The organism is Cognatundibacterium griseum (assembly GCF_014284195.1).
GTDB lineage: Bacteria > Pseudomonadota > Gammaproteobacteria > Burkholderiales > Burkholderiaceae_D > Undibacterium > Undibacterium griseum.
This window is the reverse complement of record NZ_JACOGC010000002.1, coordinates 288,178-345,848: the sequence shown is the minus strand read 5'-3', so window position 1 is coordinate 345,848 and position 57,671 is coordinate 288,178. Positions and strand designations below refer to the sequence as shown.

Here is a 57,671-nt window from a genome sequence, read left to right as displayed (position 1 = left end):
GTCACCCACAACTCCAAAAAGATTTCTGAAATTATCGGCGTCATGGACAGCATTTCATTTCAGACCAATATTCTTGCATTGAATGCTGCGGTTGAAGCCGCACGGGCAGGTCAGGAAGGGCGTGGTTTTGCGGTTGTTGCCAGTGAGGTGAGAAATCTGGCACAGCGAAGTGCCAGTGCAGCCAAAGAAATCAAAGCCCTGATCACGACCTCAGGAACAGCTATAGAACAGGGCAGCAACATGATTAATTCTGCTGGTAAAACTATGCAGGAAATCGCAACCAATGTAAAACAGGTCACACACCTGATCAAACACGTCAGCGATGCCAGCCAGGAACAAAGTAAGGGTATTTCCAGTGTGAATCAGGCCATTACCCGTATTGATGAGATCACCCAGCACAACGCCAGTCTGGTAGAGCAAGCAACGGCATCAACCAATAAGCTGGAGCAGCAGGCGATGTCCCTGAGTACTGCAGTCAGTGTATTCAGGATCAGTGCGGTGTCTGAAAAAAATACGCCGGTCATCTCGATCCAGGCAATCCAAAAGAAAAAAGCAGCGACACATCAAGTCGCTGCCTTCAAGCAACCGCAGAAAAAAATCCTGCGCGGTTAACGGCATGAGAATTTATCCGGAGACGGTAAATACCGTCCCCGGATATTCACATTTTCAGTAAAGTCAGCACAGCCTGTAATTCATCGCGTATCTGCGGCAAACTAATGACCGGCTCCTCGGTGATCTCTTCCTGGACAGCACGTGAAGGATGAGAACCTAACTTATTTCGTGCACCATTAATCGTAAATCCCTGTTCGTACAATAATTCGCGTATTCGACGAATCAGCAGAACCTCATGGTGTTGATAATAGCGCCGGTTTCCGCGACGCTTGACCGGCTTCAGCTGAGAAAACTCCTGCTCCCAATAGCGCAGTACATGCGGTTTAACACCGCACAACTCGCCTACCTCGCCGATTGTGAAATAACGCTTGGCAGGAATAGCTGGCAAGCTGCTGGTCTCAATTTTGATATCAGTCATGAAAATACTCAGGCAGCATGAGCAAATGCTTGACCACCCGCCTCATCAACCATGCCCTTCAATTTTTGACTGGCATGAAAAGTAACGACGCGGCGCGCTGTAATCGGGATTTCTTCCCCTGTTTTCGGATTACGGCCCGGGCGCTGTGGTTTGTCCCGTAGCTGGAAATTGCCAAAACCAGACAATTTCACCGCAGATCCTCTTTCCAATGCGTCTCTGATTTCATCAAAAAAAGTTTCCACCATATCTTTCGCTTCGCGTTTGTTTAATCCGACCTGTTCAAACAACAGCTCGGCCAGCTCCGCCTTGGTTAAAGTGGGCAACTCTTTTTCTGCCTGAGAACGAGCCCGTGCCTCTTGCATTGCACGATTCAGATCTGCATCCAATACCGATTGAAATTCCGCAGAATTTACATCATTCATGATCGAACTCATTTATCTATACTTTTCCAGCCACAACACTCAGCGCAATCTGGCTGCAAATTTTGCACAGGCTGACTGGGTTAATGCACTCATTGCAGCTTCAACTTTTTCATCCTGTAAGGTAGCTTGAGTATCTTGCAAGCTAAACCGGAAAGCAAGGCTTTTCTCATCCTCGTTCAATCCCTTTCCACGATATTCATCAAATAAAACAACGGCTTGCATGATATGGCAAACCGGATTTCCCTGAGCTTCTGCATTAAAGATATCCAATAGCTCCTGTGCAGGCACATCCTGCCGCACAACCAGCGCCAAGTCCCGGGTCACCGCCTGGAATTTGGAAATTTCTTCGTAGGCAGGGACTGTCACATTTTGCAACGCATCCACATTGACCTCAAATACCACTGGCGCCAATGGCAAATCATATTTCTGCTGCAAACGTGGATGAAGCTCACCGATATAACCGACTATCTGGCCATCGCACTCAATCCGGGCACTGCGCCCGGGATGTAAAGCAACATGCTCAGTTTTGACGAAGCGCAAAATCTTAGGTGCAAACAAAGCTTCCAGATCTGCCTTGATATCGAAAAAGTCTACATTCCGCGTTGCCTGCCCCCACTGTTCTTCGACAACAGGCCCATAAGCTAGCGCAGCAAGATGTTTAGGCTGATGATAGCCGGCAACGGTCAATGGACCATCCTGTACCGTCGAGTCCTGCAAATAAACTGCACCAATCTCAAATACGCGAACCCTGCTGACCTTACGATTCAGATTGTATCGGGCATTTGCAATGAGACTGCCAAGCAGGCTGGTGCGCATAACACTCATCTGACTGGCGATCGGATTAACCACGCGCACCGGTTTGGCATTTCCGGCAAAATCAGCCTCCCAGGACTCGTCCACAAAGCTGTAATTAATCACTTCCTGATAATCACGATCAGCAATCAGGCGCCGGATGGCAAACAATGTGCGATGATTTTCGGGAGCAATCCGCATTGCATTAGCGGCAACAGGGGGTAATGCCGGAATATTTTCAAAGCCATATACGCGGGCGACTTCTTCAATCAGATCTTCTTCGATCTCAATGTCGAAGCGATAGGATGGCGGCGTTACCAGGAAATCTCCCTCCTGATGCGTGAACTGTAAATTCAGGCGCGCAAAAATATCCGCAATCACCGCATCGGTCAGTGGAACACCGATGACTTTCTGTGCACGGGCAGTACGCAGTCTGACCGGCGAACGCTGCGGAAGATTAACGATCTGGTCATCAACAGGCCCCAGTTTAACCTGCTCAACACCACCACAAATTTCCACGATCAGCGCACTGATACGTTCAATGTGCTCAACGATATTGTCAAAATCAACGCCCCGCTCAAAGCGGTGTGCAGCATCTGTAGAGAAGTTATACCGGCGCGCACGTCCCTGAATCGCATTCGGCCACCAGAATGCGGCTTCCAGATAAATATTCTGGGTATCCAGTGTCACAGCTGTCGCATCCCCGCCCATAATGCCAGCCAGGGATTCAATTTCCCGCTCATCTGCAATCACGCCGACCCATTCGTCAATATCAACCGTATTGCCATTTAACAATTTGAGCGACTCGCCGGCTTTTCCCCAGCGCACGTCAAGGCTGCCATGAATTTTATCCAGATCAAATACATGGGTTGGCCTGCCTAACTCCAGCATCACATAATTGGAAATGTCGACCAAAGCAGAGATCGGGCGCTGACCGCTGCGCTCAAGGCGTTGCTTCATCCATTCGGGGGTAGGTGCTTTTGCATTTACGCCACGGATCACGCGACCGCAGAAACGGCCACATAAATCTGGGGCGGATATATTGACAGGAAGTTTTTCATCCAATTCAACGGTCAAAGCCTTCGTCGTCGGAAGGTGCATAGGTGTACCTGTCAGCGCAGAAACCTCGCGTGCAACACCAAGTACAGACAGGCAGTCTGCTTTATTCGGCGTCAGTTTGATCGTAAACTTCAGGTCATTGAGCTGATAATAATCACGGAAATTTTTCCCGACCGGGGCATCCGATGGCAGGTCCATCAAGCCGCCGTGATCTTCTGACAATTTCAGTTCACGGGCAGAGCAGAGCATACCCTGTGACTCGACGCCACGCAGTTTGCCAACTTTAATCAGAAAAGGCTTACCATCCGGACCAGGCGGGAGCACTGCGCCAGCCATCGCACAGGGCACACGCATTCCGACACGCACATTTGGCGCACCGCAAACGATGTTCAATAAAGTGCCGCTACCGACATCGACCTGACATACATTCAGGCGATCAGCATCAGGATGTTTATTAATTTCCCGGATCTCGGCGACCACGACATTGGAAAACGGAGGAGCGACCGGCTCCACCTCTTCGATCTCTAAACCAGACATGGTCAACAAATGGGATAGCTCATCCGAAGTCATCTTCGGATCGACCATAGTACGGAGCCAGTTTTCAGAAAATTGCATAATTCAGCCGTCTCATGTTGGATGTTTGAACGCCCCGCGTTCAGATTGATTCAGGATTTATCAGTTAAATTGTTTCAGAAAGCGCAGATCGCCCTCATAAAACAATCGCAGATCGTTAACGCCATAACGCAGCATCGTCAGACGCTCCAGACCTGAACCAAATGCAAAGCCAATATATTTTTCTGGATCCAGTCCCATATTACGGATCACCGCAGGATGTACTTGTCCAGAACCGGAAACTTCAAGCCAGCGCCCCTTCAGAGGGCCGCTGCCGAAGGCAATATCGATCTCAGCTGACGGTTCTGTAAATGGGAAATAAGATGGGCGAAAACGCACCTGCAAATCGTCAGTCTCGAAGAAAGCTTTGACAAAATTCAGGTACACGCCTTTCAGGTCGGCAAAACTGATATTCTCAGCAATCCATAACCCCTCGACCTGATGAAACATCGGTGAATGGGTTGCATCACTGTCGACGCGATAAGTGCGGCCTGGAGCAATGACTTTGATCGGCGGCTGATTCATGCGGGCATAGCGCACCTGCATCGGACTGGTATGTGTACGCAACAATAACTGCTTACCCTCACTATCGTTACCATCCACATAAAAGGTATCCTGCATGGAGCGCGCAGGATGGTTTTCCGGACTGTTCAGAGCAGTAAAGTTGGTCCAGTCGGTTTCAATTTCGGGGCCATCGGCCACGTCAAATCCGATAGAGCGGAAAATCTCTTCCACTCTTTGCCAGGTACGCATGACGGGGTGTATGCCGCCAACGCCACGACCACGGCCAGGTAAGGTCACATCGATTGCTTCCGCGCTCAGGCGCGCCTGCAACTGAGCATTAGCTAACGCCTCGCGGCGCTCAGTCAGGGCATTTTCAATCTGCACTTTAGCCGCATTGATAACAGCGCCCTGTGTCTTACGCTCATCCGGAGAAAGTTTCCCCAGGCTCTTCATCTGTTCGGTAATCTGGCCACTTTTGCCCAGATATAAAGCTTTAGCATTTTCCAGTGCCGCGGCATCGACAGCAGCCAGAAAATCAGCACATGCCTGGCTGACGATTTGATCTAATGGGTTCATGCGTTGTTCCCGCTTACATAGAAGCTGAAATAATGAGCTGAAAACAAAACGGGGCATAGGAATCAACCTCTGCCCCGCTTGATAGAGCAGCCTGCAAGCAGACTGCATCAGTATTTTACTGTATTACGCTGCCAGGTTGGCTTTGACTTGATTAACAATCGCAGCAAATGCTGGCTTGTCAGTCACTGCCATGTCAGCCAATACCTTACGGTCGAGTTCAATCGCAGCTTTTTTCAGGCCGTTCATGAATACGCTGTAAGTCATACCGTGTTGACGTGTCGCTGCATTGATACGTGTGATCCACAGAGCGCGGAATACACGTTTCTTGTTCCGGCGATCGCGGTATGCGTACTGACCAGCACGCATAACAGCTTGCTTGGCAATACGGAATACTTTACTGCGACGACCACGGTAACCTTTAGCAAGGTTCAGTACTTTTTTATGACGGGCACGAGCTGTAACCCCACGTTTTACTCTAGGCATAATAACTCCTTAAATAATGAGTATGAGGTTAAGCACTTGGCATCATGCGCATAACGGAAACCATGTTGGTGTCATGAACACCTACAGCACCGCGCAATTGACGTTTGTTTTTGGTCGTTTTCTTAGTCAGGATGTGACGCTTGAAAGCCTGACCGCGTTTAACGGTACCACCTGGACGGACGCGGAAGCGCTTTTTTGCGCTGCTTTTCGTCTTCATTTTTGGCATAGCACTATCTGTCTGTTAGGACAGCTCCAGTTTTATATGATGGTAGGTGGCAGCAACGATCGCTACTCTTGGATGCCTACTTCTCACTTATTGTGACAGGTTCATCACTGAACCTGTCTATCGCAATTCCCGCCAACGCAGGTACTGCAAAATACTTATTTCTTTTTCTTTGGCGCCAGAATCATGACCATCTGACGACCTTCCATTTTTGGAAACTGCTCAACCTGACCGTACGGTTCCAGATCCAGCTTCAGACGTTCCAGCATACGCATACCGATTTCCTGATGCGCCATTTCACGTCCGCGAAAGCGCAGGGTGATTTTGGTTTTATCGCCTTCATCAAGGAATTTGACCAGATTACGCAGCTTGATGTTGTAATCACCATCGTCAGTACCAGGGCGGAATTTAACCTCTTTGACCAAAATGACTTTTTGCTTCAGTTTGGCTTCATGAGCTTTTTTCTGCTCCTGATACTTAAACTTGCCGTAATCCATCAAACGACAAACTGGTGGTTGTGCATTCGGTGCAATTTCAACCAAATCCACATTAGCCTCTTCGGCTAAGCGAAACGCCTCACCCAGTTTTACGATACCCAGAGGTTCGTTATCAACACCAGACAGACGCACTTCTGGTGCCGTCACTTCACCGTTGATACGATGTGTTCTTTCGGTAGCTATTGCAGTTTCCTTTAAAAAAATAAAATCTTTACCGTGCGATCTTGCCTGAGGGAAGATTGCCGAGCTTATCTGTTAAACCTTAGTTGCAGTCTCGTTTTGCAAACGAGAAATGAAGGTATCCAGAGGCATTACCCCCAGATCCAGATTGCCACGCGTACGCACAGCCACGGTGTTTGCATCCCGCTCTTTATCACCTACGACAATGATATAAGGCATTTTCTGAATTGAATGCTCGCGTATTTTATAGGTTATTTTCTCATTGCGCAAATCAGTATTGACTCTAAACCCTTGTTTCTTCAGGATTTCTGCAACATTTTTTGCATACTCTGCCTGCGACTCAGAGATATTCAGGACAGAAACTTGCACCGGAGATAACCACAAAGGCATCGCCCCGGCAAAATTTTCTATCAAAATGCCAATAAAACGTTCCATCGAGCCAACGATCGCACGATGCAACATAACAGGAACCTTGCGGCTATTATCATCAGCCACATACTCAGCACCCAAACGACCGGGCATAAAGAAGTCCACCTGCATGGTCCCGACCTGCCATGGCCGCCCCAGACTATCTTTCAGATGATATTCAATCTTGGGGCCGTAGAATGCACCTTCCCCGGGCAACTCCTCCCAAGACTCAACACCGCAAGCCCGCAGGCCGGCACGCAAAGTATCTTCCGCCCTATCCCAGACCTCATCAGTACCAATCCGGTTTTCCGGACGCAACGCAAGCTTGATCGCGATATTTTCAAAACCAAAATCCTTATACACCTTCATCGCCTGCGGATGGAAAGCAGTCACTTCCGACTGAATCTGGTCCTCAGTACAGAAAATATGGCCATCATCCTGCGTAAAACCGCGGACCCGCATGATACCGTGCAGAGCACCAGATGGCTCGTTGCGATGGCACTGACCAAACTCACCGAAGCGCAGCGGCAAATCGCGATAGCTCTTCATGCCGGAGTTAAATATCTGCACATGACCAGGGCAATTCATCGGCTTTAGCGCGTAAGTACGATTTTCCGATTCAGTGACAAACATATTGTCTTTATAGTTATCCCAGTGACCGGTTTTACCCCACAGGCTGCTGTCCAGAATCTGCGGCCCCTTCACTTCCTGATAGCCGCAATCCTGATAAACCTTGCGCATATACTGCTCAACCTGCTGCCATATCGTCCAACCCTTTGCATGCCAGAACACCAAACCCGGAGCCTCATCCTGAAAATGGAACAAATCCAGCGCTTTGCCTAACTTACGGTGATCACGCTTCTCGGCCTCTTCCAGCATGTGCAGGTATTGCTCCTGATCTTCCTTCTTTGCAAATGCCGTCCCGTAAATCCGCTGCAGCATTTCGTTTTTTGAATCCCCGCGCCAATATGCCCCCGCCAGCTTCATCAGCTTAAACACCTTCAGCTTCCCAGTCGACGGCACATGCGGACCGCGACACAGATCGGTGAAATTACCCTCCGAATATAAAGAGACTTCCTGATCAGCTGGAATGGATTCAATAATCTCGGCCTTGTAAGCCTCGCCAATCGACTTAAAGTAAGCAACAGCCTCATCACGTGGCAACACCTTACGCACAACCTGCTCATCTTTTTTAGCAAGCTCCAGCATCTTCTTTTCAATAGCTACCAGATCATCCGGGGTAAAAGGACGTTTGTAGGAGAAGTCATAATAAAATCCGTTTTCAATCACAGGGCCAATAGTCACCTGTGCCTCAGGGAACAACTCCTTCACAGCATAAGCCAGCAAATGCGCAGTCGAGTGACGAATCACATCCAGACCATCTGCATCCTTGTCAGTCACAATCGCCAGTTCCACATCTTTTTCAATCAGAAACGAAGTATCCACTAATTGGCCATCCACACGCCCGGCCAGCGCCGCCTTAGCGAGGCCAGCACCAATGCTGGCAGCCACTTGCGCAACCGTTACGGGCGCATCGAATTGACGCTGCGAACCATCAGGAAGTTTTACTGAGACCATGTCACTCTCCAAAGTGGCAGAAGTTTGCCGAAAATGTGTAATTGAAAATTTGAAAAAATCTGGACGAAAAAAAAGCACGGCTAGCCGTGCTTTTTTCATTCAATACAGACGAAAAAGATCCCCGACTAGAGTCGCTCCCAAACCATTTGCGTGGTAGTTCGCGGTGTCATAACCAGGATGCCTTTCTCGCTCTTATCTAAGAAGTTGAATACTTCTGAAACTTGGTAGACACGATTGGACTCGAACCAACGACCCCTACCATGTCAAGGTAGTGCTCTAACCAGCTGAGCTACGCGTCTAAAGAAATGAGATTATAGCAGAGGCCCGGAGAAAAATACTAGTACTGGGAGCGAACTTTTTAATCTCGCCAGCATTCCGCAGAAAATTAAGCCCGTATTTCTGCCAGTCTTATTGCCTCCGGACCTCAACCACCCCTCCCACCTCACGAATTACTGACAGCGCTTTCTGCAATTGTGTGGTGCCACCTATTTCCACCGTAAACGACATTTTTGCCTGAGATCTGGCACTTTGCGTATTCACGCCGATGACATTAATTTTCTCTCTTGAGAATACCTCTGAAATATCCCGCAACAACCCCTGCCTGTCTTGTGCCAACACAAAAATATCAACCGGGTAAACGGTATCTTTGCCGTGCTCTCCCCAAGTCGTCTGGATAACCCGCTCAGGGGCTTTCGCACGCATTTCCGCGAAATTTTTACAGGATGCCCTGTGTATAGAAACACCTTTACCGCGGGTCACAAAACCAACGATGTTATCAGGTGGCGCAGGTTTGCAGCATCTAGCCAATTGCGTCATCAAACCATCGGTTCCGACAACCAGAACACCGGACTTTGCTCCCTGAATAACACTGGAAGCCCGGCTTTTATTGGTAATCGCCACCTCATCAGCTTCTTCAGGAGCAACTTGGTCACGCAACACGGCCTCTATCTGCCGCAAACTGAATTCTTCTTTTCCTACTGACAGGAAAAGATCATCCGGCGCAGAAAATCCCAGCTTCCGAGCAAGATCCTCCAGATTGACGGCAGTCTTACCCTCCCGCTGCAACGTTTTTTCTACTAGCACACGACCGGCAGCCAGTGTTTCCTGTTGATCGATCGCATTGAACCATGCACGGATCTTACTGCGCGTCCGGGTACTGGCCGAATACTCCGGACTAAGCCAGTCCCGAGACGGGCCTGTTTGCGCCGACCCGGCTTTCAGAGTAATAATCTCTACTGTCTGACCATTTTTCAATCTGGTATTGAGCGGTACCATCACATGATCAACGCGCGCACCGCGGCACCGATGTCCGACATCGGTATGCAACTGATAAGCGAAATCCACCGGAGTAGCATTGCAAGGTAATTCGATGACTCTTGCCTGCGGAGTTAATACATAAATTCTGTCATCCAGACTGGCAGACTTCAGTTTCTCCACCCATTCACGCTGCACAGCTTCCTGCTCAACGACGGCGTCCGTCACATCCGTTTTCCAGGCCAATAGCTGCCTCAGCCAGGCAATTTTCTCGTCGTATTCCTGCGCTGTGAAATTCGAACCACCGCTTTCCTTATATCGCCAGTGCGCCGCAACACCATACTCAGCGAACTGATGCATTTCCCTGGTACGTATCTGCACCTCCAGCGGACGCCCATCCTCGACGACAACAACCGTGTGCAATGACTTATAACCATTCGGTTTTGGTCTGGAAATATAGTCATCAAATTCCTTAGGAATCGGAACCCAGAGATTATGAACAATACCAAGTACGGTATAGCAGTCTTTAATATCATCAACCACGACACGGAAAGCACGAACGTCATATAACTCATCAAAATCAACCGCCTTGCCTTTCATTTTCTTCCAGATGCTGAAAATGTGCTTTGGCCGGCCACTGACTTCTGCCTTCACCCCAGCAGCTTTTAACTCTGAATTCAGTAATGCAATCGCATTGACAACAAAACTTTCGCGCTCAACCCGTTTTTCTTCCAGCATTTTGGCGATACGCTTATATTGCGCAGGCTCCAGAAAACGGAAAGATAAATCCTCCAGCTCCCATTTTAATTGCCAGACCCCCAGCCGGTTGGCCAGTGGAGCATATAAGTCCATAGTCTCACTGGCATATTGCTGTGCGGCGCCATCCTCTCTTTTACATTCGGCAAAATAGCGCAAAGTCGTGACCCGCGATGCGAGGCGAACCAGAACAACCCGCATGTCCGTCGCCATCGCAAGCACCATTTTGCGCAAGGTTTCCATTTGCGCTGCTGCTTTTTCCGCGGCGTCCTTACCTCTGCCGATATCATGCTGCGTCAAAGCCGCTTCGCGCAGCTTCATCAGCCGACGGATACCGCTGACCAGATCACCGATTTCTTTACCGAAACGAACTTCAATCTGCTCAGCCGCCTGCGGACATAATTCCGGTAACTCAAACAGCAAACCGGCGATACGGGAATCAACATCCGTACGCAACATCGATAAGGTTGATACCACAGCACGCGTGAATTCCAGCGCATTCTGCTGCGTCACGACGTGGCGTTCTGAATAATACGGCGTCACAAATTCCAGGGCAGAAAGCAGACGCTCTTTCTCGGTATCTGACAAGCCTTCCAGTAATTGCGATTCCGATGCGGCAACGGATATAGACACCATAACGATATGTACTCTTTAATTCTGCGCGGCGGTAACAAGCACTTCAATCAACCAGTCCGGATTAGCCAGACGTGCTTCCACAGTGGCGCGCGGAGGCGTATCTCCCGGAGCAACCCAAGCATCCCAAACCTGATTCATTTCAGCAATCAGACTGATATCACTCAGAAAAATCTGACAAGACAAAATACGCGATTTATCGCTGCCCACCTCCTGCAACAAACGCTCAACATGCCCTAAAACCTCTCGGGTTTGTCCTGCAATTCCCTGGCTGACATCTTCAGGAATCTGCCCTGCCAGATACACGACACCGTTATGAATCGCCGCTTCTGACAAGCGCGCGCCCACATGTAATCTTTTAATTTCCATATTTCTTCCGGTCTTTCTATCTATTGATTAAGCAAAAAATTCCGAATGATTTTTATCTGATCATCATTCACAAATGTCGGTGCATGCCCGACAGCAGGTATTTCAACCAGTTGTGCATGTGGCCCCTGTTGCGTCATTTTATGTGCAGTATCAACAGAGAGTAGATCTGAATCCGCACCGCGAACCACCAGTGTTCTGCATCTGATTGACTCATAAGCAGCCCACAGCAGATTCTGCCCGGCGACCATCATTTCAGGCGTCGTTGCCTTGAAAGTCTGAGCGAGCGCAAGATCATAATGTTTCACCCACTTACCCTGATCATTCTGGCGCAACACATCCCGTGCCAGCTTATCCCACTGACTTTCAGTATGATTGCCAAAGGAAGCGGATATCGTACGGATGTATGCGGACGCCTGTTCAAAGGAATCAAACTGGAGTTCTTCGCCGATATAGTCACCGATACGTGCCAGCGCATCCACATTCAATGTCGGCCCCACATCGTTGAGAATCAGTTGTCGCACCGGGTTATCTGCCAGAGATGCAATTCCCATACCGATTAATCCTCCCATGGAGGTGCCAAGCCAGTCCACCGTTTCTGCATCCGCACGTGCCAGCAAAGTCACCATGTCGCTGACATATTGTGGCAATTGATAATGCATGGGATTACGCAGTCTTCCCGAAAATCCACGCCCGACGACATCCGGGCAAATGACACGATAATGATCCTGCATGATCATTGCAACTGCATCAAAATCATCAGCCACACGCGTAACACCATGCACACAAATTAAAACACGCGGATTATCCTCATCCCCCCATTCCTTATAAGACATGAAGTGCAATCCCGAAGGAGATAAGCATTGAACTTGTTTGCGTCTTGGCTGCATCAGGCGTCCTTGTAGAGGGATATTGGGACAGTATTTTTACTACTGGAATAAGCATACATTTTACCGAGCGTTACGCTTAAAATCATTGATATTCGCTTTCTACCGCATGATTTATTCAATAACAAACTCAGGAGTCAGCATGCATGCATCTATTTTGTCCGGAAAAACAGCACTCGTTACGGGCTCGACTTCCGGTATCGGTCTGGGAATCGCCAGGGCGCTGGCTGCTCAGGGTGCCAATATCGTTTTCAACGGCTTTGGCGACGCTGCCGATATCGCTGCGATCCGGCAAACTGTGGAGACTGAATATGCGGTAAAGACGGCTTATCACAACGCAGATATGAGCAAAGCATCGGAAATCGAAGCCATGATGGATTTTGCAGCCACTGAGTTCAGCGGTATCGATATTCTGGTGAATAATGCAGGAATTCAGTATGTCGCCAATATTGAGGATTTTCCGACCGAGAAATGGGATGCCATTATCGCCATAAACCTGACCTCCTGTTTTCACACCACCCGTCTGGCTCTCCCCTATATGAAATCAAAAAATTGGGGCCGCATCATTAATCTGGCATCCGTACATGGACTGGTTGCTTCAGCACAAAAATCAGCTTATGTCGCAGCCAAGCACGGTCTGGTGGGACTGACCAAAACCACTGCACTTGAAAATGCACAGACTGGCATCACGTGCAACGCCATCTGCCCTGGCTGGGTACTGACTCCGCTGGTGCAAAAGCAGGTAGATGCCAGAGCACTCAAGGATGGCCTGACGAACGACGAAGCAAAGAAAGCGCTACTGGCTGAAAAGCAGCCTTCCGGAGATTTCGTCACACCGGAACAACTGGGAGCGCTGGCGGTATTTTTCTGCAGTGATGCGGCCAGCCAGATTCGCGGTGTTGCATGGAATATGGATGGCGGCTGGGTTGCACAGTAATACAAATGACTCTTAAAAAAAAGCCAGCTTGAGCTGGCTTTTTTTATCTGCAGGCAAACTGTCCTTCCTGTTGCCTGACTCACTTGCCCAATCGCTGACCCGGCAAATTAACTGAATACGCTGACATCCAGCGCAGCACCTGTTTTTTCTACGACTTCACCAACAGAAACCCCATCAGCCAGCTCAACCAGCTTTAAACCTTGAGGCGTGACATCAATCACACCAAGATCGGTAATAATCCGGTTAACAACACCAACGCCAGTCAATGGTAAATCACATTTTTTCAGAATCTTGTGCGCATCACCCTTTGCCACATGCTCCATCAATACAACCACGCGCCCTACACCTGCCACGAGGTCCATGGCTCCCCCCATCCCTTTGACCATCTTACCCGGGATCATCCAGTTAGCCAGATCACCATGCTCACTCACCTGCATCGCCCCCAGAATTGCGAGATTAATTTTGCCGCCCCGTATCATCGCAAACGAATCAGCAGAACTGAAAATCGAAGATCCGGGTAATGTAGTGACTGTCTGTTTGCCGGCATTAATCATGTCAGGATCCACTTCATCCTCTGTCGGGAATGGTCCGATTCCCAGCAAGCCATTTTCAGACTGCAGCCAAACTTCCATTCCAGCAGGGACATGGTTCGCTACCATGGTCGGCAAACCAATTCCCAGATTCACATAAAAACCATCCTGCAATTCCTGTGCTGCGCGTGCAGCCATTTCATCACGATTCCAAGCCATGTTTTGTCTCCTGCCAGTTTATTTTGTAGGACGTGTAGTACGCTGCTCAATGCGCTTTTCAGGCTGAGCATTGACGACAATGCGTTGAACGAAAATGCCCGGCGTATGAATTTCATCGGGATCCAGTTCACCAGTTTCAACCAATACCTCAACCTCTGCGACAGTAATTTTTCCTGCCATGGCAACATTCGGATTAAAGTTACGCGCTGTTTTGCGATAAACCAAATTACCGGCTTTATCTGCTTTCCATGCCTTTACCAGAGACACATCTGAAACAAGAGAGCGCTCCATCACGTAGCGATGCCCATCAAATTCGCGAATTTCTTTACCTTCGGCAACGATTGTGCCTACACCTGTTTTCGTAAAGAATGCGGGAATCCCAGCACCGCCAGCACGCAGTTTCTCAGCCAAAGTTCCTTGTGGCGTAAATTCCAGTTCCAGCTCACCGGCCAGATACTGACGCTCAAACTCCTTATTTTCACCAACATAGGAGGAAATCATTTTCCGTATCTGACGCGTGCTCAACAACTGTCCCAGTCCGAAGCCATCGACACCTGCATTATTAGAAATCGCGGTTAATTGTTTTACCCCTGAATCGCGTAAAGCAAGAATCAGGGCCTCAGGAATCCCACATAAACCGAATCCACCGACTGCAATTGTTTGCCCATCCTGGACAATGCCTGCCAACGCACTGGCAGCATCTGGAAAAACTTTATTCATTGTTGTCCCCTTTATTAATTTCCTGAAGGTCGTTAAGTCTGCACAAACTCCGGCACAAGCTGCCGCTGAATGTTTATTCTTTAAATAAACATTCAGCATAAAATGCTGCGCTATACTCCGCAATACCGTAAAACTACCTGAACAAATTGATATAAATACCTAATCAAAAACAGCGCTATGAACGAAAAACCGACCATTGATTTTGCTAGCATTTTTCAACAAGCGCCGATAGGTATGTGTGTTTCCCAGCATCGTATCATTCATGCCTGCAACCACGATCTCGCCAGAATGTTTGGTTACCGGCAGGAAGAACTGATTGGTCAGTCATTTCAGATTCTGTATCCCAGCCATGACGAGTTTGAAAGAACCGGCGCACGCATTACCCCAATCATGAATGCGAAAGGCTATTACTCTGACGAACGGATTATGAAACGTGCCAATCAGGAGTTATTCTGGTGTCACGTCTCAGGCCGAGGCCTGGCAAAAGACAATCCCCATGCGGCAGGCATCTGGACATTTGAAGACCTGAGTTCAAAACGCTCGGTCACCGCTGAACTGACCCCCAGAGAGCGAGAGATTGCAGCCCTGCTGGTCGAGGGTAAAACGAGCAAGCTCATCGCACGCCAGATCAGCTTAAGTCCGAGAACGGTGGAAATGCACCGGGCAAAATTAATGAAAAAATTTGCTGCCTCCACTTCCAGCGAACTGGTACATAAGCTACTGGGGATCATGTTGTAACATCACGCCGTTGATGTGTCTGGACATTAGCGCCGACGCCGCGTCATCGTCTTGAGCTCATTAAACTTCAGCCGGATCGGCTCCGGTAATGGTGTTGACTTTCCAGTCTTTACATCGACCCACACTACCTTTGCCCCACCCTCTGCATACAAAGAATAGCCGTCACCGACTGAACGCATTTCCTGTATGGTTTCAAAGCTGCTGCGCCCCAATGCTGCGATATAAGTGCAGACTTCCACCTGATCCGGATAAGTCAGAGGTTTTTTAAAGGTGCAATGAGCATTAACGATGACTGCACTGTTTCCCTGCATGTCTGGCGCGCATCCCATCATGGTCAGCCACTCAATACGAGCCTGCTCCATGTAACGGAAATAAATGGTGTTATTGACGTGGCTCATCGCATCCATATCACCCCAGCGAACCGGGATCGTGACGGTGTAAACCAACTTTTTATCGGCGAACTTCTCCCCGATCATTGCACACTCATTCCATCATCTGCCGCCACAATAGCGCCATTAATAAATCGCGACTCTTCCGCTGCCAACAGTAACAGCAAACCATCCAGATCTTCTGGCGTACCGACCCGTTTGCGGGGCAACATATCAATCAGTTTCTGGCCCTGTTCAGTATCAAAATATTCCTGATTAATTTCAGTTGAAATATACCCGGGGCAAATTGCATTAACATTGATACCGTATTTCCCCCACTCAACCGCCATTGCTTTGGTCATATGAACGACCGCAGCTTTACTCATGCAGTAAATCCCGATCTGTGGAAGCACCCGCAAGCCGGCAACTGAAGCGATATTAATGATCCGGTGTTGTTTGCGGACATCACCCTTATGCCGTGCAATCATACGTTTCGCCGCTTCCTGGGCAACAAAAAATGCGCCGCGTTGATTCGTATCCATCACATAAGCATAGTCGTCAGGCGTAACATCCACTAACCTTTGCGTAGTCGAGACGCCTGAGTTATTGATCAGGATATCAATCGGTCCTGCCTCTGTTTCAGCATGTGCGATCGCAGATTTAATACTGGAATAATCAGTAACATCCAGAGCGACGACATGCGCAGCACCGCCCTCAGCTTCAATCTCTGCACGCAACTCCTTGAGTCTGTCGATTCTTCGCGAAGCCAGTACCACCTGCGCCCCGGCCTGAGCCAGCACTTTGGCAAACCGAGCGCCCAGACCGCTCGACGCACCGGTAATCAACGCCACCTTACCCTCAAAGTTAACTTCTATTCCCATCTGTATCTCCGTCAGAATTTAGCGATGTGCCCATGTGCTTTAATCATCTAATCCATTATCATGACATAGCGGCAGGATAATGTTGCATTGATTTTTAACCCGAACGAATATTCCAGTTGGAATTCAATCGCTTTGATCATGCAACAGATGCGTTTGACCGGACGGTCTGCCATAATCCAGCCTGAATCTGCCTGTTCAGCAATTGATATCTTCATCTAATTGGCTGCTTGCACATTGCCAGTTCCGCAGATAACATGCTGAAAATAATTTAGCACGTTCGTTCGAAAAATTTCAGAAAGCGATTACAGCCATGACACAAAACATTCTTGAACAGTACGGTCCCCGCGATGCGATGGAATACGATGTCGTTATCGTTGGCGGCGGTCCTGCTGGTCTGTCAGCCGCAATCAAATTAAAACAGATGGCAGCGGAAAAAGGCAACGAAGTCTCTGTCTGCGTTCTGGAAAAAGGCGGCGAGCTGGGCGCGCACATTCTTTCCGGAGCAGTTATGGATCCGCAGGCTATAACGGAATTGTTTCCGAACTGGAAGGAATTAGGTGCGCCGTTAAACACAGAAGTAAAAGAAGACCGTTTTCTTTTCTTAACAGAAACCAAAGCCTATAAAACACCAAACTGGATGTTGCCTGGTTGTTTTCAAAATCACGGTAATTACGTCATCTCGCTCGCCAATGTAGTTCGCTGGCTGGGTCAGCAGGCAGAATCACTGGGTGTCGAGATATTTCCGGGATTTGCTGCCGCAGAAATTCTCTATAACGACGATGGCTCGGTAAAAGGAGTCGCCACCGGTAATATGGGCGTGAATCGTGAAGGTGAACCTGGGCCAGCTTTCCAGCTCGGAATGGAATTACATGCCAAATATACCTTGTTTGCAGAAGGCGCCAGAGGCCATCTCGGCAAACAGCTAATCAGTCAGTTCGATCTGAACAAAGGTAAAGATCCACAGACCTACGGCATCGGGATTAAAGAGTTGTGGGAAATTGATCCGGCCAAGCACCAGCCTGGCCTGGTTATTCACTCTGCAGGATGGCCGCTTGACAGCAGCACTTATGGCGGCTCTTTTCTCTATCACCTGGAAAATAATCAGGTAGCTGTTGGCTATGTTGTCGGATTGGCCTACGAAAATCCATACTTATCTCCTTATGAAGAATTTCAGCGTTATAAAACGCATCCTGAAATCAGAAAATTCTTCGAAGGCGGCAAACGAATTGCTTATGGAGCACGTGCTATTACTGCTGGTGGCTTGCAATCCTTGCCTAAGCTCACTTTCCCGGGTGGAGCCTTAATTGGTTGTGATGCTGGCTTTCTGAATGCCAGCCGCATTAAAGGAAGCCACGCGGCTATCAAGACTGGCATGCTGGCAGCGGTTGCTGTATTTGATGCATTAGGTGACAACCGTCAGCATGATGAAGTGACTGCATACAGTACCGCTTTTGAAGCCTCGTGGTTACACGACGAACTGCACCGTGCCCGCAACTTTAAACCGTGGATGAGTAAAGGTCTGTATTTTGGCTCTCTGATGGTTGGAATTGATCAGATTGTTTTTGGTGGAAAAGCGCCATGGACGCTAAAACATACCCATGCTGACCATGAATGCCTGCGACCTGCCGCAGAATTTCAACCGATCGTCTACCCGAAACCTGATGGAAAATTGACGTTTGATAGGCTGTCTTCAGTATTTATTTCAAACACAAATCATGCTGAAGACCAGCCGATTCATCTGACTTTAAAAGACAGCAATACACCTGTGGCAATTAACCTGGCGAAATATGCCGGTCCCGAGTCACGTTATTGTCCAGCTGGAGTTTATGAGTTTATGAAAACCGACGATGGTCAGGATAAGTTGCAAATTAATGCGCAAAACTGCGTACATTGCAAGACCTGCGATATCAAAGACCCGACTCAAAACATCGTCTGGGTAACACCTGAAGGTGGTGGCGGACCAAACTATCCTAATATGTAAATGTAAAAAAGCCGCTGATATCAGCGGCTTTTTTTTAGTCTTGTAATTGTTTTACCAAGCTGAATTCAAAATTTTCTCCAGCCAGAATATTCCGATCACCGTTTTCACATCAGTGATTGTTCCATCCCGTACCCACTGCATCAATTCAGCAGAAGATGCACTAAAAGTTTCGAGAAATTCCTCATCATCCAGTGCCGCCGTTCCCTGAGTCAATTCTTCAGCAATATAAATTTCAAGATGTTCGTCTGAATACGCTATGGCATTATGAATTGTGCACAGATGCCGCCATTGAGCCGCACTATATCCTGTTTCTTCTTTGAGTTCCCGCTGTGCACAGATTAGGGGATCTTCACCGGGGTCAATTTTTCCGGCTGGAAACTCAATAAATACACGATTCAGAGGATAGCGGAATTGCCGCTCCATCAAAATGGTTCCATCGGATAACAAGGGGATAATAACGACAGCTCCTGGATGTCTGATGAACTCCCTTGATGCATTTTTGCCATCTGGCAAGGCAATAATATCTTTCTGGATATGCAGGAAATCACCCTCGTACACCAGTTCACCGTGGATTTTTGTTTCCCGTAAATGACGATCTGATAGAAGATCAGTCATGTCTTTTTCTCAGATAACGAAACACAAACCCCGGAAATGCCAGAACCAGAAACAGGCAAAACGTGACCGCATAAAATTCCCAGCCTTGCTGAAATCCATTTCCAGCATTTCTTTCCAACAGCATTCCAATGCCACCAACAACAAAATAAAGCGTCAACAACTCGAATGCCCTAAACCATAACGGCTTACGCAAAGAAAAACGCTGTACCGCAATGACTGCGAAACAGCGTTCGTTCATAAATGGCGTATTGGCAGCGAGCACTGCCAGTACTACCATCAGCCAGATTGAAGTTATGCTACTCAAAAAATTCAAGCCTCAGGATGCCAGCGTTTTAACAATTGCTTTTAAACATATGTTCATCAGGCCGCCTGGCATCAGACCCAACAGCAATACCGCTGCGCCATTCAGGCTTAATACAATGCGTACATCTGCACTTGGATTAATGACTGCATTATCCACAGCTTCATCAAAATACATCAGTTTTACAACGCGCAGATAATAGAAAGTACCGATCAGGGAGAACAAGACTGCAACAACAGCCAGCCAGATTTGTCCGGTTGCAACAACAGCTTGCAATACGGATAATTTTGCGTAAAAGCCCATCATCGGGGGAATACCTGCCAATGAGAACATGAGCAGCAGCATCACAAATGCAAACCAGGGGGAACGCTTATTCAGCCCTTTCAAGTCTTCCAGATTCTCAGCTTCAAACCCGGAACGCGCCATCAACATAATGACGCCAAACGTCCCCAGCGTCGTTAAAACATAGGTAATGCTGTAAAACATTGCAGAACTATATGCATCCGCTGCAAAACTCACATTGCCTTGAGCCACACCGGACAACATTCCCAGCAACATAAAACCCATCTGGGAAATTGTTGAATACGCCAGCATACGCTTCAGATTCGTCTGCGCAATAGCCGTCAGATTACCGATTGCCATCGAGAGGACGGCCAGCACAACCAGCATTTGCTGCCAGTCCACAGCCTGAGGAAATAAACCTTCAACCAATAAGCGGAAAGTAATCGCAAATGCCGCTAATTTTGGTGCGCCACCCAGTAACAGAGTGACTGCTGTTGGAGCACCCTGATACACGTCAGGAACCCACATATGGAATGGCACAACACCGAGTTTAAATGCCAGACCAGCCACCAAAAATACAATGCCAAACACCAGAATAGTTTTATTCGCGGCAGGAGAGGCCGCGACTTTGGCAACTTCTGCCAATTCCAATGACCCGGTTGCACCATACAACATAGAGATACCGTACAACATAAACCCGGATGCGAGGGCACCCAGGATAAAATACTTCATCGCAGCTTCTGTAGACACCGTATGGTCACGGCGCAATGCAACCAATGCATACAATGCTAAAGACATTAACTCCAGCCCGAGGTAAATAATCAGGAAATTATTTCCCGAAATCATAACCATCTGACCTAATAAAGAGAACAAGGCAAGAACGTAAAATTCCCCGCCCAGCTTACCATTGCTCATGCCACGATCAGCAACATATTGCCGGGAATAAACCAGTGTCATACCTACCGCAAGATAAGAAAATAACTTGAGAACCATCGACATCGGATCAGATACGAACATATTATGACTGACATATGTGGAAGTCCCCTCACTAGCCGTCATAACGGTCAATACCCCAGAAATACCTAATGTAATGATAGTCAGCACATAGGTCAGATTGCGTTTACTGTCTGCAATAAACATGTCAATCAGCAAGATGACACAGGTTGCCAGCAGCAAAAATATTTCAGGATAAAGTGGTGTGAAGTTCATATTATTCAGTTTACTAGCATTGATCTGCTGTTGCGCTATTCGATAAAAATGAGCAACGGTCTGCTTTCATTTGTTAAATCAGAGCGGTAACTTTGATGTTGCCACGTGTTTCAGAAGGTCTGTTACTGAGACTTGCATTGCGTCAGTAAACGGTGCCGGATACAAACCCATCGCAATAACTGCAATTGCTAAAACACCTAACATAAAGAACTCACGTTTGTTGATATCACTCAAATTCGCAACATGATCATTTGAAATTTGCCCGAACACAACCCGCTTAACCATCCATAAAGAATATGCCGCGCCAAAAATCAAAGCTGTTGCAGCAAGCATTCCTATCCAGAAATTGAATTTAACAGCGCCCAGAATCACCATAAATTCACCGACAAAACCTGATGTCGCAGGAAGCCCGCAGTTCGCCATCGAAAACAAAACGAATAAGGCTGCAAATTTAGGCATCTTGTTCACAACACCACCATAATCAGCAATCTGACGGGAATGAACTCGGTCATACAAAACGCCGATGCACAAGAACATGGCGCCGGAGATAAAACCGTGAGAAATCATCTGTACGATCGCACCCTGCACTGACATATCGTTAAACATGAAGAAACCGAGCGTCACGAACCCCATGTGTGCAATGGAAGAGTAAGCAACCAGTTTTTTCATATCTGCCTGAACCAATGCAACAAGTCCAATATAGATAACGGCAATCAACGACAAGGTAATCATAAAGCCGGCCATGTAATGGCTTGCATCAGGTGCAATCGGCAATGAGAAACGCAGAAAACCATAAGCGCCGAGCTTCAGCATAATGGCTGCCAGCACCACCGAGCCACCAGTTGGCGCCTCAACGTGCGCATCTGGTAACCATGTATGCACAGGCCACATTGGCACCTTCACAGCAAAAGCCATCAGGAACGCACAGAAAATCATAATCTGTGTTGAGAGTGGCAGCGGGAGTTTGTGCCAGGTCAGAATATCGAAAGAATGCCCCGACTTCAGATACAAATAAATAATAGCCACCAGGGTCAGTAATGATCCGAGCAAGGTGTAGAGGAAAAATTTAAACGCAGCATAGACGCGATTTGGACCACCCCAGATACCTACAATAATATACATAGGTATCAATGTTGCTTCAAAGAAAACGTAAAACAACATGCCATCCGTTGCACAGAACACCCCGATCATGAGCCCGGAAAGAATCAGAAATGCTCCCATATATTGGGCAACTTGTTTTTCAATGACTTCCCATGCGGCGATCACAACGATAACAGTGATGAATGCGGTCAGAGGAACCAGCCATAGAGAAATACCGTCAATACCGAGTGCATAAAAAATATTAAATTTTTCGATCCACCCATGCTTCTCAACAAACTGCATACCATGTGCAGCATTATCGAAGTTCAAAATTAAAGGGATAGTTACCAGAAAACTGGCGAAGGAGCCAATTAATGAAACTCCGCGCACCAAGCCAGGATTACTGTCTCGACCAAAAGCTAATACAAAGATACCGAACGCGATCGGGCACCAAATCGCCAGGCTGAGTAAAGAGGAGGTTGACTGCATCATGATTATATTTTTATGGCCGAGGTCACTTATTTAGCAAAAGGGAAAGGCATGAAATACACAAGAAATGCCAGCACACCCAAAATCATTACAAAAGCATAGTGATAGATATAACCACTCTGGAACAAACGAATTGCACGGGAGAACCAGGCTACAAGCTTAGCGCTTCCATTCACAATCAATCCATCAATCAGACCCTTATCACCAACATTCCATAAACCACCGCCGAGTACACGTGCACCACCGGCAAAGACGATTTCATTGAAACGGTCCATATAATACTTATTGTCGAGCAGGTTATAGATGATGCCGGCATTTTTCTTGATCCCTGCCGGAATAGCTGGTTTCACCATATAGAACACGTAAGAAACCACCACACCCGCCAATGCCAGCCAGAATGGCAGCGAAGTCAGCGCATGGATTGCCATTGGCACAGCACCGTGGAATTCCTCTTTGAGTGCCTCCATTGAATGATGCGCTTCGTCAACGAAGATCACCCCCTTAAAGAAGTCACCAAACAACATTGGTTCGATCGCAAAGAAACCAATAATCACTGAAGGAATCGCCAGCAAGATCAGTGGCAGGGTCACGACTAATGGAGACTCGTGTGGCTTTTGTCCCGGTGCCAGACCATGGTGGCCATGGTCATCTTCTTCGTCGTCATGGTGATCGTGATAATCGTGGTGCGCATGCGCTTTACCGAAACGTTCTTGTCCGTGAAATACCAGAAAGTACATACGGAAGGAGTAGAAAGCCGTTACGAACACACCGGCCAGCACGGCAAATTTGGCAAAACCAGAACCCGCCAGATGACTTTCCATCACCGCCTCAATGATGCTGTCTTTTGAATAGAAGCCAGAAAAGAAAGGTGTGCCAATCAATGCCAGCGAACCAAGCAACGACGTGATCCAGGTAATCGGCATGTATTTACGCAAACCACCCATGTTGCGAATATCCTGATCATGGTGCATGCCGATGATGACGGAACCGGCCGCCAGGAATAACAGCGCTTTGAAGAATGCATGTGTCATCAGGTGGAACACGGCAACGGAGTAGGCAGAAGCACCAAGAGCGACAGTCATGTAACCGAGCTGAGACAGTGTCGAATACGCGACCACGCGCTTGATGTCGTTCTGGATGATACCGAGGAAGCCCATGAACAGCGCGGTAATCGCACCGATCACCATAATGAAGGACAAGGCGGTATCGGACAATTCAAACAGCGGCGACATACGGGATACCATGAAGATACCGGCGGTCACCATGGTCGCCGCGTGAATCAGCGCAGAGATCGGGGTTGGACCTTCCATCGAATCAGGCAGCCACACATGCAGCGGAAATTGTGCAGATTTACCCATCGCGCCGATGAACAGACAGATACAAGCCACCGTAATCAGCATCCAGTCGGTACCTGGGAACATCAGCTTTGCCAGTTCTTCTTTTTTTGCGAAGACTTCCATGTAGTTCATGGAACCGGCATACGCTAACAACAGACCGATGCCCAGAATAAAGCCGAAGTCACCAACACGATTGACCAGGAAAGCTTTCATGTTGGCATAGATGGCAGTCGGTCTGGTGTACCAAAAACCGATCAGCAGATAAGAGACCAGGCCTACTGCTTCCCAACCGAAGAACAGTTGCAGGAAATTGTTGCTCATGACGAGCATCAACATGGAGAAGGTGAACAAGGAAATGTAGGAGAAGAAGCGGTTGTAACCTTCATCTTCTTCCATGTAGCCGATCGTGTAGATATGCACCATCAGCGAAACAAAAGTCACGACGCACATCATCATGGCGGTCAGATTATCGACCAGAAAACCAACTTCCAGTTTTAAACCAGCTACCTGCATCCATTGATACAAGGTAGCGTTATATACCGGTGCGCCATCTTTAAGCGCCATCAAGGTCATGAAAGAAATCACAAAAGCAATCAACACGCCAAGTATTGTTGCAGTATGTGAGACTTTTCGCCCCACGACGTTACCGAAAAATTTGGTGCCTAACAGGCCCGCAATGGCAGATCCTGCCAGGGGAGCCAGAGGTACAGCCAATAATAGTTGTGGGTTAAGTTGCCCCGCCATGATGACCCTTTTTAGCTTATTACTTTTTTTACATCACCAGCAATATACAGACTGACAATATGTCGCCAGCCTGCCGATTTTATCCTTTGAGTGCGTCCAGATCCTCGACATTGATCGTATCGAGATTACGGAACAACACAACAAGAATCGCCAGACCAATCGCTGACTCAGCAGCAGCAACAGTCAGAATAAAAAATACAAAAATCTGCCCTGCTGCATCGCCCAGATAATGGGAAAATGCGATGAAATTCATATTCACAGCTAATAGCATTAATTCGATTGCCATCAGCAGCACAATGATATTTTTGCGGTTCAGGAAAATACCTACGATAGAAATCGCGAATAAAATCGCCCCTAAAATCAAGTAATGTGTCAATGTCAACGCCATATCAGCTCTCCTGCTTGTCTGCTGTTGCGATTGAGTTACGCGCGGACTCAGCCTTCATGTTCACGATACGGATACGATCCGTGCTTTTCACTTTCACCGCCTGGGCGGGATCAACATATTTACTGTCCTTACGTTTCCGTAATGTCAGCGCTACTGCAGCAACAATTGCGAGCAGCAAAATCGCAGCAGCAACTTCAAATGCCAGTTGATAGTGAGTAAAAATCACGATACCAAGATTTTTAGTGTTACCGATTGTCTCGGCCGACGCAGGGATGTGATTTTCCGGACGTAAAAAACCTTTCCACAATACAGCAGACATCTCAAGAACAATCACCACGCCTACAGTCGCGGCCAACGGGAAGTGACTCCAGAAACCTGCGCGGAGTTTATCCAGATTGATATCGAGCATCATCACAACAAACAGGAACAGCACCATCACTGCGCCAACGTAGACCAGCACCAGTACGATTGCCAGGAATTCAGCTTTCAACAACAGCCAGATTCCCGCTGCGGTAAAGAAAGACAAAACCAGAAATAAAGCAGCATGTACGGGATTGCGCGCTGTAATCACCTGAGTCGCAGCAAGCACGAGAATTGCTGAGAAAACATAAAATAATGCGGTGGTAAATTCCATATCGAAATCGTTCCAATTAGCGGTAAGCGGCATCAGCAGCGCGTGCTGCTGCTATTTGAGGCTCGTAGCGATCGCCAACGGCCAGTAACATTTCTTTCGTAAAGTACAAGTCGCCTCGTTTCTCACCATGATACTCAAGCACATGCGTTTCAACGATCGAATCGACCGGGCATGACTCTTCGCAAAAACCGCAGAAAATACACTTAGTCAAATCAATGTCATAACGCGTAGTGCGGCGTGTGCCATCCGAACGCTGATCAGACTCAATCGTAATTGCCATTGCCGGGCAAACTGCTTCGCATAATTTGCAAGCAATGCAACGCTCTTCGCCATTTGGATAGCGGCGCAATGCATGCAAACCCCGGAAACGCGGAGACTGTGGCGTCTTCTCTTCAGGGAACTGGACAGTAATTTTGCGTGCGAACATATAGCGACCAGTCAGTGCCAGTCCCTTCAGCAGTTCACGCAGCATCAAGCTGCCAAAAAAATCCTTAATCGCTTCCATTTTTTCAGCCTTTTACTTCCAGATATTCCACGAGGTTTGCATCCATGCAGCCACGATCACCAAATACACCAAAGTCAGAGGGATAAACACTTTCCAGCCCAGACGCATGATCTGGTCATAACGGTAGCGTGGGAAAGATGCACGTGCCCAGATGAACAGCGATACCACGAAAAAGGTTTTCACACCCAGCCAGATCCAGCCAGGAATCCAGTTGAAAATAATAGAGTTCACCGGAGCAGACCATCCTCCGAGGAACATCAGCGATGCCATCGCGGAGATCAGGATCATGTTCGCGTATTCGGCGAGGAAGAACATCGCAAACGACATACCCGAATATTCCACCATGTGACCGGCAACAATTTCAGACTCGCCCTCAACCACGTCAAACGGGTGGCGGTTAGTTTCAGCAATACCGGAAATCACATACACAACGAACATCGGCAACAAAGGCAGCCAATTCCAGGACAGGAAATTCAATCCCATGCTTGCAAAATAACCTTTAGTCTGCGCATTGACGATATCGGTCAAATTCAGGCTGCCGGATACCATCAGCACGATCACCAGCACGAAGCCCATCGCGATTTCATACGAAATCATTTGCGCCGAAGCACGCATCGCACCGAGAAATGCGTATTTAGAATTGGATGCCCAGCCCGCAATAATGATGCCGTATACTTCCATTGAAGTGATCGCCATGATCAACAACAGTCCGGCATTAACGTTAGCCAAGACAGTTTCCGGACCGAACGGAACAACCGACCAGGCTGCCAATGCCGGCATGATCGTCATAATCGGTGCCAGGATAAACAAGACTTTATTTGCTTTAGCTGGTACGACGATCTCTTTCAACAGCAACTTCAAGGCATCAGCAATTGGTTGCAGCAATCCGGCAGGGCCAACGCGATTCGGGCCGAGGCGGATATGCATCCAGCCAATCATCTTACGTTCCCACAAAGTCAAATAGGCAACGCACCCCATCACAGGCAAAGTAATGCAGACAATCTTGATCAGCGTCCATACCAATGGCCAGAAATAACCGAGATATTGCTGACCTAAAGTGTTAATCGTGAGCAGCAAATTCATTACGCACGCTCCACAGTAATCGCACCGAACATACCGTCGAGATTGCTGGTCAATAGATGACCTGCAGCAACACGAACGACATTTTCTGGCAAAGTTTGATCAATCCCGACATGCAGTAAAACCGAGCCACCCTTGCTGACTTTCACCATATCACCAGCAACGACACCAATTTTCTGTGCATATTGCGTACTGATCCATGCCTGCGGAGTACGGGCATCAGCAGTTTTTTGCAGAGATTCGGCACGGCGCACGATTGCATCGGTTGCATAGATTGAGACATCAGCAACGCGCTCTAAACTGTTTGTCGTGTTTGTAACCAAAGCGGGTTGCAAATTACTGCGGTTATTCAACACGGCACTGATATCGAGTTTGCCCAGCACCTCGTCACGCACGGCCTCAGAGGTCTCGAAGTCAAAATTTTCCAGCCCCAGCAAATTGCCAAGCACGCGCAACACTTTCCATGCTGGACGAGTATCTCCCAAAGGCTTGACCACGCCATAGAAGCTTTGCGCCCGACCTTCGCAATTAACAAAAGTACCGGAAGTTTCAGTGAATGGTGAAACCGGCAGCAATACATCAGCGTATTCCGTGCCATGCTTGAACGGCGACATCACAACGACCATATCTGCTTGTGCCAAGGCTGCTTGTGCCTGCACAGGGTAAGCGGATTCAAGCGCAGGCTCCGCATGTAAAACGATGTAAGCTTTTTTCGCCTCGGAAAACATCGGTTTTGCATCTGTGGATGGAAACGCATTCGCAAGATAACCACCAACCGAATTCGCGGCCTCAGTCAGATAACCGAATTTCGCTTCTACTGCATTCGCAATCCATTCGGCAACTGCATGCAGCTTCGATGCCTCAGGGTGATATGAGGCAGTGTTACCAAGGAATACGCCTGCCTTGCCTGCGACCAGGCTCTCAGCAATCGCTGTCGCTGCAGCGCTTGCCTGAACGGCTTCCATGCCAGCAGGCACAGCGAGTTCTTTTTTAGCTGCAACTGCGACTGCCACTTCTGCGAGGAAACTCAGCCATTGAGCAGGAGCAAGAACAGATTTATTCGCCAGACGAATCAGCAGATCATCATCCGTTGCATTCAAAACGCTCAGTTTAGTACCCAACTTGACCGACTGACGCAGACGCGCAGCCAGTAAAGGATGGTCTTTACGGAGGAAAGACCCGACGATGAACACATTTTTCAATTGAGCGAATTCTGCAATCGATGTGCCCAGCCATGGTTTAACCTGGCCATCAAGCGCAAAATCGGACTGGCGCAAGCGGAAATCAACACAGTCAGAACCAAGGCCACGCACGACACGTTGCAGCAATGTGAGCTCTTCCAGAGTGGCGCTTGGCGCAGCCACACCTGCCACTGCATTTGCACCGTGCTCATGGCGAATATTACGCAAACCATGCGCTACGTATTCGAGCGCAGTCTGCCAATCAGTTTCCTGCCACTGGCCGCCCTGTTTGATCATCGGCTTGGTCAGACGCTGCTCGCTGTTCAGCCCTTCGTAAGAAAAACGATCTTTATCCGACAGCCAGCATTCGTTGACCTCTTCATTTTCCAACGGAACCACGCGCATGACTTTATTGTTCTTGACCTGAACGATCAGGTTGGAACCCAGGCCATCGTGTGCGCTGACCGATTTACGGCGCGACAATTCCCAGGTACGTGCGGAGTAGCGGAATGGCCTGGAAGTCAACGCACCGACCGGACACAGATCAATCATATTGCCGGACAATTCGGAATCGACGGTTTTGCCGACGAAAGAAGTAATTTCAGAGTGCTCACCACGGTTGAGCATGCCAAGTTCCATCACACCAGCGATTTCCTGGCCGAAGCGAACGCAGCGTGTGCAATGGATGCAACGGCTCATCTCCTCCATCGAGACCAGCGGGCCGACATCTTTATGGAATACGACTCGCTTTTCTTCCTGATAGCGGGATGCAGTGCCACCGTAGCCGACCGCCAGATCCTGCAACTGGCATTCGCCACCCTGATCGCAAATCGGGCAATCCAGCGGGTGGTTAATCAGCAAAAATTCCATCACGGCTTTTTGCGCCTTGACAGCCTTGTCGCTAGAGGAACGGACAATCATGCCCGGCGTCACCGGAGTGGCGCAGGCAGGTAATGGTTTCGGTGCTTTCTCAACCTCAACCAGGCACATGCGGCAGTTAGCCGCAATAGATAATTTTTTGTGGTAGCAAAAATGAGGGATGTAAGTGCCAAGCTTATTGGCAGCGTCCATCACCATACTGCCTTCCTGGACTTCGACTTTTTTGCCGTCTATTTCGATTTCAACCATGGTCTACTCTGAGTGTGCTAACCGAAGCTGGCTTACATGTAAGTGGGCACCAAGCAATGCTTATGCTCGATGTGATATTCAAATTCTTCGCGGAAGTTCTTGACGAATGCACGCACTGGCATTGCTGCCGCATCACCCAAAGCGCAAATTGTTTTGCCCTGAATGTTATCAGCGATGGCATTCAGCATATCGAGATCTTCTGGACGTCCTTGTCCGTGCTCAATACGGTGCACCATGCGATACAACCAGCCAGTTCCTTCACGGCAAGGTGTGCATTGTCCACAAGACTCTTCAAAATAAAAATATGATAAGCGCTCAAGGGATTTCACCATACAGCGCGTTTCATCCATCACAATCACAGCTCCGGAACCCAGCATGGAACCTGCTTTAGCAATGGAATCGTAATCAAGATCAGTATTCATCATGACGTCGCCGACAATCACCGGCGCGGAAGATCCACCTGGAATCACTGCCTTGATTTTTTTACCGCCACGCATACCGCCCGCCAGTTCCAGCAAGGTGGCAAATGGTGTCCCGAGAGGTATTTCGTAATTTCCAGGACGTTCCACGTCGCCGGAAATTGAGAAAATTTTTGTGCCGCCATTGTTCGGCTTACCAAGTGCAGCATAATTCTCACCACCCATCGCCAGGATAAATGGAACTGCTGCAAAAGTTTCAGTATTATTGATTGTGGTTGGCTTGCCGTATAAACCAAAACTGGCAGGGAATGGAGGCTTGAAACGTGGCTGGCCTTTTTTCCCTTCCAGGGATTCTAACAGTGCAGTTTCCTCACCGCAGATGTAGGCACCATAGCCATGAAATGCGTGCAACTGAAAATTGAACTCGGAGCCGGCAATATTATTACCTAACATCCCTGCAGCACGCGCTTCCTCAATCGCTTCTTCAAAACGATCATACTCAGCGAAAATCTCACCGTGGATATAGTTATAACCGACACTGATACCCATGGCATATGCACCAATCGCCATCCCCTCGATCAGGGCATGCGGATTGTAGCGAATAATATCCCGGTCTTTAAATGTGCCCGGCTCGCCTTCATCTGTATTACAGACCAGATATTTCTGCCCCGGAAACTGGCGAGGCATGAAACTCCATTTCAATCCAGTCGGAAAACCCGCACCACCACGTCCACGCAATGAAGATGCTTTTAGCTCGGCAATCACTTGCTCAGGCGGGATTTTTTCGGACAGAATGCGCTTTAAAGATTCGTACCCACCACGGGCCACGTAATCTTGCAGATGCCAGTTTTTACCATCCAAGCCTGCCAGAATTAAAGGCTTAATATGGCGATTATGCAGACTCGTCATTATTTACCTGCCTCTTTCAACTCATTGACAAGACTGTCAATTTTCTCATTCGACATGAAGCTGCACATACGCTTATTATTCACCAGCATCACGGGAGCATCACCGCAAGCGCCCATGCACTCGCCCTCAACCAGGGTGAAATGCCCATCAGCTGTAGTTTCTTTGTAATCAATACCTAATTTTTGTTTCAGATGATGTGCTGCACGCTCACCACCGGACAAGGCGCAAGGAAGATTCGTGCAAACTGAAATTTTGAATTTTCCAACCGGCTTTGTGCTGTACATATTGTAGAAGGTCGCGACCTCCTGAACTGCAACGGCAGGCATTCCGATATAGTCTGCCAGAGTCTGCATGACCTCCGGGGAAACCCAGCCAGTCTCATCCTGAGCAATAGCCAAAGCAGCCATGACAGCAGATTGCCGCTGGTCTGCCGGAAACTTTGCCAGTTCACGATCAATTTTTTTAAATGCCTGCTCTGATAACACCATAGCCAATGCCTCGAATCGACGCGAAATCACGTCTTTATCTATCAATTTCACCAAATACAATATCCTGAGTACCGATGATGGTGACAGCATCGGCAATCATATGACCTTTTGCCATCTCATCCAGACCTTGCAGATGCGCGTACCCAGGTGCACGGATTTTTAAACGGTAAGGCTTATTCGCACCATCCGACATCAGATAAATACCAAACTCACCTTTAGGGTGCTCAACAGCAGCGTACGCCTCACCCGCCGGAACATGGAAGCCTTCCGAGAACAGCTTGAAGTGGTGAATCAGCTCTTCCATATTGGACTTCATGTTGACACGATGAGGCGGCGAAACCTTATGGTTACCGCTGATCACCGGCCCCTGATTATTTCTCAGCCATTCGACGCATTGCTGGATAATCCGGTTCGATTGACGCATCTCTTCAACCCGCACCAGATAACGGTCATAACTGTCGCCATTGACGCCAACCGGGATATCAAAATCGAGCAAGTCATAAACTTCGTAAGGCTGCTTTTTACGCAAGTCCCATTCAACCCCCGATCCACGCAACATAGGGCCAGTAAAACCCATTGCCTTGGCACGCTCAGGAGAAACAACACCGATACCAACCAGACGCTGCTTCCAGATACGATTGTCGGTCAGCAGGGTTTCGTATTCATCTACGTAACCCGGGAAACGGTTTGTGAAGTCTTCAATGAAATCGAGTAAAGAACCCTGGCGATTCTCATTCATCTGCCGCATTGCCTTTTCATTCTTCAAGGCAGACGTTGTGAACTGTGGCATTTGCTCAGGCAAATCACGATAAACACCACCAGGGCGATAATATGCAGCATGCAGACGGGCACCTGAAACTGCCTCGTAGCAATCCATCAGATCTTCGCGCTCGCGGAAAGCATACAAAAACACAGCCATCGCACCAACGTCAAGCGCATGCGCACCGATCCAAAGCAAGTGATTCAGCAACCGCGTAATCTCATCAAACATCACACGGATATACTGAGCACGCAATGGAACTTCTAACCCCAGCATCTTTTCAATAGCCATGACATAAGCATGCTCATTAGCCATCATTGATACATAATCCAGACGATCCATGTAAGGCACGGACTGCAGGAAAGTTTTCTGTTCAGCCAGTTTCTCAGTCGCACGATGAAGCAGACCAATGTGCGGATCGGCACGCTGAATAACTTCACCATCAAGCTCCAGAACCAGGCGCAAAACGCCGTGAGCAGCAGGATGTTGAGGCCCAAAGTTGAGCGTATAGTTCTTTATCTCAGCCATTATTTCATCCCGTAATTTTCTTCACGGATAACACGTGGTGTATTTTCGCGCGGCTCAACCGTGACCGGCTGATACACAACACGCTTCTGATCAGCGTCATATCGCATCTCAACATAACCAGAAACAGGGAAATCCTTACGGAAAGGGTGTCCAATGAAGCCATAATCCGTCAGAATCCGACGCAAATCGCTATGACCATCAAACAAAATACCGAAGAGATCAAATGCCTCACGCTCATACCAGTTTGCCGCATTCCAGACATCACAAACAGACGGAACCAACGGCATGTCATCATCAGCAGCAAAAACCCTGACACGCAAACGCCAGTTATGCTCAATCGATAACAAATGGGATACAACCGCAAAGCGGGCACCCTCCCAAGAACCATCACCATATGAGGAATAATCAACACCACAAAGGTCAATCAGCTCTTCGAAACGGGTATCCGAATGATCGCGCAGGTCACGCATAACCGACAAATAGTCAGTATGAGCAACAACAATAGTCAGCTCACCCAATGCATTCTTCGACTCAAGAATACGATCACCCAAGACTGACGCCACCGCTGCCTCAAGCTTCTCTAATTTGGTTGTCATAATAAAAGGCTACCCTAACAATCTGACGATCAGCGCGCGATAGTATTCGTACGTTTAATCTTATTCTGCAACTGAATCACGCCATAAATGAGCGCTTCAGCTGTCGGCGGACATCCCGGCACATAAATATCAACCGGAACAATCCGGTCGCAACCACGCACAACCGAATACGAGTAATGATAATAACCACCGCCATTCGCACATGATCCCATGGAGATCACCCAGCGCGGCTCAGCCATCTGGTCATAAACTTTACGCAAAGCAGGCGCCATTTTATTACACAGAGTTCCCGCAACAATCATGACATCAGACTGCCGAGGCGAGGGACGAAACACCACGCCAAACCGGTCAAGATCATAACGAGATGCACCCGCATGCATCATCTCGACTGCGCAACATGCCAAACCAAAAGTCATTGGCCACATTGACCCGGTACGCGTCCAGTTAATCAGCTTATCAGCAGTCGTAGTAACAAAACCTTCGCTCAATACACCTTCAATAGCCATAATCAATCACTCCCAATCCAGAGCGCCTTTTTTCCAGATGTACCAAAAACCAACCGCAAATTCGAGCACAAAGCCCAGCATGATCAAGAAACCAGACCATCCCAGATCGCGCATCGCAACGCCCCAGGGAAAGAAAAATGCCGTCTCAAGATCAAACAAGATAAACAGAATCGCAATCAAATAATAGCGAACATCAAACTTCATACGCGCATCTTCAAATGCCTCGAAGCCACACTCATATGCAGATGTTTTTTGAGAATCCGGTTTATACGGAGCAAGAATCCGCCCCAGCAATTGCGGCACCACACCAACTCCGATGCCAACCAGAATAAAGAGAAGAACTGGGAAATAATTTTCGAGGTTCACGTTAGGCTACCTGTAATTGAACGCCATATGAAGCACACTGTTTACTCCTGATTTACATTCACGATAAACAGCCACTTCCTCGACCAAGCCATAAAATTTTTGGCTTATTTTTTTGGTGCCGACGACGAGACTCGAACTCGTACAGCTTTCGCCACTACCCCCTCAAGATAGCGTGTCTACCAATTTCACCACGTCGGCATAAGCCCGATATTCTACTATGTCTAACCTCATTGTTCAACGCACAATTGCGGATATCCAATATTTTTTTACCGGGCAATAAATTTATTTTGGAATCTGATTTATCGAAGCACCTGATTCAACCGGAGCAGATGCAGGAGCCGCAACCGTTGTTGCAGGCTTGGCGGAAACCGGCAAATTATCCATGACACCACCCGCCGCTTTTTTACCAGAGCCGACCACACCCAGCGCAAGAGTTGCACCGAAAAAGATTACTGCTGCCACACCTGTGGAACGAGACAAAAAATTTGAAGAACCAGTTGCCCCAAACAAGCTGCCAGAGGCACCAGAACCAAACGAAGCCCCCATGTCCGCACCCTTACCGTGCTGCAACAAAACCAGACCAACAATTGCCAGAGCAGACAAAACCTGAACAACAACTATCAAAGTAAAAAAAGCTTGCATTCCAACACCTAAAAATTTAATCAATCAAAAGAAAACAGCATCAGTCAGACTGCCGCAACAATCGCCAGAAAATCCGCAGACTTCAATGCAGCGCCGCCAATCAGCCCGCCATCAATATCCGCCATACGCAACAGCTCGGCAGCATTATCGGGCTTCATACTGCCACCATACAAAATACGCACAATATTTGCAGCAGCAACATCCCTGACGGCTATCTGCTGACGCAAAAATGCATGAACATCCTGAGCCATCTGCGGTGTCGCAGTTTTCCCTGTACCGATTGCCCACACCGGCTCGTAGGCAATAACGAGACGCGACAACTGCCCCGCATCCAAAACATCCAGCACAGCACGCAACTGCCCTGCAACCACAGAATTCGTCTGCCCACTTTCACGCTGCTCAAGCGTTTCTCCGACACACAGAACAGGCGTCAGATTATTAGCAAACGCCTGCAACACCTTCTGCGCCGTCAATTCATCAGATTCTGCATGATATGCGCGCCGCTCAGAATGGCCGATGATCACATACCGGCAAGCGCAGTCTGCCAGCATTGCCGCCGACACTTCGCCAGTAAAAGCCCCCTGCGGGTGAGCGGATACATCCTGCGCGCCCCAGGCAACAGCACTTTTCGCCAGCATTTCGGCGCACTGAGACAGATATGGCGCAGGCGCGCACACCAAAATGTCGCATGCAGGAGTATTCGATATTCCCGCTAAAATTTCTGAAAGAAGTAAACGGTTTGCGGCAAAGCTGCCGTTCATTTTCCAGTTACCAGCAATAAGTTTGCGTCGCATAGTAAGCCAAATGTAAATAACCGTCTATTGTATCGCGCCGCACAGGAGACGGTCAAACAAGGAGACAATATACCAACACCGACACGAACGACAATCGACACCCGATAAATGAACCTCACATCAAAGGAAAAACGGACTCATCCCTTCATACCGGACTGACCTGCAGCATAATTTTTCCGATATGCGCACCCTCTTCCATCATTTTGTGCGCCAGATCAGCACGCTCCAACGGAAAAACATGATGAATGACAGGCACAATCTCCTTTTTTTCAAGCAAAGGCCAGACCCGGGACTGCAATTGAGCAGCAATGGCAGCCTTGAAAGCAGGAGGACGTGGGCGCAACGTAGAACCGGTAATTGTCAATCTTCTCCTCAAAACCTGTCCCAGATCAACTTGCGCAGTAGAGCCGCCCAATAGCGCGATAATCACCAGCCGCCCATCATCCGCAAGACAATCAACTTCCTGGGGAACATAGCTCCCGGCAACCATGTCCAGGATAACGTCAACCCCCTTGCCGGCCGTCAACTCTTTCACCACCTCCGGAAATTTCTCAGTTTTATAATTAATCGCACGCTCCGCCCCCAGTTTTTCAGCGGCACGGCATTTTTCATCATTTCCTGCAGTCACAAACACCCGGTGCCCCATTGCTTTTGCAATCTGAATGGCAACAACACCGATGCCGGAAGTCCCACCCTGAACCAGCAAAGTTTGTCCCGGCGCAAGTCCTGCACGATCAAACACATTACTCCAGACAGTGAAATAAGTTTCCGGCAGCGATGCCGCCTCAAGCAAACTCAAACCATCAGGTATCCGCAGACATTGCTCTAATGGAGCGACGCAATACTCTGCATATCCACCACCCTGCACCAGTGCACAAACACGGCTACCCAATTCAAACCCGGAACCCTCCAGGTCTCCGCCAACAATCTCACCCGACACCTCCAGTCCGGGAATATCCGAGGCACCAGCAGGGACCGGGTAAAATCCAAGCCGCTGCAAAACGTCAGGCCTGTTGACACCGGCTGCATGCACCCTGATCAAGACCTCTCCAGGTCGATGGACTGGGATATCCCGCTCACACAGACGTAACATTTCTGGTGCTCCGTAAGCACTGATTTCGATCGCCCGCATGATGGCCTCCTGAGAAAAAACGACATTTTATGTTAATAAAAAAAAGCCCGCGCAATGCGCAGGCTTTTCATCCGAAATACGGAATAATGCTTATTGCTGCTGTTGTTGCTGCTGACCTTCACCATCCGTCAATGCAGCCTTCATCGACAATTTAAAGCGACCACGATCATCGGTCTCCAATACCTTGACCCGAACCTGCTGACCTTCCTTCAGGTAATCAGCAACGGCATTGACGCGCTCGTTAGCAATCTGGCTGATATGCAGCAAACCATCCTTACCAGGCATGATCTGCACGATGGCACCGAAGTCCAGCAATTTCAGTACTGTTCCCTCGTAAATCTTGCCAACCTCAACCTCAGCAGTCAGCTCTTCGATACGGCGCTTCGCTTCCTGACCTGCAGCAGCATCAACAGAGGCAATTGTAACCACACCCTCATCGCTGATATCAATCTGAGTACCGGTTTCTTCAGTCAGTGCACGGATAACAGCGCCACCCTTACCAATCACATCGCGGATTTTTTCCGGATTGATCTTGATCGTAATCAGGCGTGGTGCAAAGTCAGACAATTCAGTGCGAACAACTGGGACAGCCTCCTGCATTTTACCGAGAATATGAACGCGGCCTTCTTTAGCTTGCGCCAGAGCAACCTGCATAATTTCCTTGGTAATCCCCTGAATCTTGATATCCATCTGCAAGGCGGTAATACCTTGGGCAGTACCGGCAACCTTAAAGTCCATATCCCCCAGATGATCTTCATCACCCAGAATATCCGTCAGGACAGCAAACTTATTGCCTTCCTTGATAAGACCCATAGCAATACCAGCCACATGCGCCTTCATCGGCACACCGGCATCCATCAATGCCAGACAGCCACCGCAAACAGACGCCATGGATGAAGAACCGTTGGATTCGGTAATCTCAGAAACCAGACGAACGGAGTAACTGAATTCATCAGCTTCAGGCAAAGCAGCCTGAAGTGCACGCTTAGCCAGACGGCCATGACCGATTTCGCGACGCTTCGGTGTGCCAACACGACCAGTCTCACCGGTAGCGAAAGGTGGCATATTGTAGTGCAGCATGAAGCGGTCAGAATATTCACCCATCAGAGCATCAATCTTCTGCTCATCCCGAGCCGTACCCAGAGTCGCAATGACCAACGCCTGAGTTTCACCACGGGTGAACAGTGCAGTACCATGCGTGCGTGGCAACACGCCAGTACGGATCGTAATCGGACGCACGGTACGCGTGTCGCGACCATCAATACGTGGCTCACCTTCGAGAATCTGCGACCGGACAATTTTCGACTCCAGATCAAACAGAATATTTCCAACTTCAGCGCTATCAGGTGCAGCCACGCCCTGCGCAGCAGCCTGTTCAGCCAACACCGCACTGACAGTACCCGCTGCCGCCTTCAGTTGCTCAGTACGGGCCTGCTTTTCTTTTGTCTGGTAAGCAGCTCGCAACAGTGGCTCGGCGACTGCAGTCACAGCAGAAATCAGCGCTTCATTTTTCGGCGCTGGCGACCATTCCACTTCAGGTTTGCCGCCATCACGGACCAGATCATGAATGGCATCAATCACGGTCTTCATCTGCTCATGACCAAACACTACCGCACCCAGCATAATTTCTTCCGACAGCTGCTGCGCCTCCGATTCAACCATCAATACGGCAGCTTCGGTACCGGCAACCACCAGATCCATTTGGGAAGATTTCAACTGTGTCGCTGTCGGATTCAGGACATACTGTCCGTCAATATAGCCGACACGGGCCGCACCTACCGGGCCGTTAAACGGAATTCCGGACAAGCAGATCGCCGCCGAGGCACCGATCATGGAAGCGATATCCGGATCAATTTCAGGATTAACCGACAAAACATGCACGATCACCTGCACTTCGTTCAAATATCCCTCAGGAAATAACGGACGGATCGGACGATCGATCAGGCGTGACGTCAGCGTTTCCTTCTCTGAAGGACGTCCTTCACGTTTGAAAAAACCGCCTGGAATACGGCCAGCTGCATAGCTTTTTTCCATGTAGTCAACAGTCAGAGGGAAGAAATCCTGACCAGACTTAGCATCTTTTTTAGCAACAACTGTTGCCAATACAACGGTATCGTCAATCGACACCAGTACAGCACCAGAAGCCTGGCGTGCGATTTCTCCAGTTTCCAGCGTGACTGTATGCTGACCATATTGGAAGGTTTTGGTAACTTTATTAAACACAATGTGTCCTTTCTATTTTGCCGACAGATTTTCAGGCGCTGTCGTTCACCTCACCACAAGCAATCCTGCTGGATCGCTTTTTTGCCGATTTTCAGCGGATTTGCCGAAAATTTTGCCAAAATCAATAACGCTCAGATAAGCAAAAAGCCTGCGACAGAAAACTGACGCAGGCTTTTTACTATAAATTTTTTGCCAGGTTCAGCAAGAATTACTTACGCAGACCAAGCTTTTCGATCAGAGCGCGATAGCGGTTCAGATCTTTTGCTTTCAAGTAAGACAACAGGCTCTTACGACGGTTAACCATCATAATCAAACCACGGCGGGAATGATGATCTTTGGCGTGCGCCTTGAAGTGACCATTCAGGTCGTTAATACGCGCTGTCAGCAGGGCAACCTGAACTTCCGGAGAACCGGTGTCGTTCTGACCACGGGCATTGTCCGCAACAATCGCGGCTTTTGTATTTTTTTCGATAGACATTTTTTTCCTTTACATGCGATAGCAAGAGTCAGAAGCCTCAGCAGCAACCTTCACTATCGTGAAATAAAATCCCGCCGGAATGACGGGACCCGAGATCATAACATGAAAAATCAAACCAGATCAAATTTGCGGGTTCAGTTTCTCAGCTTTAGATTCCAGCTTATTCAATGCAGACAGATAGGCTTTGGCCGAAGCGACCACGATATCCGGATCAGCACCAACGCCATTCACGATCCGGCCGGATTTAGATAAGCGCATCGTCACCTCACCCTGGGATTGCGTTCCTGTGGTGATCGCATTGACGGAAAACAGCAATAACTCAGCACCACTGCTCACACGCGATTCAATCGCGTTCACAATCGCATCTACGGGACCATTACCGTTAGCCTCGCAACTGACTTCTTCCCCTTCCATGGAAAAAACCACTTTAGCGGCCGGCAATTCTCCGGTTTCAGAACGTTGCGCCAATGATACGAAATGGAACACATCACTTCCGCTGGCCTGCTCTTCGTCGGAAACCAGCGCCAGAATATCTTCATCAAAAATCTCAGATTTACGGTCTGCCAGTTCTTTGAATCTCGCAAAAGCTGCGTTTACCTCAGATTCAGAATCCAGCGCAATCCCCAACTCCTCCAGACGCTGTTTAAAGGCATTCCGGCCGGATAATTTACCCAAAACGATCTTATTCGCACTCCAGCCCACGTCTTCAGCCCGCATAATTTCATAGGTATCGCGCGCCTTGAGAATACCGTCCTGATGAATTCCGGACGCATGGGCAAACGCATTTGCACCGACCACTGCCTTATTTGGCTGAACCGCAAAGCCCGTGATCTGGGAAACCAGTTTTGATGCCGGCACGATCTGCGTGGCATCAATTCCCAATTCCAGATTAAAGTAATCTTTACGGGTACGGACCGCCATCACAATTTCTTCCAATGCGGTATTGCCGGCCCGCTCACCCAAACCGTTAATGGTGCACTCGACCTGACGCGCACCACCGATCATCACACCTGCCAGAGAGTTGGCAACTGCCATTCCCAGGTCGTTATGGCAATGCACAGACCAGATTGCCTTGTCGGAGTTCGGAATCCGCTCGCGCAAAGTCTTGAGCATATTTCCGTATAACTCTGGCACACCATATCCGACGGTGTCGGCAAAGTTAATGGTTGTTGCACCCTCTTTAATCACCGCCTCAATCACCCGGCACAGAAAATCCATCTCGGAACGGCTGCCATCTTCGGGACTGAATTCAACATCATCGGTAAAATTCCGGGCAAAGCGGACTGCCTGAATCGCCTGCTCCAATACCTGATCAGGACTCATGCGCAGTTTTTTTTCCATATGCAACGGGGAGGTTGCGATGAACGTATGGATACGCTTTCGTTGCGCCGCCTGTAAAGCCTCCGCAGCCCTTGCGATATCACGGTCATTTGCCCGTGACAGCGAGCAGATTGTGGAGTCCTTGATCGTTGCCGCAATCGCTTTGATCGCCTCAAAATCACCCGGAGAGGCGGCTGCAAAACCAGCTTCAATCACATCCACTTTCAGGCGCTCCAGCTGTTTCGCAATCCTGATTTTCTCGTCCTTGGTCATGGACGCGCCCGGAGACTGCTCGCCGTCACGCAATGTAGTATCAAATATGATGAGTTTATCTGCCATGATTTTCTCCTGAAGTTATTTGCCGAAACTGAACGTGCTGAGTGAAAAATTCTGAATATTCCCGGGCCAGCCCTTGCAAGACGCACACGGGTGGGGAGACTACTCGAATTGTGGGAATGGGGAATTTAGCGCGTTACCGCACTAGCAGGAAAGCCAATAGCACTAGCAGACGAGACATGTCTGCTGAAGATGCTGCACGGATGGTATTGGCTGTAAAGTTCATGCTCATGACTATAAGCGCGAACACGGAAAAGTGCAAGATTTTATGGCAGCAAATTCTGAATTAAATGCTGATAAAAAAAGAAAAGCCACGCAGTGTTCGGCACTACGTGGCATAGCATCAGAAAAAACAGAATTTTATTTTTTCTGATGCCCCTCTTCACTCGTCTGGATAATGCTGACCGGACGTCCTTTTCGCCAACGCCATAACAGAACGACATAACCGGATAGACCGTACAGAACAAACAATCCAAACAATACCTTAGGCGGATCACTGACCACGATCACATACACCAGCATCACCAGCAACGGTGCCATAAAAGGGACACTCTTTTTAAGATTAATGTCTTTGAAACTGTAAAATGGAACATTCGTCACCATCGTCAGCCCGGCAAACAGTGTAATACTCCAGGCACTCCAGCGCAGTTCAGATCCTGCAAAATGTAAATCGTCCATCAGCAACACAAATCCAGCGACCAGGGCTGCGGCAGCCGGACTGGGCAATCCCTGAAAATAACGTTTATCGACAATACTGATATTGGTATTAAACCGTGCCAGACGCAACGCCGCACCGGCACAATAAATAAACGCAGCCAGCCATCCCAGTTTATCCATGCCACGCAACGACCACTCATACACGACCAATGCCGGCGCCGCGCCAAAAGAAATCATATCTGACAAACTATCGTATTGCGCGCCAAACTCACTTTGTGTATTCGTCATACGCGCCACGCGGCCATCAAGACTGTCCAGCACCATCGCAATAAAAATTGCCAGTGCGGACTGGGAAAAACGCTGATCCATCGCCATCACAATCGCATAAAAGCCGCAGAAAAGTGCAGCGGTAGTGAATGCATTGGGTAATAGATAAATCCCGCGTGCACGCTTTACCGGCTGATCCGGCAAAACCTTTCCGTCAGGGTCCACGCGCAAATGCGGTTTGCGCACACCTTTCGGAAAAAGTTTGAAACTGCCTTTAGGCTGACGTCGGTTAAAAGATGGCATGCGGATACACTCAATAAAAACAGCCCGAACGTGTCGGGCAAAAAGCAACATTAGCGAGGAAGTATAACCGTGTTTAGATTATTGGAAAACAAACGCCGGCTGGAAAACGATTACCTGAAATGTACTTTCCCAGTGACACGGATTGTTAATGCGGTGATCCCCGGTTCAAAACTTGGCTCACTCACCGTCGCCTCCGCCCGCGAAGCCCTAAGCATCACCGGAGCTGCCGCATAACGCTGGATTTCATTCGCCGCTCCATCAAAATCCAGAGAATCAATCACCACGTCGCTCGTTTGCTTTCCAATTGTTTCGGTAATCGCACCGAGTTTCTCGGAGAAGTTCCGGTAGCCTGCCTGAATTCTTTCTTTCTCAGCCCGGGCAATCGCCGCGTCCGACAAACCGAACTGAATTCCATTCAATGCCATGATTTTCTGGGCAGCAGCAGCGGTGGCTGGCAACTGTTTTAAATTCGCTGTCCTGACTTCCAGATATTGTCCGGTACGCCACCCTGTCAGCACACGCTTACGCGGCTGCCCGGCCGGCGTTGCCGCATCCTCGCTGTAAACCGGATAACTGTAATAGCCTTTCGTCGACAGCAATGCCTGCGGATCTTCCTTGCGGATTGTTTCCGTACCAGCTTTCATTTTCTGGTTGACCCGCAATGCCGCTGCAGCCTTGTCTTTATCCTGCTCTTCGACAAAGAAACTGACCGTCGCCTGATCATTGTCTATTTTCAGCTCTGCACTACCCGTCACCGTCACTACGGCACCAGTCAGGTTTTGTCCGAACACGGGAAATGCAAACAGCAGGCTACCCGTCAATAAAATCATTTTTTTCATCACTGACTCCTGATACGGTGAATAGAATTTTTAATCAGACAATGATTTCCAGGCAAAGTTGCATGGGATATTTGTTGCTCATACAGACAATTTCAGAGCATATCGGCAATTCAGTCATGCATTCAGCTCATTAAAGCCTGTCTCCTAGTGCCTACCCCTTAGTAACAATCAAATAAAAAACCGCCCGTATAGGGCGGTTTTTTTACAAAACACATATCGCAGGAACTGATCAGTTCTTGGATTGATCCACCAGTTTGTTTTTAGCAATCCAGGGCATCATTGCGCGCAATTTAGCACCGACCTCTTCGATCTGGTGTTCAGCAGTCAGACGACGACGGGAGATCAGCGTAGGAGCGCCAGCCTTGTTTTCAAGAATAAAGCTTTTTGCATATTCGCCAGTCTGAATGTCTTTCAGGCATTGGCGCATCGCATTTTTGGTGTCTTCAGTCACGACACGTGGACCGGTCACATATTCACCGTATTCTGCATTATTGGAGATTGAATAATTCATGTTGGCGATACCGCCTTCATAAATCAGATCAACGATCAGCTTCAGTTCATGCAGGCATTCGAAGTAGGCCATTTCAGGCGCATAACCGGCTTCAACCAGTGTCTCGAAACCAGCTTTGATCAGCTCAACTGTACCGCCGCACAGAACTGCCTGCTCACCAAACAGATCAGTCTCAGTTTCTTCGCGGAAGTTGGTTTCGATAATGCCAGCGCGGCCACCGCCATTTGCCATCGCGTAGGACAAAGCGATATCACGTGCAGAACCGGATTTGTCCTGATACACAGCGATCAGATGAGGCACGCCACCACCCTGTGTGTAAGTGCCGCGTACAGTATGACCAGGGGCCTTAGGCGCAATCATGATAACGTCCAGGTCAGCACGGGGAACAACCTGACCATAATGCACGTTGAAACCATGCGCAAATGCCAGCACTGCGCCTTGCTTGGCGTGCGGAGCAACGTTTTCATTGTAGACCTGAGCGATATTTTCATCTGGCAGCAAAATCATGATGACGTCAGCTGCTTTCACCGCTTCATTGACTTCAGCGACATTCAGACCAGCATTTTTTGCCTTATCCCAGGAAGCACCGCCTTTACGCAGAGCGACGGTCACTTTACAACCGGAATCGTTGAGGTTTTGCGCGTGAGCATGCCCCTGTGAGCCATAGCCGATGATGGTGACATTTTTGCCTTTGATCAGGGAGAGATCACAATCTTTATCGTAAAAAACTTTCATTTTATATCCTGTCCGTTAAATAATTTATTTGAATTCATTCTGATAATTTTTGTTGGCTGGCAATTGCTGCATCGTTGTTTGCCAGAGCCAGCCCGGCACTGCTTACACCTTCAGGATGCGCTCACCACGCCCGATGCCAGAACCACCGGTTCTGACTGTTTCGAGAATTGCAGTACGATCGATCGAGTCAATAAAAGCATCCAGTTTGCTCTTGTTGCCTGTCAATTCGATGGTGTAGGTTTTTTCGGTGACGTCAATGATGCGACCGCGGAAAATATCTGCCGTGCGCTTCATTTCCTCACGCTCCTTGCCTACTGCCCTGACCTTGATCAGCATCAGCTCCCGTTCGATATGAGAGCCTTCAGTCAGATCAACCACTTTCACTACCTCAATCAGGCGATTCAGGTGTTTTGTGATCTGTTCAATGATGTCGTCGGAACCGGAGGTCACGATCGTCATGCGGGACAGTGTTGCATCTTCGGTCGGTGCAACCGTCAGAGTCTCAATGTTATAGCCTCGCGCAGAAAACAAACCGACTACACGCGACAGAGCGCCAGCCTCATTTTCAAGGAGAATGGAAATAATATGTCTCATCACAGATCCTCCGAACCGAGCAGCATTTCAGTCAGACCTTTTCCTGCCTTCACCATCGGCCAGACGTTTTCGGTCTGATCGGTAATAAAGTTCATGAATACCAGCCGATCTTTCATACCGAAAGCCTCACGGACAGCACCATCCACATCAGCAGGATTTTCGATTTTCATGCCAACATGACCGTAAGCCTCAACCAGCTTGGTGAAGTCAGGCAAGGAATCCATGTACGATTCCGAATAACGTGAACCATAATCAATCTGCTGCCACTGCCGCACCATGCCGAGAAAGCGGTTATTCAGCAAAATAATTTTCGGTGTCAGATGATACTGTTTGCAGGTTGCCAGCTCCTGGATACACATCTGGATTGAAGCCTCACCGGTAATGCAGGCTACGGTCGCGCCGGGATTTGCCATCTGCACACCCATGGCATACGGCAAACCGACGCCCATGGTTCCAAGTCCACCAGAATTGATCCAGCGGCGTGGTTTATCGAAGCGATAGTATTGCGCTGCCCACATCTGGTGCTGACCAACGTCAGAAGTCACGAATGCGTCGCCGCGCGTCACCTCCCAGACTTTTTCGACAACAGACTGTGGTTTGATCACATCGTCCGACAAGCTGTATTTCAGGCACTCGCGTCCGCGCCATTCGTTGATCTGCTTCCACCAGGCAGCAAGCGCCTTCTGATCTGGCCGAGTTTCAACAGAATTCAGCTGCGACAGCATCTCCTGCAGCACATCTTTCACATTACCGACGATAGGTATATCGACTTTAACCCGCTTGGAAATGGAAGACGGATCAATATCAATATGAATGATCTTGCGCGGATGAGACGCGAAATGTTTGGGATTACCAATCACGCGGTCATCAAAGCGGGCACCGATTGCAATCAGCACGTCACAGTGCTGCATCGCCATGTTGGCTTCGTAAGTGCCATGCATACCCGGCATTCCAACGAACTTCTCATCGCTGGCGCGGTAGGCACCGAGCCCCATGAGCGTATTTGTGCACGGATAACCCAGCATATCAATCAGCTGATTCAATTCCGGTGCAGCATGCGCCAGAATCACGCCGCCACCGGTGTAAATCATCGGACGCTCAGCCTGAAGCAACAATTGCACCGCCTTGCGGATCTGTCCTGCATGACCTTTGTCTACCGGTTTGTAAGAACGCATCTCCACTTCCTTCGGATAGTGGTAGGTGGTCTTGTGCATACTGATATCTTTCGGGATATCCACCAGCACCGGCCCCGGACGGCCGGTTGTCGCGATAAAGAAGGCTTTTTTAACCGTCTCTGCCAGATCGCGAACGTCTTTGACCAGGAAATTATGCTTAACGCAAGGACGGGTAATACCGACGGTGTCGCACTCCTGGAAAGCATCCTGGCCGATCACGGCGCTTGGCACTTGTCCGGAAATCACCACCATAGGAATAGAATCCATGTAAGCCGTTGCCAGGCCCGTCACTGCATTGGTGACGCCTGGTCCGGATGTCACAATAGCGACACCGACTTTACTGGAAGAACGGGAATAAGCATCAGCAGCATGAATTGCGGCCTGTTCATGGCGAACCAGCACGTGCTGAAACTTGTCCTGATTGAAAATTGCATCGTAGATGTAGAGTACTGCGCCGCCCGGATATCCGAAAACGTGCTCAACACCCTCTTCGGCCAGACACTTTACCAGTATCTCTGCGCCTGTTAACTCTGAACTCATTATGTTGTCCTTTCAAGGTCCATAGGAAATTGATCGGATGTTCTTTCCTGCGAAATCACGTTATCAGGCCGGTAAACTGATATTCCTTTTTGTGCGGGCATATTCTCCTTCACACATCCGTTGGACATGGTTCCAGACAATACTTGAAGCACTCGTTCAATCAGTGGTAAGGCTTTACAACGACAGACTTCTCACGCTTATGGCATGGGTCAGAACAAACAGCTAATTAAAGCGCACCTGCCGGGTATAGCATTGTGGGCTATGTCAGTCAGGTATTGGTGCCCCGAGATTTTGGGGCGAGGTCATACGGTACTGCGTCGCAGCATTTTGGTCAAGCGGAATTATTTCAGATTTGATGAAAAATCTGACCGGCAAATGTTTCAGGATGACAAAAATGGGGACACAATAAGGTATTTTTGCTAGCATATGCGCAATTTTAAATACCAGCATCCGTCAACGGCAATATTCCGGCCTGCGTTTTAAACTTGGCTGGGTAAGTAAATAAAGACGATCGCCAACAATGGCTACAGATAAAGAATTATCAAATTTCCTCGAAAATGTAGAAAGACGCGCCTTCAAGCACGCCGTCTACACTGTGAGGAATGAAGAATCCGCCCTGGATATTGTTCAGGAAGCGATGATCAAACTCTCTGAAAAATATGGTGATAAACCTGCCAATGAGCTGCCCATGCTTTTTCAGCGCATTTTACAAAATACGATTCTGGATTTTTTCAGAAGGGAAAAAGTCAGAAATACCTGGGTCAGCCTGTTCTCCAGCATTACCCCTGCGAATAATCAGGAAGACGATAACTTTGATTTGCTGGAAAGTTATGCCGCTGAAGAAGGCACTGAAGCAGCCGAATCCACAGCGGACAAGATAGAACGTGAGCAAGTTCTCAATATTATTGACGATGAAATAAAAAAACTGCCTGCGCGTCAACGGGAAGCCTTCCTCATGCGTTACTGGGAAGACATGGATGTGGCGGAAACAGCCGCGGCAATGGGCTGTTCTGAAGGCAGTGTCAAAACGCATTGCTCCCGTGCAACTCACGCATTGGCCGCAACACTCAAGGCTAAAGGAATACAGCTATGAACTACTCAAAAGAATCCAGAGATCTCGACTTTGCTTACAAAGTAAGGCGGGCGCTGAATGAATCAGCAGAAAACATCCCCGCTCCGGCTCTGGAGCGACTGGCACAGGCACGCAAACTGGCACTGTCCCGTAAAAAGCAGGAAGCACCGGTGGCAGTGCTGGCACTGAAAAGTGTTTTTGCCGGTAACAACGGATTATCGTTTCAGGGCCCCGGTTCATGGCTTGGCCGCCTCGGTATGCTGCTGCCATTGCTAGTGCTGATTGCGGGCCTGATAGGTATTTACGAATACGAACAGCAGCAAAATATCAACGAACTCGCTGATATTGATACAGCAGTACTGGTTGATGAGCTGCCTCCGGCTGCTTATGTGGATACAGGCTTCACGGCATATCTGAACAAAGCGGAGGAATAAGCGTGTCGTTCAAAAGCTGGCGTCAGATCGGTCTTTTTCTCATTATTTCTCTCTTCCTTCCGGTGGCGAATGCCGGCGGAAGCGCCGCGCAGCCTGCAACGGCTGCCGTTTCCACCGCACATCCATCCTGGTCGGAACTAACCCCCATTCAAAAACAGGCGCTGACTCCTTTAGCTGGCGAATGGGACAAGCTGACTGAGCAACGCAAGAAAAAGTGGCTGGAAATCGCCACCCGCTATGCCAGCATGAAACCTGATGAGCAAGCCAGAATGCAGGAAAGAATGCGCGACTGGCTGAAACTGACACCGGAACAACGGATGGCAGCAAGGGAAAATTACGCCAAGGCAACACAAGTCAAGCCTGAGCAAAAATCAGCGCAATGGCAACAATATCAGCAGTTAAGTCCGGAAGAAAAAAAACGCCTTGCCGATGAGCACGAAAAAAAGAAACGACTGACTAATTTATCAGCTGAATCGATCAGAAATCCGCAGGCATTGCCGCCACTGAAGCAAGTACACAAACCAGCGGTCATCAAACCACAACCGGTGATTGCTCCTGCCCCGGCAAGCAATGCGGCAGCCAGCCTGCCTGCCGTCACACCACCAGCTCCGCCGGCAGACCCCGTTGCAGACTCTGCTGCATCATCCACTCAGACAAGTAAATAAATTGACCGGATTGCAAGCACCACTGTTACGCCGCAGACTGATCTGCATGGTCTATGAAGCGATGCTGTTGTTTGGCATCGTTTTTGTTTCGGGATTTATTTTCGATGTGATTACCCAAAGCAGGCACGCGCTGATGTTGCGGCACCTCAGGCAATTCTGGCTGTTTCTCGTGATCGGTGCTTATTTCGTATTTTGCTGGAGCCGTTCCGGACAGACACTGGCGATGCAGACCTGGCGCATCCGGGTCACTGATCTCGATGGCAGCCGCGTGCCGGTGATAAAGGCTGTTGTCCGTTATTGCCTGTCGTGGGTGTGGTTTTTGCCCGCCATGGCGCTGGACTATCAGTTCGGACTCAAAGAATGGCATATGGTCATCGTCGTGGCTCTGGGCATCGCGGGCTGGGCGCTGACAGCCAGAATGGACAAGGATGGACAGTTTTTGCATGACAGGCTGGCAAAAACCCGACTGATTCATGTTCCGGCAGAGACCAGACTGACAACACAGGCATAGCTCAGTTTTGCTGTTGCGCTGAAGGATGTTATTCTTATGAAATAATCTACCGAGAAGAATGACATGCAACACAAAGCTCCTCGCCGTACTCGGGAACGCATCCTCGAATTATCCCTGCGACTGTTTAATGAATTTGGTGAACCCAACATCACCACGACGGTCATCGCCGAAGAAATGAATATTTCCCCCGGCAATCTTTATTACCATTTTCGAAACAAAGACGACATTGTTAATTCCATCTTCACACAGTTTGAAGCGGAAATTAACAAAAAACTCGCCTTCCCCCAGGGGCGCAAAGCCAACATTCAGGATATCTGGACTTACCTGCATCTGACTTTTGAGCTGGTCTGGCGTTATCGCTTCTTTTACCGCGACCTGAATGACCTGCTGTCGCGCAACCGCAAACTGGAACTGAATTTCAAGGAAATCCTGTCGCATAAAATCAAAGTCGCCACCGAACTTTGCATCGGTTTGCGCACAGACGGAGAATTCGAAGCCACGGACATGGATATTGATGCGCTGGCCACCAATATGGTGGTGGTAGCCACCTACTGGCTGTCTTATGAATATGTCCGTAATCCGCGCAAATATACCGAATTACAGACTATGTCCGAATCGCTGGCACGCGGCTGCTATCAGGTGATCGTGCTCATCAGCCCCTATCTGCGGGGTGAAACCAAACAGGTGTTTGAAAAACTGTCGCAAGACTATCTGCGCAAAATTAATCCGGCATGAAGAATATCTGCGTGTATTGCGGCTCATCCCCGGGGATTTCTCCGATCTACGCCGATGCCGCCAGACAGCTCGGCCGCACGCTGGTCAGCCAGCAGTTCAATCTGGTCTATGGCGGTGGTAACGTCGGACTCATGGGTATCATTGCGGATGAAGTGATGCGCTGCGGCGGCCATGTGACCGGCGTGATTCCACAGGCACTCATGAATAAGGAAGTCGGCCACCACGGACTGACGCAGCTGCACATCGTGAGCAATATGCATGAGCGCAAGGCCATGATGGCTGAATTGTCCGATGCTTTCATTGCCATGCCGGGTGGCATCGGAACACTGGAAGAGCTATTTGAAGTCATGACCTGGGCGCAACTCGGCTTTCATGAAAAACCTGTGGGCCTGCTCAATCCGGCGGGATTTTATGACGGGTTGCTGCAATTTCTGAATCATACCCAGCAACAGGGATTCATGCGCCCGGCGCATCTGGATCTGCTGTTTGCCAGCGATGATCCGTTGCAGTTGCTGCAGCATTTCCTGACCTATCAGCCGGTGCATGTCCGCAAATGGGTCGAAAGCCGCGATTTATAAGCTGTGCCCGCCTGTCGGATTACAGTAACGCTCCTGCTCTTATCCTGCTTCTATTCAGCCGGAAATGCGGCATCAGTCTGAATACAGAGTAAAATGCCGCTTCGTCCGTTCCTTTACGTGTTCATTTCAACATCATGAAATTTTCCAAGCAATTTTCCCTGTACGAATCCGAAGCTACGAACTTTATCCAAAGCCTCAAGAGCGCCAATCCCAAACTCGAACAAAGCCAGCGCGACGGACGTGCGCTGCTCTGGGACAAAGCGCCGATTGACCTGGATCAGCAAAAACGTACTCTGGAATCCCGTGTGGCACAACAGCCCTACGTGTATCAGACTAAAGGCTGACCTGCACAGGCGCAACGCTGGTGACCTCCACAGAGCTTCCTCCGATCGAATTACCTCCGGGTGCCGTTGACAGCACCCCGGACGTCATTGATGGCATGGCTTTCGCCAGGCTGTATGGCGAACCTTTGTTCAAGCTGCCCAACGACTTATACATCCCTCCGGATGCGCTGGAAGTTTTTCTGGAAGCTTTTGAAGGGCCGCTGGATCTGCTGCTGTACCTGATCCGCAAACAGAATTTCAATATTCTGGATATTCCTATGGCGCAAGTCACGCTGCAATATCTGAAGTACGTGGATCAGATCCGCAAACATAATCTGGAGCTGGCGGCAGAGTATCTGCTGATGGCGGCCATGCTGATTGAAATCAAGTCTCGCATGCTGCTGCCCTCAGCCAAAACCACCGAGGGCGAAGAAGCGGAAGATCCGCGCGCAGAACTGGTACGCCGTTTGCTGGAGTATGAGCAGATGAAGCTCGCCGCCTATGACCTGAATGCCATTCCTCAGCTTGGCAGAGATTTTCTGCGTGCGCAGGTATTCATCGAACAAAATACTGTCCTGCACTGGCCACACGTTGAAATCGCCGACATCCAGGCGGCCTGGGCTGATGTTCTGAAACGCGCGACGCTGGTCGCACATCACAAAATCAGCCGCGAGGAACTGTCTGTGCGCGAACATATGTCGGGCATTCTGCGCAAGCTGCAGTCGGCACGCTTTGTCGAATTTTCTGAATTATTCGATCCGTCGCGCGGCGCACCGGTGCTGGTGGTGAACTTTGTGGCGCTGCTGGAACTCGCCAAAGAAACGCTGATCGAGATCACACAGGCAGAGGCTTTTGCTCCGATTTATGTACGACTGGCCTATTCGCCAGTCTGACCCGCTTCCGGTGCAGAACAGAATCACCAGAAACATCTGCCGCTCATTATCCCAATATCATTGATATCGCTGACACACTCATGAAAATCATCTCCTCCATCGAAGAACTGCGCGACCATCTGAGTGGCCAGTTACGCACCGCATTCGTCCCGACCATGGGCAATCTGCACGACGGCCACCTGTCGCTGATGCGGCTTGCAAAAAAACATGGCGATCCTGTCGTTGCTTCGATTTTCGTCAACCGCCTGCAGTTCGGCCCCAACGAAGATTTCGATAAATATCCCCGCACGTTCCAGGCCGACGTCGAAAAACTGGAAAAAGAAGGCGTCTACATCCTGTTCGCACCGACTGAAAAAGATATGTACCCTGAGCCGCAGGAATACCGTGTCCGTCCACCAGACGATCTGGGTAATATCCTCGAAGGTGAATTCCGGCCTGGTTTTTTTACCGGCGTAACCACGGTTGTTCTGAAACTGTTTTCCTGCGTACAGCCGCGGGTGGCAGTGTTTGGGAAAAAAGATTATCAGCAGCTGATGATCGTGCGCAATATGAGTAAGCAGTTTGCCCTGCCGACCCAGATTATCGCCGCCGAAACCTACCGGGCGGAAGATGGCCTGGCGCTCTCTTCCCGTAACCGTTACCTGTCTGACGAAGAACGCGCCGAAGCGCCGGCACTGTACCGTGCACTGCATGAAGTGGCGGAAGAAGTTCGCGCCGGACATCTCGATATGTTTGAACTGGAACGCTCTGCCATGGCGAAGCTGGCTGAACGCCACTGGAAACCCGATTACATCGCCGTGCGCAAACAGGCCGACCTGCAACCGCCTTCTGCCGGTGATCTGGCGCAGGGCGTCCCGATGGTGGTACTGGCAGCGGCCAAACTCGGCGGCACCCGTCTGATCGACAATCTGGAAATCTGATGCGCCTGCACGTGCATCTGCCAGCACGTCTGTACCGTGCTGCCACCTGCGTCGCCGCCGTTGCCGCTGCGGCCCTGAGCCTGCTGGCGATGCCAGCGCATGCAGCTGTCAGCGTGAAGGACGATGCGCAGCGCAATGTAACACTGAACCAGCCGGCACGTCGCATCATCAGCCTGGCGCCGCATGCGACTGAATTGCTGTTTGCTGCCGGTGCCGGATCACAGATTGCGGCCATCAGCGATTACAGCAACTTCCCGGATGCGGCGAAAACCCTGCCATCTGTCGGTAATGTGTTTGCGCTGGATCTGGAAAGATTGCTGGCATACCAGCCTGACCTGATCGTGATCTGGGGTACCGGCAATGCCCGCTCACTGGCCAACAAACTGCGCGATCAGCACCTGCCGGTCTTCGAAAGCGAGCCGCGTGATTTTGAGATGGTGGCCAGTTCGATCGAGCGCCTGTCCGTGCTGGCAGGGACTACCGCCACAGGCAAAGCAGCAGCACAGGAATTCCGCCAGCGGCTTGCGATGATTCAGCAACGTTATCAGCAACCGGCTTCGACTCCACCGGTCCGGGTGTTTTACCAGGTATGGAACAAGCCGCTGATGACACTCAATGATTCACATCTGGTCTCGGCGGCCATCCGTCTGTGCGGCGGACAAAACATCTTTGGTCATCTGAAAGAAATCAGCCCTACGGTGACTACTGAAGCCGTGCTGGCAGCTAATCCGGATGCCATCATCACGGGAGGTGACAATACCGACAGCCTGCAATCCTGGCGCAGTTTCGGTGTGCTGAATGCCAACAAGAAAGGGCATTTTTATGCGATTCCGGCAGACTGGCTCAATCGTGCCGGCCCCCGCATTCTGGACGGCACCGAAGCGCTGTGCAAAGCAATTGCCGCAGCCCGCGCCCGCTGATACTTCATCTGTTTCACCCTGCCTCCCCGCATTTAATCAGGTCTTTCTCAGCAGAAAATCAGCATTGCGGGGATAATCATGCCTTCAGCTGCACCGGCAGCTATCATTCTGGAATTTTCTGATGCGTAAAGGCACATTACTGGCGGGTTCCGCCTATACCATCTGGGGTTTGTTTCCCCTGTATTTCAAGGCATTACACAGTGTTCCGGCACTGGAAATTCTGCTCAACCGCATGCTCTGGTCGCTACTGTTTCTGGCAGGTGTCCTGGCATGGCGCCGCCAATGGTCATGGATCAGTGAGACAGCCCGCCAGCCCAAAGTGATCGGCGGATTTGCACTCAGCGCCCTGCTGTTATCGGCTAACTGGTTCGTGTATATCTGGGCAGTGAACGACGGCCATGTGATTGATGCCAGTCTCGGTTATTTCATCACTCCGCTGGTGAATATTCTGATCGGCTCGGTCTTTTTGCGGGAACGCCTGCGTTACGGTCAATGGCTGGCGGTGGCATTTGCCGCGCTGGGCGTAGGCTGGCTCACCTGGCAGACTGGCCGCCTGCCCTGGGTCGGCCTGACGCTGGCACTGACGTTCGGCACCTATGGTCTGCTGCGTAAAACCTCCGCGCTCGGTGCACTGGAGGGCTTATCGCTGGAAACCGCGCTGCTGTTCCCGTTTGCTGCCGCTTATCTGTGCTGGCTCAGTCTGCATGGTGGCAATGCCCTGCTGACGCAGGGGACGGATATCCAAATGCTGCTGGCGCTCAGCGGCCCGGTGACCGCCATCCCCTTACTGCTGTTTGCCGCCGGCGCACGCAGAATCCCGATGACCACGCTCGGCTTACTGCAATACATTGCGCCCATGGTGCAATTGCTGCTCGGCGTGTGGCTGTTTCACGAAGCATTTGACCAGCATAAATTGTTCGGCTTCATTGCTATCTGGGCAGCGCTGGTGATCTATTCGGCAGAAGGCCTGTGGCTCAGTTTCCGCACTCCAAAATCTGCCTGATATCATGAAATACAGGGGAGTATCTGTATTTTTCGGCTGTTAGTCCAGATAAAATAAGGTCTTTTTAAAATACTCCCCCCAGTATATCCCTGCCGACACGCCCCGCTGCCTGCTCATGATCCCGTCAACGCAGTCCGGCACAGACGGCGGGTACTGGTAATTCACGGCATGCCATCCTCCCTGATTTAGGCCGGGACATACCGAAACATGGTAAAGTAGCGGCTTCGCTAGGGGTCCTGGAACAGAGCAGCATCAAGCAGCATTGTTCCGGGTGAGAGAGTCCCTTCTACCTGATCTGGATAATGCCAGCGAAGGGAAGCGCAAAGTCCACGTCCAGTTCCCTCTCCGCTTTGCCTGCTCCCGCGCTGACATCAGCACAACGAGAGCACCATGACACCACATTCCATTCCCGCTTTTCACCGCAGCCTGCTGGTCATCGCCATCGCGCAGGCATTCGCCGCCACAGCATACGCCCAGAGCAGCGAATCCAGCCCGCAGGAAGTGATCGTCAGCGGTATCAAGCCGCAGGACAACAAGGACGCGCGCAGTAAAGCCGCCGGATTCACCGAAGCCCTGCTGCTCGACACCCCCTTTTCCGTGCATGGCTGGAACAGCCAGCAATTGCAGGACCTGCAGATACGCCAGACCACCGATGCAATGAAATACGACGCCAGCGTGAATGACGCCTACAACGCCGTTGGTTACGCCGAACAGTTTTCCATCCGTGGTTTCGCGCTGGATAATAACAGCAGCTACCGCAAAGACGGTTTCGCCATTCCGGGCGATGCTTCCATCCCGCTGGAAAACAAAGAGCGCATTGAAATTCTTAAAGGCATTTCCGGCTTTCAGTCTGGCTTTGCCACGCCCGGCGGCATCATTGATTACGTCACCAAACGCCCGGCTGCCGCCCCCGTGCGCAGCATCAGCACCTCCATTTCTGAACGCGGCACACTGTACGGCAGCGTTGATCTGAGCGACCTGAGCAACGACCGGCAATTCGGTTACCGCATCAATGCCGCCGGAGAACGTCTGCGCTCCTACGTCAAAGGTGCCGACGGCGAACGCCAGTTTGCCTCCATCGCATTCGACTGGCATCTGTCGCCACAAGCGCTGCTGCAACTGGATGCTGATTACCAGCACAAATCACAATTATCAGTTCCCGGCTTTCAGCTGTTTAACGGCACCGATTTGCCAACTGGCGTACAGGCAGACATGATGCTGAACCAGCAGCCCTGGGCCAAGCCGGTGGATACCCGCGACAGCAATCTGGGCATGCGCTTTGAATACCAGCTCACTACCGACTGGAATGCCAGCGTGGCCGCCAATCAGCACCGTTTCCGGCGCGACGACTACACTGCCTTTCCTTACGGTTGCAGCGCCGCCAACCTGGCTCCGGGCTATTGCGCGAATGGCGATTATGACGTTTACGATTACCGCAGTCTGAACGAATCCAAATCGCTGCTTGGCACCCAGGCGCTGCTGAGCGGCCGGATCGTCACCGGCCTGATCCGCCATCAGCTGGTGTTGGGCGTTACCACATCCCGCCGCGAAGATTATTTCGGCGACTATGTGTACGACTACGTCGGCAGCAGCAACCTGTTCCGTCCGGTTGCTGTACCGTCCTCTCCAAATCAGCCGGGTGTCGCCAGCCTGCGCCGCACCGATCGTGAACAATCGCTGCTGGCGCAGGATGTGATCCATTTCAGCGAACAATGGCAATTCCACGCTGGCATCCGCCGTCTGCACATTGCCCGCAATCAGGTCGATGCGGCGGGTTATGACCGCAATTACTGGGTTTCCAATGCCGCACTGGTGTACAAACCACGGGCAGACATCACTACTTACGTTTCCGCGGCACAAGGGCTGGAACACGGCGGCGTCGCCCCATTCGGTACCCTGAACCAGAATCAGATGCTCAACCCGGCGCGCTCAAAGCAGATTGAAACCGGCATCAAGGCAGAACTGAACCGCAGCCTCAGCGTGTCGGCAGCCCTGTTCCGCATCACCAAACCGCTGGAGTACATCAACGATGCCAATTTCTATGTGCAAAACGGAGAAGCGCAGCACACCGGGCTGGAGCTGTCCGCTCAGGGCAGGCTGACAGCACAATGGACTCTGGGCGCCAGCATCAGCGCTCTGCAAGCCAAACAGCAGGACACCGGCAATCCGGCGCTCGATGGGCAGCGCGTGCTGAACGTCCCGAAACAAAAAGCCACCCTCTACGCCGATTACACCGTCGCGCAAATCAGCGGACTGAGTCTGAACGGCAGCTGGCAGTATTCCGGCAACAAAGCCTACACACCGGATAACAGCATCATCGTTCCCGGTTATCAGGTCTGGAATCTGGGTGCGCGCTATGCCACAAAAATCGCCGGAACCACTACCACCGTCCGCGTCAATATCGATAATCTGGCTGATCGTTTCTACTGGCGCGATGCCACACAGGCACTCGGTGGCTACCTGTTCCCCGGCGCACCACGCACCTATCGCCTGTCGGCACAGTTTGATTTTTGAGAAAAAGACAGCATTGTGACCAGTACAGGCCGGCGGCTTCAGCATACCGGCCTGTACTATACTTGACGTCCAACGTGATTCGCCTGGTTCGCGTGGCTGATTGTCCGGCGTTACTGCCAAGAATTCACCACAACGAGAAAATGATGCATAACGTTTTGCAGAAAATCTCTGTCACGATCCTGTCTCTGGGTGCCGCTGTGTTCGCTCATGCGCAGATGCCATCAGATCAGCTCCTGTTCATTACACCAGCACAGATTCAGGCACTGCAACAGCAACCCGAACGGTGGGTAGCCTTGCAGAAGCGTTGTGATGCCGAGCTCGATGCCAGAGCACAGCCGGTCGCCGATTTTAGCCCGCCACCACACTACTCCTCAACGG

59 protein-coding genes, 2 tRNA genes and 1 riboswitch (2 of these 62 only partly in view) are annotated in these 57,671 nt (G+C 49.7%); of the genes, 17 read left to right on the top strand and 44 right to left on the bottom strand.

Annotated elements, in window-relative coordinates:
• A protein-coding gene (locus H8K27_RS06065; RefSeq protein WP_186862284.1) for a methyl-accepting chemotaxis protein crosses the window boundary here: on the top strand, positions 1-612 show its final stretch. Its footprint begins 1,398 nt before the window's first position; the window shows 612 of its 2,010 coding nt (coding positions 1,399-2,010); its start codon lies beyond the left edge, outside the window; the stop codon is at positions 610-612.
• 46 nt (positions 613-658) lie between these two features.
• Here the strand turns inward: H8K27_RS06065 and H8K27_RS06060 are convergent, their stop codons facing one another.
• From H8K27_RS06060 to H8K27_RS06005, 12 genes are all read right to left on the bottom strand, one after another.
• A complete protein-coding gene (locus H8K27_RS06060) occupies positions 659-1,030 on the bottom strand; it encodes a MerR family transcriptional regulator (protein WP_186862283.1) in 372 nt (123 codons plus the stop codon).
• 8 nt (positions 1,031-1,038) lie between these two features.
• Positions 1,039-1,392 carry an integration host factor subunit alpha gene (locus H8K27_RS06055; protein ID WP_456243318.1) on the bottom strand — a complete coding sequence of 118 codons (354 nt, stop codon included), beginning with the start codon at positions 1,390-1,392 and terminating at the stop codon, positions 1,039-1,041.
• Positions 1,393-1,491: 99 nt separating this feature from the next.
• On the bottom strand, positions 1,492-3,918 hold the full coding sequence (gene pheT, locus H8K27_RS06050; protein WP_186862281.1) for a phenylalanine--tRNA ligase subunit beta: 2,427 nt from the start codon (positions 3,916-3,918) through the stop codon (positions 1,492-1,494).
• 60 nt (positions 3,919-3,978) lie between these two features.
• Entirely contained in the window at positions 3,979-4,995 is a 1,017-nt protein-coding gene (gene pheS / locus H8K27_RS06045) for a phenylalanine--tRNA ligase subunit alpha (RefSeq protein ID WP_186862280.1), read from the bottom strand.
• Between the two features lie 123 nt (positions 4,996-5,118).
• Entirely contained in the window at positions 5,119-5,478 is a 360-nt protein-coding gene (rplT, locus tag H8K27_RS06040; RefSeq protein ID WP_162020099.1) for a 50S ribosomal protein L20, read from the bottom strand.
• 28 nt (positions 5,479-5,506) lie between these two features.
• Positions 5,507-5,704, bottom strand: a complete 198-nt coding sequence (gene rpmI / locus H8K27_RS06035) for a 50S ribosomal protein L35 (protein ID WP_176802260.1) — start codon at positions 5,702-5,704, stop codon at positions 5,507-5,509.
• 155 nt (positions 5,705-5,859) lie between these two features.
• Complete coding sequence (gene infC / locus H8K27_RS06030) at positions 5,860-6,402, bottom strand: translation initiation factor IF-3 (protein WP_329604365.1); 543 nt, start codon at positions 6,400-6,402, stop codon at positions 5,860-5,862.
• 51 nt (positions 6,403-6,453) lie between these two features.
• Positions 6,454-8,364 (bottom strand): threonine--tRNA ligase, encoded by a 1,911-nt coding sequence (gene thrS, locus H8K27_RS06025; RefSeq protein WP_186862691.1) that lies wholly within the window; start codon positions 8,362-8,364, stop codon positions 6,454-6,456.
• 222 nt (positions 8,365-8,586) lie between these two features.
• Positions 8,587-8,663, bottom strand: a tRNA-Val gene (locus H8K27_RS06020).
• A gap of 109 nt (positions 8,664-8,772) precedes the next feature.
• Positions 8,773-11,010 (bottom strand): RelA/SpoT family protein, encoded by a 2,238-nt coding sequence (locus tag H8K27_RS06015; RefSeq protein ID WP_186862279.1) that lies wholly within the window; start codon positions 11,008-11,010, stop codon positions 8,773-8,775.
• A gap of 15 nt (positions 11,011-11,025) precedes the next feature.
• Positions 11,026-11,376, bottom strand: a complete 351-nt coding sequence (locus H8K27_RS06010) for a RidA family protein (protein ID WP_186862278.1) — start codon at positions 11,374-11,376, stop codon at positions 11,026-11,028.
• 20 nt (positions 11,377-11,396) lie between these two features.
• The gene (locus H8K27_RS06005; protein WP_230418972.1) at positions 11,397-12,209 is read right to left on the bottom strand and encodes an alpha/beta fold hydrolase; all 813 of its coding nucleotides are present in this window, start codon (positions 12,207-12,209) and stop codon (positions 11,397-11,399) included.
• A 193-nt stretch (positions 12,210-12,402) separates the two neighbouring features.
• Between H8K27_RS06005 and H8K27_RS06000 the strand changes: the two genes are divergently transcribed.
• The gene (locus tag H8K27_RS06000) at positions 12,403-13,197 is read left to right on the top strand and encodes a 3-hydroxybutyrate dehydrogenase (protein WP_186862276.1); all 795 of its coding nucleotides are present in this window, start codon (positions 12,403-12,405) and stop codon (positions 13,195-13,197) included.
• A gap of 107 nt (positions 13,198-13,304) precedes the next feature.
• Here H8K27_RS06000 and H8K27_RS05995 read toward each other — a convergent pair whose 3' ends face one another.
• Together H8K27_RS05995 and H8K27_RS05990 are read right to left on the bottom strand one after the other, a co-directional pair.
• Entirely contained in the window at positions 13,305-13,946 is a 642-nt protein-coding gene (locus H8K27_RS05995) for a CoA transferase subunit B (RefSeq protein ID WP_186862275.1), read from the bottom strand.
• A gap of 18 nt (positions 13,947-13,964) precedes the next feature.
• A complete protein-coding gene (locus H8K27_RS05990; protein ID WP_186862690.1) occupies positions 13,965-14,666 on the bottom strand; it encodes a CoA transferase subunit A in 702 nt (233 codons plus the stop codon).
• 177 nt (positions 14,667-14,843) lie between these two features.
• On the opposite strand from H8K27_RS05990, the gene H8K27_RS05985 reads away from it, so the two are divergent.
• On the top strand, positions 14,844-15,404 hold the full coding sequence (locus tag H8K27_RS05985; protein WP_186862274.1) for a LuxR C-terminal-related transcriptional regulator: 561 nt from the start codon (positions 14,844-14,846) through the stop codon (positions 15,402-15,404).
• Between the two features lie 26 nt (positions 15,405-15,430).
• Here H8K27_RS05985 and H8K27_RS05980 read toward each other — a convergent pair whose 3' ends face one another.
• Complete coding sequence (locus H8K27_RS05980; protein ID WP_186862273.1) at positions 15,431-15,880, bottom strand: acyl-CoA thioesterase; 450 nt, start codon at positions 15,878-15,880, stop codon at positions 15,431-15,433.
• Positions 15,877-16,653 carry an SDR family oxidoreductase gene (locus H8K27_RS05975; RefSeq protein WP_186862272.1) on the bottom strand — a complete coding sequence of 259 codons (777 nt, stop codon included), beginning with the start codon at positions 16,651-16,653 and terminating at the stop codon, positions 15,877-15,879. Before H8K27_RS05975 ends, H8K27_RS05980 begins: the two co-directional genes overlap by 4 nt.
• A gap of 352 nt (positions 16,654-17,005) precedes the next feature.
• Here H8K27_RS05975 and H8K27_RS05970 point away from each other — a divergent pair, with 352 nt between their 5' ends.
• A complete protein-coding gene (locus H8K27_RS05970; RefSeq protein WP_186862689.1) occupies positions 17,006-18,634 on the top strand; it encodes an electron transfer flavoprotein-ubiquinone oxidoreductase in 1,629 nt (542 codons plus the stop codon).
• Positions 18,635-18,685: 51 nt separating this feature from the next.
• On the opposite strand, the gene H8K27_RS05965 is transcribed toward H8K27_RS05970, so the two are convergent.
• From H8K27_RS05965 to H8K27_RS05830, 28 genes are all read right to left on the bottom strand, one after another.
• Positions 18,686-19,249 (bottom strand): NUDIX domain-containing protein, encoded by a 564-nt coding sequence (locus H8K27_RS05965; RefSeq protein WP_186862271.1) that lies wholly within the window; start codon positions 19,247-19,249, stop codon positions 18,686-18,688.
• Entirely contained in the window at positions 19,242-19,526 is a 285-nt protein-coding gene (locus H8K27_RS05960) for a DUF2818 family protein (RefSeq protein ID WP_186862688.1), read from the bottom strand. The genes H8K27_RS05965 and H8K27_RS05960 overlap by 8 nt, the downstream gene beginning before the upstream one ends.
• 39 nt (positions 19,527-19,565) lie before the next feature.
• On the bottom strand, positions 19,566-21,041 hold the full coding sequence (nuoN, locus tag H8K27_RS05955) for an NADH-quinone oxidoreductase subunit NuoN (protein ID WP_186862270.1): 1,476 nt from the start codon (positions 21,039-21,041) through the stop codon (positions 19,566-19,568).
• Positions 21,042-21,119: 78 nt separating this feature from the next.
• Positions 21,120-22,613, bottom strand: coding sequence for an NADH-quinone oxidoreductase subunit M (locus H8K27_RS05950; RefSeq protein ID WP_186862269.1), 1,494 nt, complete (start codon positions 22,611-22,613; stop codon positions 21,120-21,122).
• Between the two features lie 26 nt (positions 22,614-22,639).
• The gene (nuoL, locus tag H8K27_RS05945; protein WP_186862268.1) at positions 22,640-24,691 is read right to left on the bottom strand and encodes an NADH-quinone oxidoreductase subunit L; all 2,052 of its coding nucleotides are present in this window, start codon (positions 24,689-24,691) and stop codon (positions 22,640-22,642) included.
• Between the two features lie 79 nt (positions 24,692-24,770).
• Positions 24,771-25,079 carry an NADH-quinone oxidoreductase subunit NuoK gene (nuoK, locus tag H8K27_RS05940; protein ID WP_186862267.1) on the bottom strand — a complete coding sequence of 103 codons (309 nt, stop codon included), beginning with the start codon at positions 25,077-25,079 and terminating at the stop codon, positions 24,771-24,773.
• 1 nt (position 25,080) lies between these two features.
• The gene (locus H8K27_RS05935; protein WP_186862266.1) at positions 25,081-25,713 is read right to left on the bottom strand and encodes an NADH-quinone oxidoreductase subunit J; all 633 of its coding nucleotides are present in this window, start codon (positions 25,711-25,713) and stop codon (positions 25,081-25,083) included.
• Positions 25,714-25,729: 16 nt separating this feature from the next.
• On the bottom strand, positions 25,730-26,218 hold the full coding sequence (gene nuoI, locus H8K27_RS05930; protein WP_176802276.1) for an NADH-quinone oxidoreductase subunit NuoI: 489 nt from the start codon (positions 26,216-26,218) through the stop codon (positions 25,730-25,732).
• Between the two features lie 12 nt (positions 26,219-26,230).
• Positions 26,231-27,301, bottom strand: a complete 1,071-nt coding sequence (nuoH, locus tag H8K27_RS05925) for an NADH-quinone oxidoreductase subunit NuoH (RefSeq protein ID WP_186862265.1) — start codon at positions 27,299-27,301, stop codon at positions 26,231-26,233.
• Complete coding sequence (nuoG, locus tag H8K27_RS05920) at positions 27,301-29,607, bottom strand: NADH-quinone oxidoreductase subunit NuoG (RefSeq protein ID WP_186862264.1); 2,307 nt, start codon at positions 29,605-29,607, stop codon at positions 27,301-27,303. Before nuoG ends, nuoH begins: the two co-directional genes overlap by 1 nt.
• Before the next feature lie 32 nt (positions 29,608-29,639).
• Positions 29,640-30,935: an NADH-quinone oxidoreductase subunit NuoF gene (gene nuoF / locus H8K27_RS05915; protein WP_186862263.1), complete on the bottom strand. Its 1,296-nt coding sequence runs from the start codon at positions 30,933-30,935 to the stop codon at positions 29,640-29,642.
• The gene (gene nuoE, locus H8K27_RS05910; protein ID WP_176802280.1) at positions 30,935-31,423 is read right to left on the bottom strand and encodes an NADH-quinone oxidoreductase subunit NuoE; all 489 of its coding nucleotides are present in this window, start codon (positions 31,421-31,423) and stop codon (positions 30,935-30,937) included. Before nuoE ends, nuoF begins: the two co-directional genes overlap by 1 nt.
• Positions 31,424-31,457: 34 nt before the next feature.
• A complete protein-coding gene (locus H8K27_RS05905; protein WP_186862262.1) occupies positions 31,458-32,711 on the bottom strand; it encodes an NADH-quinone oxidoreductase subunit D in 1,254 nt (417 codons plus the stop codon).
• The gene (locus H8K27_RS05900) at positions 32,711-33,307 is read right to left on the bottom strand and encodes an NADH-quinone oxidoreductase subunit C (protein WP_186862261.1); all 597 of its coding nucleotides are present in this window, start codon (positions 33,305-33,307) and stop codon (positions 32,711-32,713) included. Before H8K27_RS05900 ends, H8K27_RS05905 begins: the two co-directional genes overlap by 1 nt.
• 29 nt (positions 33,308-33,336) lie before the next feature.
• Positions 33,337-33,813, bottom strand: a complete 477-nt coding sequence (locus H8K27_RS05895) for a NuoB/complex I 20 kDa subunit family protein (RefSeq protein WP_176802283.1) — start codon at positions 33,811-33,813, stop codon at positions 33,337-33,339.
• Positions 33,814-33,819: 6 nt separating this feature from the next.
• On the bottom strand, positions 33,820-34,179 hold the full coding sequence (locus H8K27_RS05890; protein ID WP_176802284.1) for an NADH-quinone oxidoreductase subunit A: 360 nt from the start codon (positions 34,177-34,179) through the stop codon (positions 33,820-33,822).
• Positions 34,180-34,292: 113 nt separating this feature from the next.
• Positions 34,293-34,377 (bottom strand) — tRNA-Leu (locus H8K27_RS05885).
• 84 nt (positions 34,378-34,461) lie between these two features.
• Entirely contained in the window at positions 34,462-34,821 is a 360-nt protein-coding gene (gene secG / locus H8K27_RS05880) for a preprotein translocase subunit SecG (protein WP_186862260.1), read from the bottom strand.
• 44 nt (positions 34,822-34,865) lie between these two features.
• Positions 34,866-35,615, bottom strand: a complete 750-nt coding sequence (tpiA, locus tag H8K27_RS05875) for a triose-phosphate isomerase (RefSeq protein ID WP_186862259.1) — start codon at positions 35,613-35,615, stop codon at positions 34,866-34,868.
• A gap of 145 nt (positions 35,616-35,760) precedes the next feature.
• Entirely contained in the window at positions 35,761-36,747 is a 987-nt protein-coding gene (locus H8K27_RS05870; RefSeq protein WP_186862258.1) for an NAD(P)H-quinone oxidoreductase, read from the bottom strand.
• A 90-nt stretch (positions 36,748-36,837) separates the two neighbouring features.
• A complete protein-coding gene (gene pnp, locus H8K27_RS05865) occupies positions 36,838-38,970 on the bottom strand; it encodes a polyribonucleotide nucleotidyltransferase (protein WP_186862257.1) in 2,133 nt (710 codons plus the stop codon).
• A 208-nt stretch (positions 38,971-39,178) separates the two neighbouring features.
• Positions 39,179-39,448 (bottom strand): 30S ribosomal protein S15, encoded by a 270-nt coding sequence (gene rpsO / locus H8K27_RS05860; protein WP_176802288.1) that lies wholly within the window; start codon positions 39,446-39,448, stop codon positions 39,179-39,181.
• A 120-nt stretch (positions 39,449-39,568) separates the two neighbouring features.
• Positions 39,569-41,107 (bottom strand): 2-isopropylmalate synthase, encoded by a 1,539-nt coding sequence (locus tag H8K27_RS05855; RefSeq protein WP_186862256.1) that lies wholly within the window; start codon positions 41,105-41,107, stop codon positions 39,569-39,571.
• Between the two features lie 357 nt (positions 41,108-41,464).
• Positions 41,465-42,331 carry a CDP-diacylglycerol--serine O-phosphatidyltransferase gene (gene pssA, locus H8K27_RS05850; RefSeq protein ID WP_186862255.1) on the bottom strand — a complete coding sequence of 289 codons (867 nt, stop codon included), beginning with the start codon at positions 42,329-42,331 and terminating at the stop codon, positions 41,465-41,467.
• A 110-nt stretch (positions 42,332-42,441) separates the two neighbouring features.
• A complete protein-coding gene (locus tag H8K27_RS05845; RefSeq protein WP_186862254.1) occupies positions 42,442-43,170 on the bottom strand; it encodes an SIMPL domain-containing protein in 729 nt (242 codons plus the stop codon).
• Between the two features lie 229 nt (positions 43,171-43,399).
• A complete protein-coding gene (gene ilvC, locus H8K27_RS05840) occupies positions 43,400-44,416 on the bottom strand; it encodes a ketol-acid reductoisomerase (protein WP_176802292.1) in 1,017 nt (338 codons plus the stop codon).
• A gap of 102 nt (positions 44,417-44,518) precedes the next feature.
• Positions 44,519-45,010: an acetolactate synthase small subunit gene (ilvN, locus tag H8K27_RS05835; protein ID WP_176802293.1), complete on the bottom strand. Its 492-nt coding sequence runs from the start codon at positions 45,008-45,010 to the stop codon at positions 44,519-44,521.
• Positions 45,010-46,725, bottom strand: a complete 1,716-nt coding sequence (locus H8K27_RS05830) for an acetolactate synthase 3 catalytic subunit (protein ID WP_186862253.1) — start codon at positions 46,723-46,725, stop codon at positions 45,010-45,012. The genes ilvN and H8K27_RS05830 overlap by 1 nt, the downstream gene beginning before the upstream one ends.
• 520 nt (positions 46,726-47,245) lie before the next feature.
• On the opposite strand from H8K27_RS05830, the gene H8K27_RS05825 reads away from it, so the two are divergent.
• From H8K27_RS05825 to H8K27_RS05765, 13 genes are all read left to right on the top strand, one after another.
• A complete protein-coding gene (locus H8K27_RS05825; protein WP_176802295.1) occupies positions 47,246-47,818 on the top strand; it encodes an RNA polymerase sigma factor in 573 nt (190 codons plus the stop codon).
• Positions 47,815-48,231 carry a DUF3619 family protein gene (locus H8K27_RS05820; protein ID WP_186862252.1) on the top strand — a complete coding sequence of 139 codons (417 nt, stop codon included), beginning with the start codon at positions 47,815-47,817 and terminating at the stop codon, positions 48,229-48,231. The genes H8K27_RS05825 and H8K27_RS05820 overlap by 4 nt, the downstream gene beginning before the upstream one ends.
• Positions 48,232-48,233: 2 nt before the next feature.
• On the top strand, positions 48,234-48,896 hold the full coding sequence (locus H8K27_RS05815) for a DUF3106 domain-containing protein (RefSeq protein ID WP_329604347.1): 663 nt from the start codon (positions 48,234-48,236) through the stop codon (positions 48,894-48,896).
• 1 nt (position 48,897) lies between these two features.
• Positions 48,898-49,407, top strand: coding sequence for an RDD family protein (locus H8K27_RS05810; RefSeq protein ID WP_230418969.1), 510 nt, complete (start codon positions 48,898-48,900; stop codon positions 49,405-49,407).
• A 63-nt stretch (positions 49,408-49,470) separates the two neighbouring features.
• On the top strand, positions 49,471-50,142 hold the full coding sequence (locus H8K27_RS05805; protein WP_186862250.1) for a TetR/AcrR family transcriptional regulator: 672 nt from the start codon (positions 49,471-49,473) through the stop codon (positions 50,140-50,142).
• A complete protein-coding gene (locus tag H8K27_RS05800) occupies positions 50,139-50,720 on the top strand; it encodes an LOG family protein (RefSeq protein WP_186862249.1) in 582 nt (193 codons plus the stop codon). Before H8K27_RS05805 ends, H8K27_RS05800 begins: the two co-directional genes overlap by 4 nt.
• Before the next feature lie 134 nt (positions 50,721-50,854).
• Positions 50,855-51,064: a DUF3460 family protein gene (locus H8K27_RS05795; protein WP_186862248.1), complete on the top strand. Its 210-nt coding sequence runs from the start codon at positions 50,855-50,857 to the stop codon at positions 51,062-51,064.
• A gap of 20 nt (positions 51,065-51,084) precedes the next feature.
• Positions 51,085-51,936 (top strand): segregation and condensation protein A, encoded by an 852-nt coding sequence (locus tag H8K27_RS05790; protein ID WP_329604346.1) that lies wholly within the window; start codon positions 51,085-51,087, stop codon positions 51,934-51,936.
• An 80-nt stretch (positions 51,937-52,016) separates the two neighbouring features.
• A complete protein-coding gene (gene panC, locus H8K27_RS05785) occupies positions 52,017-52,856 on the top strand; it encodes a pantoate--beta-alanine ligase (protein ID WP_176802302.1) in 840 nt (279 codons plus the stop codon).
• Positions 52,856-53,776: a cobalamin-binding protein gene (locus tag H8K27_RS05780; protein WP_186862247.1), complete on the top strand. Its 921-nt coding sequence runs from the start codon at positions 52,856-52,858 to the stop codon at positions 53,774-53,776. The genes panC and H8K27_RS05780 overlap by 1 nt, the downstream gene beginning before the upstream one ends.
• A gap of 121 nt (positions 53,777-53,897) precedes the next feature.
• Positions 53,898-54,779: an EamA family transporter RarD gene (rarD, locus tag H8K27_RS05775; protein ID WP_186862246.1), complete on the top strand. Its 882-nt coding sequence runs from the start codon at positions 53,898-53,900 to the stop codon at positions 54,777-54,779.
• 219 nt (positions 54,780-54,998) lie between these two features.
• Positions 54,999-55,113: riboswitch (TPP riboswitch) on the top strand.
• Positions 55,114-55,169: 56 nt separating this feature from the next.
• Positions 55,170-57,293 carry a TonB-dependent siderophore receptor gene (locus H8K27_RS05770; protein WP_186862245.1) on the top strand — a complete coding sequence of 708 codons (2,124 nt, stop codon included), beginning with the start codon at positions 55,170-55,172 and terminating at the stop codon, positions 57,291-57,293.
• Between the two features lie 140 nt (positions 57,294-57,433).
• Positions 57,434-57,671, top strand: partial view of an alginate lyase family protein gene (locus H8K27_RS05765; RefSeq protein WP_186862244.1) — the start only. Its footprint extends 824 nt past the window's final position; only the first 238 of its 1,062 coding nucleotides appear in the window; its start codon is at positions 57,434-57,436; the stop codon falls past the right edge of the window.

Excerpts from the sequence above, each read along its gene's own strand:
- H8K27_RS06060 (WP_186862283.1), bottom strand. The coding sequence starts at position 1,030 with ATGACTGATATCAAAATTGAGACCAGCAGCTTGCCAGCTATTCCTGCC.
- H8K27_RS06055 (WP_456243318.1), bottom strand. The coding sequence starts at position 1,392 with ATGCAAGAGGCACGGGCTCGTTCTCAGGCAGAAAAAGAGTTGCCCACT.
- pheT (WP_186862281.1), bottom strand. The coding sequence starts at position 3,918 with ATGCAATTTTCTGAAAACTGGCTCCGTACTATGGTCGATCCGAAGATG.
- pheS (WP_186862280.1), bottom strand. The coding sequence starts at position 4,995 with ATGAACCCATTAGATCAAATCGTCAGCCAGGCATGTGCTGATTTTCTG.
- rplT (WP_162020099.1), bottom strand. The coding sequence starts at position 5,478 with ATGCCTAGAGTAAAACGTGGGGTTACAGCTCGTGCCCGTCATAAAAAA.
- rpmI (WP_176802260.1), bottom strand. The coding sequence starts at position 5,704 with ATGCCAAAAATGAAGACGAAAAGCAGCGCAAAAAAGCGCTTCCGCGTC.
- thrS (WP_186862691.1), bottom strand. The coding sequence starts at position 8,364 with ATGGTCTCAGTAAAACTTCCTGATGGTTCGCAGCGTCAATTCGATGCG.
- H8K27_RS06015 (WP_186862279.1), bottom strand. The coding sequence starts at position 11,010 with ATGGTGTCTATATCCGTTGCCGCATCGGAATCGCAATTACTGGAAGGC.
- H8K27_RS06010 (WP_186862278.1), bottom strand. The coding sequence starts at position 11,376 with ATGGAAATTAAAAGATTACATGTGGGCGCGCGCTTGTCAGAAGCGGCG.
- H8K27_RS06005 (WP_230418972.1), bottom strand. The coding sequence starts at position 12,209 with ATGTCTTATAAGGAATGGGGGGATGAGGATAATCCGCGTGTTTTAATT.
- H8K27_RS06000 (WP_186862276.1), top strand. The coding sequence starts at position 12,403 with ATGCATGCATCTATTTTGTCCGGAAAAACAGCACTCGTTACGGGCTCG.
- H8K27_RS05995 (WP_186862275.1), bottom strand. The coding sequence starts at position 13,946 with ATGGCTTGGAATCGTGATGAAATGGCTGCACGCGCAGCACAGGAATTG.
- H8K27_RS05990 (WP_186862690.1), bottom strand. The coding sequence starts at position 14,666 with ATGAATAAAGTTTTTCCAGATGCTGCCAGTGCGTTGGCAGGCATTGTC.
- H8K27_RS05985 (WP_186862274.1), top strand. The coding sequence starts at position 14,844 with ATGAACGAAAAACCGACCATTGATTTTGCTAGCATTTTTCAACAAGCG.
- H8K27_RS05980 (WP_186862273.1), bottom strand. The coding sequence starts at position 15,880 with ATGATCGGGGAGAAGTTCGCCGATAAAAAGTTGGTTTACACCGTCACG.
- H8K27_RS05975 (WP_186862272.1), bottom strand. The coding sequence starts at position 16,653 with ATGGGAATAGAAGTTAACTTTGAGGGTAAGGTGGCGTTGATTACCGGT.
- H8K27_RS05970 (WP_186862689.1), top strand. The coding sequence starts at position 17,006 with ATGGAATACGATGTCGTTATCGTTGGCGGCGGTCCTGCTGGTCTGTCA.
- H8K27_RS05965 (WP_186862271.1), bottom strand. The coding sequence starts at position 19,249 with ATGACTGATCTTCTATCAGATCGTCATTTACGGGAAACAAAAATCCAC.
- H8K27_RS05960 (WP_186862688.1), bottom strand. The coding sequence starts at position 19,526 with ATGGTAGTACTGGCAGTGCTCGCTGCCAATACGCCATTTATGAACGAA.
- nuoN (WP_186862270.1), bottom strand. The coding sequence starts at position 21,041 with ATGAACTTCACACCACTTTATCCTGAAATATTTTTGCTGCTGGCAACC.
- H8K27_RS05950 (WP_186862269.1), bottom strand. The coding sequence starts at position 22,613 with ATGATGCAGTCAACCTCCTCTTTACTCAGCCTGGCGATTTGGTGCCCG.
- nuoL (WP_186862268.1), bottom strand. The coding sequence starts at position 24,691 with ATGGCGGGGCAACTTAACCCACAACTATTATTGGCTGTACCTCTGGCT.
- nuoK (WP_186862267.1), bottom strand. The coding sequence starts at position 25,079 with ATGGCGTTGACATTGACACATTACTTGATTTTAGGGGCGATTTTATTC.
- H8K27_RS05935 (WP_186862266.1), bottom strand. The coding sequence starts at position 25,713 with ATGGAATTTACCACCGCATTATTTTATGTTTTCTCAGCAATTCTCGTG.
- nuoI (WP_176802276.1), bottom strand. The coding sequence starts at position 26,218 with ATGGAAGCGATTAAGGATTTTTTTGGCAGCTTGATGCTGCGTGAACTG.
- nuoH (WP_186862265.1), bottom strand. The coding sequence starts at position 27,301 with ATGAATTTGCTGCTCACGATTAACACTTTAGGTCAGCAATATCTCGGT.
- nuoG (WP_186862264.1), bottom strand. The coding sequence starts at position 29,607 with ATGGTTGAAATCGAAATAGACGGCAAAAAAGTCGAAGTCCAGGAAGGC.
- nuoF (WP_186862263.1), bottom strand. The coding sequence starts at position 30,935 with ATGACGAGTCTGCATAATCGCCATATTAAGCCTTTAATTCTGGCAGGC.
- nuoE (WP_176802280.1), bottom strand. The coding sequence starts at position 31,423 with ATGGTGTTATCAGAGCAGGCATTTAAAAAAATTGATCGTGAACTGGCA.
- H8K27_RS05905 (WP_186862262.1), bottom strand. The coding sequence starts at position 32,711 with ATGGCTGAGATAAAGAACTATACGCTCAACTTTGGGCCTCAACATCCT.
- H8K27_RS05900 (WP_186862261.1), bottom strand. The coding sequence starts at position 33,307 with ATGACAACCAAATTAGAGAAGCTTGAGGCAGCGGTGGCGTCAGTCTTG.
- H8K27_RS05895 (WP_176802283.1), bottom strand. The coding sequence starts at position 33,813 with ATGGCTATTGAAGGTGTATTGAGCGAAGGTTTTGTTACTACGACTGCT.
- secG (WP_186862260.1), bottom strand. The coding sequence starts at position 34,821 with ATGCAAGCTTTTTTTACTTTGATAGTTGTTGTTCAGGTTTTGTCTGCT.
- tpiA (WP_186862259.1), bottom strand. The coding sequence starts at position 35,615 with ATGCGACGCAAACTTATTGCTGGTAACTGGAAAATGAACGGCAGCTTT.
- H8K27_RS05870 (WP_186862258.1), bottom strand. The coding sequence starts at position 36,747 with ATGCGGGCGATCGAAATCAGTGCTTACGGAGCACCAGAAATGTTACGT.
- rpsO (WP_176802288.1), bottom strand. The coding sequence starts at position 39,448 with ATGTCTATCGAAAAAAATACAAAAGCCGCGATTGTTGCGGACAATGCC.
- H8K27_RS05855 (WP_186862256.1), bottom strand. The coding sequence starts at position 41,107 with ATGGCAGATAAACTCATCATATTTGATACTACATTGCGTGACGGCGAG.
- pssA (WP_186862255.1), bottom strand. The coding sequence starts at position 42,331 with ATGCCATCTTTTAACCGACGTCAGCCTAAAGGCAGTTTCAAACTTTTT.
- H8K27_RS05845 (WP_186862254.1), bottom strand. The coding sequence starts at position 43,170 with ATGAAAAAAATGATTTTATTGACGGGTAGCCTGCTGTTTGCATTTCCC.
- ilvC (WP_176802292.1), bottom strand. The coding sequence starts at position 44,416 with ATGAAAGTTTTTTACGATAAAGATTGTGATCTCTCCCTGATCAAAGGC.
- ilvN (WP_176802293.1), bottom strand. The coding sequence starts at position 45,010 with ATGAGACATATTATTTCCATTCTCCTTGAAAATGAGGCTGGCGCTCTG.
- H8K27_RS05830 (WP_186862253.1), bottom strand. The coding sequence starts at position 46,725 with ATGAGTTCAGAGTTAACAGGCGCAGAGATACTGGTAAAGTGTCTGGCC.
- H8K27_RS05825 (WP_176802295.1), top strand. The coding sequence starts at position 47,246 with ATGGCTACAGATAAAGAATTATCAAATTTCCTCGAAAATGTAGAAAGA.
- H8K27_RS05820 (WP_186862252.1), top strand. The coding sequence starts at position 47,815 with ATGAACTACTCAAAAGAATCCAGAGATCTCGACTTTGCTTACAAAGTA.
- H8K27_RS05805 (WP_186862250.1), top strand. The coding sequence starts at position 49,471 with ATGCAACACAAAGCTCCTCGCCGTACTCGGGAACGCATCCTCGAATTA.
- H8K27_RS05800 (WP_186862249.1), top strand. The coding sequence starts at position 50,139 with ATGAAGAATATCTGCGTGTATTGCGGCTCATCCCCGGGGATTTCTCCG.
- H8K27_RS05795 (WP_186862248.1), top strand. The coding sequence starts at position 50,855 with ATGAAATTTTCCAAGCAATTTTCCCTGTACGAATCCGAAGCTACGAAC.
- panC (WP_176802302.1), top strand. The coding sequence starts at position 52,017 with ATGAAAATCATCTCCTCCATCGAAGAACTGCGCGACCATCTGAGTGGC.
- H8K27_RS05780 (WP_186862247.1), top strand. The coding sequence starts at position 52,856 with ATGCGCCTGCACGTGCATCTGCCAGCACGTCTGTACCGTGCTGCCACC.
- rarD (WP_186862246.1), top strand. The coding sequence starts at position 53,898 with ATGCGTAAAGGCACATTACTGGCGGGTTCCGCCTATACCATCTGGGGT.
- H8K27_RS05770 (WP_186862245.1), top strand. The coding sequence starts at position 55,170 with ATGACACCACATTCCATTCCCGCTTTTCACCGCAGCCTGCTGGTCATC.